The 53,697-nt window shown below is 62.3% G+C and carries 38 protein-coding genes; 27 read left to right on the top strand and 11 right to left on the bottom strand.

The window, feature by feature from the left end:
• Positions 1-82 precede the first annotated feature (82 nt).
• Together BLT00_RS03905 and BLT00_RS03910 are read left to right on the top strand one after the other, a co-directional pair.
• Positions 83-1,420, top strand: a complete 1,338-nt coding sequence (locus BLT00_RS03905) for an alginate export family protein (protein WP_092141487.1) — start codon at positions 83-85, stop codon at positions 1,418-1,420.
• A 39-nt stretch (positions 1,421-1,459) separates the two neighbouring features.
• Entirely contained in the window at positions 1,460-2,563 is a 1,104-nt protein-coding gene (locus BLT00_RS03910; RefSeq protein WP_092141484.1) for a polyamine ABC transporter substrate-binding protein, read from the top strand.
• 48 nt (positions 2,564-2,611) lie between these two features.
• On the opposite strand, the gene BLT00_RS03915 is transcribed toward BLT00_RS03910, so the two are convergent.
• Positions 2,612-3,223, bottom strand: coding sequence for a TetR/AcrR family transcriptional regulator (locus tag BLT00_RS03915; RefSeq protein ID WP_092141481.1), 612 nt, complete (start codon positions 3,221-3,223; stop codon positions 2,612-2,614).
• A gap of 518 nt (positions 3,224-3,741) precedes the next feature.
• Here BLT00_RS03915 and gabP point away from each other — a divergent pair.
• The 5 genes from gabP (at position 3,742) to BLT00_RS31770 (ending at position 10,218) form a co-directional block, all read left to right on the top strand.
• Entirely contained in the window at positions 3,742-5,142 is a 1,401-nt protein-coding gene (gene gabP, locus BLT00_RS03920; RefSeq protein ID WP_092141478.1) for a GABA permease, read from the top strand.
• A gap of 309 nt (positions 5,143-5,451) precedes the next feature.
• Entirely contained in the window at positions 5,452-7,173 is a 1,722-nt protein-coding gene (locus BLT00_RS03925; protein ID WP_092141475.1) for a type I secretion system permease/ATPase, read from the top strand.
• Positions 7,166-8,536: an HlyD family type I secretion periplasmic adaptor subunit gene (locus BLT00_RS03930; protein ID WP_092141472.1), complete on the top strand. Its 1,371-nt coding sequence runs from the start codon at positions 7,166-7,168 to the stop codon at positions 8,534-8,536. The genes BLT00_RS03925 and BLT00_RS03930 overlap by 8 nt, the downstream gene beginning before the upstream one ends.
• A gap of 2 nt (positions 8,537-8,538) precedes the next feature.
• Complete coding sequence (locus BLT00_RS03935; protein ID WP_092141469.1) at positions 8,539-9,888, top strand: TolC family outer membrane protein; 1,350 nt, start codon at positions 8,539-8,541, stop codon at positions 9,886-9,888.
• Positions 9,889-10,062: 174 nt separating this feature from the next.
• On the top strand, positions 10,063-10,218 hold the full coding sequence (locus BLT00_RS31770; protein WP_158265792.1) for a hypothetical protein: 156 nt from the start codon (positions 10,063-10,065) through the stop codon (positions 10,216-10,218).
• 298 nt (positions 10,219-10,516) lie between these two features.
• On the opposite strand, the gene BLT00_RS03940 is transcribed toward BLT00_RS31770, so the two are convergent.
• A complete protein-coding gene (locus BLT00_RS03940) occupies positions 10,517-16,129 on the bottom strand; it encodes a putative Ig domain-containing protein (protein ID WP_092141466.1) in 5,613 nt (1,870 codons plus the stop codon).
• A 324-nt stretch (positions 16,130-16,453) separates the two neighbouring features.
• On the opposite strand from BLT00_RS03940, the gene BLT00_RS03945 reads away from it, so the two are divergent.
• The 3 genes from BLT00_RS03945 to hemN all read left to right on the top strand — a co-directional run bounded on the left by BLT00_RS03945 (position 16,454) and on the right by hemN (position 19,751).
• Positions 16,454-16,897, top strand: coding sequence for a CopD family copper resistance protein (locus tag BLT00_RS03945; RefSeq protein WP_092141463.1), 444 nt, complete (start codon positions 16,454-16,456; stop codon positions 16,895-16,897).
• A 95-nt stretch (positions 16,898-16,992) separates the two neighbouring features.
• Positions 16,993-18,366, top strand: a complete 1,374-nt coding sequence (locus BLT00_RS03950) for an oxygen-independent coproporphyrinogen III oxidase (protein WP_092141460.1) — start codon at positions 16,993-16,995, stop codon at positions 18,364-18,366.
• Positions 18,363-19,751, top strand: coding sequence for an oxygen-independent coproporphyrinogen III oxidase (gene hemN / locus BLT00_RS03955; protein ID WP_092141457.1), 1,389 nt, complete (start codon positions 18,363-18,365; stop codon positions 19,749-19,751). The genes BLT00_RS03950 and hemN overlap by 4 nt, the downstream gene beginning before the upstream one ends.
• A gap of 146 nt (positions 19,752-19,897) precedes the next feature.
• On the opposite strand, the gene BLT00_RS03960 is transcribed toward hemN, so the two are convergent.
• Entirely contained in the window at positions 19,898-22,555 is a 2,658-nt protein-coding gene (locus BLT00_RS03960) for an excinuclease ABC subunit UvrA (RefSeq protein WP_092141453.1), read from the bottom strand.
• A gap of 393 nt (positions 22,556-22,948) precedes the next feature.
• Here BLT00_RS03960 and nosR point away from each other — a divergent pair, with 393 nt between their 5' ends.
• From nosR to nahK, 8 genes are all read left to right on the top strand, one after another.
• Positions 22,949-25,117: a transcriptional regulator NosR gene (gene nosR / locus BLT00_RS03965; RefSeq protein ID WP_238992597.1), complete on the top strand. Its 2,169-nt coding sequence runs from the start codon at positions 22,949-22,951 to the stop codon at positions 25,115-25,117.
• Between the two features lie 53 nt (positions 25,118-25,170).
• Positions 25,171-27,090: a TAT-dependent nitrous-oxide reductase gene (nosZ, locus tag BLT00_RS03970; protein ID WP_092141450.1), complete on the top strand. Its 1,920-nt coding sequence runs from the start codon at positions 25,171-25,173 to the stop codon at positions 27,088-27,090.
• A 25-nt stretch (positions 27,091-27,115) separates the two neighbouring features.
• Complete coding sequence (locus BLT00_RS03975) at positions 27,116-28,429, top strand: nitrous oxide reductase family maturation protein NosD (RefSeq protein ID WP_092141447.1); 1,314 nt, start codon at positions 27,116-27,118, stop codon at positions 28,427-28,429.
• Positions 28,426-29,343: an ABC transporter ATP-binding protein gene (locus BLT00_RS03980; RefSeq protein ID WP_063321461.1), complete on the top strand. Its 918-nt coding sequence runs from the start codon at positions 28,426-28,428 to the stop codon at positions 29,341-29,343. The genes BLT00_RS03975 and BLT00_RS03980 overlap by 4 nt, the downstream gene beginning before the upstream one ends.
• A complete protein-coding gene (locus BLT00_RS03985) occupies positions 29,340-30,170 on the top strand; it encodes an ABC transporter permease (RefSeq protein WP_092141444.1) in 831 nt (276 codons plus the stop codon). Before BLT00_RS03980 ends, BLT00_RS03985 begins: the two co-directional genes overlap by 4 nt.
• A 30-nt stretch (positions 30,171-30,200) precedes the next feature.
• Positions 30,201-30,728 (top strand): nitrous oxide reductase accessory protein NosL, encoded by a 528-nt coding sequence (locus tag BLT00_RS03990; protein ID WP_092141441.1) that lies wholly within the window; start codon positions 30,201-30,203, stop codon positions 30,726-30,728.
• 332 nt (positions 30,729-31,060) lie between these two features.
• A complete protein-coding gene (gene nosP / locus BLT00_RS03995) occupies positions 31,061-32,224 on the top strand; it encodes a nitric oxide-sensing protein NosP (RefSeq protein ID WP_063321459.1) in 1,164 nt (387 codons plus the stop codon).
• Positions 32,154-34,793, top strand: coding sequence for a hybrid sensor histidine kinase/response regulator NahK/ErcS' (gene nahK / locus BLT00_RS04000; RefSeq protein ID WP_092141438.1), 2,640 nt, complete (start codon positions 32,154-32,156; stop codon positions 34,791-34,793). Before nosP ends, nahK begins: the two co-directional genes overlap by 71 nt.
• A gap of 159 nt (positions 34,794-34,952) precedes the next feature.
• Here nahK and BLT00_RS04005 read toward each other — a convergent pair whose 3' ends face one another.
• The 6 genes from BLT00_RS04005 to BLT00_RS04030 all read right to left on the bottom strand — a co-directional run bounded on the left by BLT00_RS04005 (position 34,953) and on the right by BLT00_RS04030 (position 40,058).
• Positions 34,953-35,618 (bottom strand): response regulator transcription factor, encoded by a 666-nt coding sequence (locus tag BLT00_RS04005; protein ID WP_053122521.1) that lies wholly within the window; start codon positions 35,616-35,618, stop codon positions 34,953-34,955.
• A 59-nt stretch (positions 35,619-35,677) separates the two neighbouring features.
• Positions 35,678-36,211, bottom strand: coding sequence for a PQQ-dependent catabolism-associated CXXCW motif protein (locus tag BLT00_RS04010; RefSeq protein ID WP_092141435.1), 534 nt, complete (start codon positions 36,209-36,211; stop codon positions 35,678-35,680).
• A gap of 147 nt (positions 36,212-36,358) precedes the next feature.
• Complete coding sequence (locus BLT00_RS04015) at positions 36,359-37,150, bottom strand: ABC transporter permease (protein ID WP_063321456.1); 792 nt, start codon at positions 37,148-37,150, stop codon at positions 36,359-36,361.
• Complete coding sequence (locus BLT00_RS04020; RefSeq protein ID WP_092141432.1) at positions 37,147-37,878, bottom strand: ABC transporter ATP-binding protein; 732 nt, start codon at positions 37,876-37,878, stop codon at positions 37,147-37,149. Before BLT00_RS04020 ends, BLT00_RS04015 begins: the two co-directional genes overlap by 4 nt.
• Positions 37,875-38,864: a YVTN family beta-propeller repeat protein gene (locus BLT00_RS04025; RefSeq protein WP_092141429.1), complete on the bottom strand. Its 990-nt coding sequence runs from the start codon at positions 38,862-38,864 to the stop codon at positions 37,875-37,877. The genes BLT00_RS04020 and BLT00_RS04025 overlap by 4 nt, the downstream gene beginning before the upstream one ends.
• 27 nt (positions 38,865-38,891) lie before the next feature.
• Complete coding sequence (locus tag BLT00_RS04030; protein WP_092141426.1) at positions 38,892-40,058, bottom strand: ABC transporter substrate-binding protein; 1,167 nt, start codon at positions 40,056-40,058, stop codon at positions 38,892-38,894.
• Positions 40,059-40,344: 286 nt separating this feature from the next.
• Between BLT00_RS04030 and BLT00_RS04035 the strand changes: the two genes are divergently transcribed.
• Positions 40,345-41,598, top strand: a complete 1,254-nt coding sequence (locus BLT00_RS04035; RefSeq protein ID WP_092141424.1) for a HAMP domain-containing sensor histidine kinase — start codon at positions 40,345-40,347, stop codon at positions 41,596-41,598.
• The gene (locus tag BLT00_RS04040) at positions 41,598-42,236 is read left to right on the top strand and encodes a response regulator (RefSeq protein WP_092141421.1); all 639 of its coding nucleotides are present in this window, start codon (positions 41,598-41,600) and stop codon (positions 42,234-42,236) included. Before BLT00_RS04035 ends, BLT00_RS04040 begins: the two co-directional genes overlap by 1 nt.
• A 165-nt stretch (positions 42,237-42,401) precedes the next feature.
• On the opposite strand, the gene BLT00_RS04045 is transcribed toward BLT00_RS04040, so the two are convergent.
• On the bottom strand, positions 42,402-43,046 hold the full coding sequence (locus BLT00_RS04045) for a pentapeptide repeat-containing protein (protein WP_092141418.1): 645 nt from the start codon (positions 43,044-43,046) through the stop codon (positions 42,402-42,404).
• A 143-nt stretch (positions 43,047-43,189) separates the two neighbouring features.
• Positions 43,190-45,046, bottom strand: coding sequence for a quinoprotein ethanol dehydrogenase (gene exaA, locus BLT00_RS04050; RefSeq protein WP_092141415.1), 1,857 nt, complete (start codon positions 45,044-45,046; stop codon positions 43,190-43,192).
• A gap of 254 nt (positions 45,047-45,300) precedes the next feature.
• Here exaA and pedF point away from each other — a divergent pair, with 254 nt between their 5' ends.
• From pedF to BLT00_RS04085, 7 genes are all read left to right on the top strand, one after another.
• Positions 45,301-45,762: a cytochrome c-550 PedF gene (gene pedF, locus BLT00_RS04055; RefSeq protein ID WP_063321449.1), complete on the top strand. Its 462-nt coding sequence runs from the start codon at positions 45,301-45,303 to the stop codon at positions 45,760-45,762.
• 5 nt (positions 45,763-45,767) lie between these two features.
• Positions 45,768-46,643: a substrate-binding periplasmic protein gene (locus tag BLT00_RS04060; protein ID WP_092141412.1), complete on the top strand. Its 876-nt coding sequence runs from the start codon at positions 45,768-45,770 to the stop codon at positions 46,641-46,643.
• 10 nt (positions 46,644-46,653) lie between these two features.
• Positions 46,654-47,412, top strand: coding sequence for a quinoprotein dehydrogenase-associated SoxYZ-like carrier (locus tag BLT00_RS04065; RefSeq protein WP_092141409.1), 759 nt, complete (start codon positions 46,654-46,656; stop codon positions 47,410-47,412).
• Positions 47,413-47,428: 16 nt separating this feature from the next.
• A complete protein-coding gene (locus BLT00_RS04070) occupies positions 47,429-48,358 on the top strand; it encodes a quinoprotein relay system zinc metallohydrolase 1 (protein WP_092141406.1) in 930 nt (309 codons plus the stop codon).
• Between the two features lie 384 nt (positions 48,359-48,742).
• Complete coding sequence (locus BLT00_RS04075; protein WP_092141403.1) at positions 48,743-49,846, top strand: RHS repeat-associated core domain-containing protein; 1,104 nt, start codon at positions 48,743-48,745, stop codon at positions 49,844-49,846.
• 408 nt (positions 49,847-50,254) lie between these two features.
• Complete coding sequence (locus BLT00_RS04080; RefSeq protein ID WP_092141400.1) at positions 50,255-52,030, top strand: PQQ-dependent methanol/ethanol family dehydrogenase; 1,776 nt, start codon at positions 50,255-50,257, stop codon at positions 52,028-52,030.
• A gap of 304 nt (positions 52,031-52,334) precedes the next feature.
• On the top strand, positions 52,335-53,697 hold a 1,363-nt coding region (locus BLT00_RS04085), incomplete at its 3' end, for an aldehyde dehydrogenase family protein (protein WP_092152510.1).

Below are 53,697 nucleotides of genomic sequence, written 5' to 3' on the forward strand. Positions count from 1 at the left end.
TCACCTGGCCCACCAGGTGTTGGCGCGGGTTTGCGCCGCCATTCACTGCCCTGTAACAACAATAATCACACAGGAGCTCCATATGGTTTCCATGATGCGTTTGTCCCGAACGTTCCTCGTGCTCGGGTTACCCTTGACCGCCCAGGTTGCCTGGGCGGGCTACACCTTCGAGGAGGGCAACCTCAAGGGCGAGGTCAACTTCAGTGCCGGTGGCGCAGTCCTTTCTACCCGCAACGTCAACTTTGGCGGCGGCGTGGTGGACATGCGCAGCGGCAAGAATCGCGGCACGAAAATCGACTGGCAGGAGTTCTACGTCAAGCCGGGCATCAAGTTGGAATATGCCGTGCAGCCGGATTTCGCCCTGTTGGCTGGCGGCTCCCTGGTGGGGGCGACCACCTTCGGTGATGGCGATGCCGGTGGTTTTACCCGCAGTTCCGACGGCAAGGTGTCGACCGAAGAGTTCTACGGTGGTTTCCGCGCCGGGGAGTGGACGGTCACGGGCGGTCGCCAGAACTACATGATCGGCAACGGTTTCATCGTGATGGATGGCAACCTCGACCAGTTGAACGACGGCGCCTACTGGCTCGCCCCACGCACCGCCTTCAAGGATTCGGCGGTGGTTGCCTGGGACCACGGCGCGTTGAAGGTCCAGGGCTTCAGCCTGGGAACCGACAGCGACCTGGGTGATTTCCGCATGAGTGGTGTGAACCTGGACTACAACCTCGACGACCAGGTGACGCTGGGTGTCACCGCGTTGAAGGTCAAGGCCATGGGGCCCAAGGGCAGCACGTTGCCGCGCCGTCGCGATGGCATGCTGGTGTATAACGTCAGGGCCTTGAACGCCCGGCTCCCGGCTATCCCGGACCTGACCCTCAATGCCGAATATGCCCTGGAACGAGGCAGCGGCGAAGGCGTGGATTACGATGCCAAGGCCTGGTACGGCAAGGCGGATTACACCTTCAGCACGCTGCCGTTGACTCCGGTGATCGGCTACCGCTACGCGAGCTTTTCCGGCGACGACAACCTCACGGACAACCGACAGAAAGCCTGGGACCCGTTGAGCAAGGGCTTCGTCGACTGGAGCACCTGGCTGATCGGTGATGTCGTCGGCAACTACCTGCTGTTCAACAGCAACGAAAACGTCCAGCAGTTCTCACTCAAGACCCACCTCAACGAAACCCTTACGCTCGGTGCGATCCACTACCAGTTCTGGCTGGACGAAAAAAACTACATGGGCACCGCCGTCAGCGACAAACGGTTTGCCGACGAAAGTGTAGTCTTCCTGGATTGGGCGCCTTCGAAGTCGTTGTCTACCTCGCTGTCCTATAACTGGGTCAAGCCCATGGCAGCGGCCAGGCAAGTCTTCGGCGACGACCGGAAATTCAGCGCGCTGGAACTCTACTTCACCTATCGCTATTAAGTGCCGCGAGCCTTCGCGGCCGCGCTGGAGTGTTTGATCATGAGCCTGTTTTTGCGCAACACCTTGCTGGGCGCTGTCGTTTCGATGTTGGTCAGTGGCGCAAGCCTGGCCGAAGAGCGGACGGTGCGAATCTATAACTGGATCGAGTACCTGCCGCCTGAAATCCTCAAGAGTTTCGAGGAGGAAACCGGCATCCGTCCCATCTACGACGTTTTCGACAGCGTCGAGACCTTGGAGTCCAAACTCCTGACCGGCAACTCCGGGTATGACGTGGTCTACCCGAGCAGTTCCAACGTCAGCCACCTGATTGCCGCCGGTGCCGTCCAACCCCTGGACCACAGCCAATTGCCCAACTGGCAGCATCTGGACCCCGAGTTCATGAAAACCCTGGAAGCCATCGGTGACGAAGGCAACCGTTACGCGGCGCCGTATCTCTGGGGCACGACCCTGATCGGCTATAACGTCGACAAGGTCCGGCAGGTGCTCGGGGCTGACGTGCAGATGAATACCTGGGACATCATCTTCAAGGAAGAGAATATGGCCAAGTTGGCCAGTTGCGGTGTCGGCTTCCTTGATGCGGCGAACGAGATCGTACCCATCGCCTTGCATTACAAAGGCCTGGATCCCAACAGCCAGAAGCGCGAAGACTACCCGCAGGCCCAGGCGGCGATGCACACGGTTCGCCCGTACATCACCTATTTCAACTCGTCACGCTATGGCATGGACCTGGCCAACGGTGAGATCTGCGTCGGGGTGGGCTGGTCTGGCGGCGTGGCCCTGGCCACGCGACTGGCCGATGCCGCCGGCAAGGGTGTCAAGGTGGCGATGGCCTTACCCAAGGAAGGTGCGCCGATGTGGGCGGACGTAATGATGGTGCCCACCAACGCCCCTCATACCGCAGAGGCCTACGCCTTCATCAACTACATCCTGCGCCCGGATGTGATTGCCCGGATCAGCAACAAGATTGGTTACCCCAACCCGAACAAGGACGCCACGGCTTTGGTGGACGCCGAGATCCGTAGCAACCCGGCCATGTATATACCGGATGAAGCTCGCAAGACCCTGTTCATGCTAGAGCCCGTGCCGGCTGCCGTGGAGCGGATCCGCACGCGCACCTGGACCGCCATCAAGACCAATCGCTGATCAGGCTGGCCCGGCGTCGCGACGCCGGGCGCTTATCGGTGGATGTGCTCAGGCGCGCATGCCCTGGAACAGCAGCTCAGTGATACGCCGGACCTGCGTGGAATGGGCTTCGATATCCGGTTGTTCCTGGTTGACCAGCCTGTACAGCTGCAAGTGCGAATAGTCGTTCAACAGGAACGCGGCGAGGTCCACGTCCAGGTCGGCGCGTAATTTGCCGGCCTGTTGCAATTCCCTGATCAGCCCACTGATTTCGGCCCTGAGCGCATCGTTCATGGCGCGATAACCCTCGGGCAGCCCGTTGTCGCCGCCAAACAGAATCAGCGGCAGCAATTCACGCCACAAGCTCGGGTGCATGACTTCCAGCGCATAACCGGTCAACAGTCGCTCCAGATAACACAACGCTTCGACCGGGTCTTCGATGTCAGGCATTTGGCTACGGGTGTCGCTGAGCGCGCGCTGGTCGGCGTCGTGCAGGATCTCCAGGATGATTTCCTGCTTGTTGCCGAAGTACTTGAACACGGTGGGCGCCGATACGCCGGCCTGGCTGGCGATCTGTTCGATGGTGGTGTTCTGGAAACCCTGGCGCTCGAACAGTTCGACCGCTGCCTTGCTGATGGCTTGGCGGCGTTCGGCTTTTTGACGTTCACGCAGTCCGCTCACGGGAGGTCCTTGTTGGAGAGAAGAGAATAGAAGGCCGGTGCTTCCACAGGGGCTTGTGACTGACTTGCCTTCCGAACTCATGCAAAAATACTTAACTGAATAAAATGTTTAAAGCATTTATTTCAGCGTTTTCGGTGGAGTGCTGATCGGGAGTTTTTGTGGCGAGGGGATTTAATCCCAGCTGGGCTGCGCAGCAGCCCTAAAAACGTTCGGCTCGGTGTCAAGTCAACGGCATTTTCGGGGGCTGCTACGCAGCCTAACGGGGATAAATCCCCTCGCCACAATGGGCAAAACGCCATGTCCCACTTGGCGAAATCAGGCACAGAGATGGCGCGTTCAGGTAACTAACTCGGGAGGGAAGGCAGGTAACGTGGCGCGACTTTTCACCGCAAGTGCGCACGTTCGCCCAGGGTGGATCAACACAACCAAACGCTGCCGCTTCCAGGAGGGGCGGGAAACCAGCAACACCGACTGTCCCTGCGCGCGTCTCAATGTTCGATCACAAGAGAATAAAAAGAATGACCAGCCCCAGCTTCAAGGACTCGAACGGCCATCTGGCACAGGGCTTCAAGCCTCGTCACGTCACCATGCTGTCCATTGCCGGAATCATCGGCGCGGGTCTGTTCGTGGGATCGGGGCATGCCATTGCCGCCGCTGGCCCGGCCGTCATGCTGGCCTATCTGTTCTCCGGGCTGTTGGTGGTCCTGGTCATGCGCATGCTGGGCGAGATGGCCGTCGCCAATCCGGACACCGGCTCCTTCTCCACCTATGCCGACCAGGCCATCGGACGCTGGGCAGGCTTTACCATCGGTTGGCTCTACTGGTGGTTCTGGGTGCTGGTGATTCCCATCGAAGCGTTGGCCGCCGGTCATGTGCTGAACCAGTGGTTTCCCGCCATCGACGCGTGGTTGTTTGCCTCGGTCTCCATCGTTCTGCTGGCCGTGACGAATCTGTTCAGCGTGTCCAAATACGGCGAGTTCGAGTTCTGGTTCGCCATGGCCAAGGTCGTGGCGATCATCGGCTTCATCTCCCTGGGTTTCGCGGTGCTGATGGGGTGGATTCCCGAGCGTGAAGCCAGCGGCCTGAGTCGGTTGATGGAGGAACATGGCGGGTTCGCCCCCAACGGCCTGTCGGCGGTGGTGGGCGCGTTCATTACCATCATGTTCAGCTTCATCGGTACGGAGGCGGTGACCATCGCCGCTGCCGAATCCGATAACCCTGCGCAGAATATTGCCAAGGCCACCCGTTCGGTGATCTGGCGCATCGGTGTGTTCTACCTGCTGTCGATCTTCGTGGTCATTTCCGTGGTCCCCTGGAACGATCCGCTCCTGGCTTCAGTGGGTTCCTACCAGCGGGCCCTGGAACTGATGAACATTCCCCACGCCAAATTCCTGGTGGATGTGGTGGTGCTGATCGCCGTGGCCAGTTGCATGAACTCCTCGATCTACATCGCCTCGCGGATGTTGTACTCCCTGGGGCGTCGCGGCGATGCGCCAAAGGCCTTGAAGGTGACGTCTTCGGCTGGTGTGCCACGGTCCGCGGTGATTGCCAGTACCGTACTGGGTGCGGGCGTCACCTTGTTCAGTTACTTCATGCCCGCCGGCCTGTTCCAGTTCCTGCTCGCCAGCTCCGGCGCCATCGCCTTGCTGGTGTATCTGGTGATCGCCATCTCGCAACTGCGCATGCGCCGGATGTTGCAACGGCAGAATATCGAGCTGCCTTTTCGCATGTGGCTGTTCCCCTGGCTGACATGGTTGGTCATCGTGTTCATCTCGGCGGCGCTGGCGGTCATGATGGTCACGCCCGAGCATCGCAGCGAGGTCAGTACCACCTTGGGCCTGGCATTGGTCATTTCCTTTATCGGGTTGGTGACGTCGCGGCATTCGCCCCAGCCTGAACGGGTCGTTTCCCTCGGCTAGCCAAGCTGTTTTTACCCGGTTGACGCCACGTTACTGGCGTCAACAAAACCTCATTTCGGGCCCATTCGGGAGGCAATAAGCTCCGCCTTGAAACGCGGCCCGTCCGCTTGTCACCCACTTGCAAGCACACCCCTGCAAACCGGCACTAACCCACGGCTGCGTTGTCAGTAATTGGCGCCTGTAGGGATGAGGATCGCCCCTGATAACAGCACGCCAGCTGGATTAGTTTTTTCTCGATCACGCTCGGGAAAAAAGGCCTTGCGATGGATTGCGTCCTGGACCGACCATTTCTCTTGCAGGCGATTTCCCATGGGGTTTCTACTCGATCCGCGTCATGACATTGATGCTGCCTTATTGAGCTACCGCCGGGTGTTCTGGGCGCTGGCATTGTTCAGTGGCGTGATCAATCTGCTGGTGCTGGTGCCGTCGCTCTACATGATGCAGGTCTACGACCGGGTCCTGACCAGCCGCAACGAAACCACCTTGTTCATGCTGACCTTGATGGCCCTGGGACTGTTCATGTTCAGCGCCCTCATCGAGTGGGTCCGTGGCGAGGTGATGATTCGCATGAGCGCGGGGCTGGATGAAGCCTTGGGCGAGCGGATTTTCGACGCCGCCTTCGCTCGCAGCCTGCGCGAGCACAACGCCAACCCGGCGCAGGTGCTCACCGACCTGGCAACGCTGCGCCAGTTGATTACCGGGCAGGGCCTGATCGCCTTGCTCGATGCACCCTGGCTGCCGATCTTCTTGCTGGTGGCGTTCATCTTTCACCCCTGGTTCGGTGTGCTGACATTGGTGTTGGCCTTGGTGCTGATCGGCTTGGCGCTGTGGGGAGAACTTGCGACGCGAACACGCCTGGGGGAGGCCAATCGACTGGGGGTGCAGTCGTCGATCTATGTGAACAGCACGCTGCACAATGCCGAAGTTATCCAGGCCCTGGGCATGCTCGGGCCGCTGCGTCAGCGCTGGAGCCTGTTGCAGCAACGGATCATTGCCGCCCAGGCCCATGCCAGCGACCGCAGTGCACGTATTACCTCGACGACTCGTTTCGTGCGGATCTCCGGGCAGTCCCTGGCGTTGGGGTTGGGCGCTTTGCTGGTGCTTGAAGGCCAACTGTCGGCGGGCATGATGATTGCGATGTCGCTGTTGCTGGGACGGGCCTTGGCACCCGTGGAAATCGCCATTGGCTCGTGGAAGCAATTCAATTCCGGACGCCAGAGCTACCAGCGCCTGAGCCAATTGCTGGCCCAGCACCCTCGCGAGCGCCTGCGCATGCCGTTGCCACCGCCCAGCGGCGCGGTGCGCCTGGAACAGTTGTATGTCGGTCCGCCAGGTGCTTCGCAGCCGATCCTGCGCGGGATCAATTTCAGCCTCGCCAAAGGCGATGTGCTGGCGGTGGTCGGGCCCAGCGCCAGTGGTAAATCGACACTGGCGCGCGCCTTGGTCGGGGTCTGGCCGGCCATGGGCGGGTCGGTGCGCCTGGACGATGCCGAGATCAGCCAGTGGTCCCACGATGCCTTGGGCCCGTACCTTGGATACCTGCCACAGGACATCGAGCTGTTCGATGGCACGGTCGCCGACAACATTGCCCGCTTCGGTGAGCAGGACGCCGACAAGATCATCGCCGCCGGGCGTCATGCCGGCATCCACGAAATGATCCTAAGGTTCCCCAAGGGCTACGACACGCCGTTGGGCCCGGGTGGGCTTGGCTTGTCCGGTGGGCAAAAGCAACGCCTGGGCCTGGCTCGCGCGCTCTATGGGCGGCCGTCGCTGATCGTGCTCGATGAGCCCAACTCCAACCTCGATGAAGCCGGAGAATTGGCGCTGGTGCAGGCCATCAGTGCGCTCAAGGCAGCCGGCAGCACCGTGGTGTTGATTACCCACCGTCCCAATGTACTGGCGGTGGTCGATCACATCCTGGTGCTCAAGGACGGTACTCAACAAGCGTTCGGCCCTCGGGACCGGGTGCTCAAGGCATTGATGCCGGGGCCGAGACCGGCCGCGGTCAGGGAGGCGGGCGGCGATGCGTGATCTGACTCCAGGGGCACAAGCGTACAGCGAGCAGGGGCTGAGTGTGCGCAGCACCACGACGCTGCCTAGTGCCAGCACCGACGCCGGGAGCGCGGCGCGTTATGGCGTGGGATTCCTGGTCCTGACGCTGGGTGGTTTCCTGCTCTGGGCCTGCCTGGCGCCGCTCGACCAAGGGGTGGTAGGCAGTGGCACCGTGGTGGTGGCGGGGGAGCGCAAGGCCGTGCAGTCGCTGGTCGGCGGAGTCGTGGAAAAACTGCTGGTCAGCGACGGCGACCGCGTCACCCAGGGGCAATTGCTCGTGCAACTCAACACGGTGCAAGCGCAGTCGCAATTGGACGTAACCCTGGGCAAGCTGCTCAATGATCGCAGCATCGAGGCGCGCTTGATTGCCGAGCGCCTGGGCAGCGCCGAGATCCAATGGCCCGCGGAACTGCTGGCCCACGCCGACGAACCGCGAGTCAAGGCGGCCATGGCCTTGCAGAGCCAGTTGTTCATCACCCGCCGTGCGGAGCTGGGCAGCCGCTTGCAGATCATCGAGCACGAAGCCGCGGCCTTGCAGCAGCAATTGCTTGGCTACGAAGGCGTCAAGCGCAACTACGACGCGCAGATGCGTTTCCAGCAGCAGGAGCTTGAAGGCCTGCGCGATTTGGCCCGCGAAGGCTACGTTCCGCGCAACAAACTCTTCGAGGCCGAGCGCAACGCGGCCCAGTTGGCGGGACAGATCGCCTCCGGTGTGGGTGATGTCGGCAGGACCCGGCAGGCGATCAATGAAAGCCGACTCAAGGCCCTGCAGGCGCAGCAGGAGTTTCGCCGTGATGCCGAAACCCAGCTCAGCGAAGTCTCGGCCGAGGCCGCTGGTTATGCCGATCAGATTCGTGCCTTGCAGTTTGAAGTCGACAACGGTGCAATCCGTGCGCCGGTGGCCGGGCAAGTCATGGATGTGAGCATTCATACCGTCGGCGGCGTTGCGCAGGCCGGCCAGACGCTGATGCAGGTGGTGCCGCTGGATGCACCGATGGCGATCACCGCGCGTTTCGAGCCGCTGATGGCCAACAAACTGCGCCCGGGCCTGCCGGTGCATGTGCATTTCACCGCGCTGCAACGGGTGGATACGCCGACGGTCACCGGCACGGTGACGACGGTGTCGGCGGACCAGTTGATCGATGAGCAGACACACCAACCGTACTTTTCCGCCAAGGTCGAGATTCCCGCCGACACCGTGGTTGAGTTGCAGCGCGCCGGTCTGCTGGTGCGCCCGGGCATGCTCGCCGACGTCACGGTGGTGACGGGCGAGCGCACCTTGATGAATTACCTGATGAAGCCTTTGCGTGAACGCTTGCTTGCAGCCTTCAAGGAGGAATGAGCATGGTCGACCGTCGCCGCTACCGTTGCCGTGTGTTGCTGGGCCTGTATACCGGTTGGGCGTTGATCGATCCGCTGTGGGCTGCCGAGGGAGGCCTGAGCCTCACCGCCGCCTACGATGCCTCGCGCCTCAATGATCCGACCGTGCAATCGGCGGCTCACGCTTTTGAAGCTTCGCGGCATGAAGAGGACATCGGGCGTGGCGGCCTTTACCCGCAAGTGTCGCTGACCTCGCGCTACGGCTACGGCGGGCGGACCGACGGCGGTGACGACAGCACTTACGTCAACAGCAACGATTACCAGGCCAACAACGTCACGCTGGCGGCGCAACAGCCGCTCTACGACAAGGCCCGCTGGGCTGCGTACCAGGAAGGCAAGGCGCGGGGGCAACTGGGTATTCAGGTGTTCGACGTGGCCGATCAGACCTTGTATGACCGGGTGGCAAAGGGGTATTTCGACGTTGCCCGGGCCGAGAACGAGATCAAGCTGATCCAGCAGCAAAAGGCGGCCATCCAAGGCTTGGTCATCCAGAGCAAAAAACTGTACGAGGGCGGCCAAGGCGCGATCACCGATATCGACGAAGCCCAGGCGCGGCTCGACCTGGTGCATGCCCAGGAGGCTGAAGCCCAGGCGCGTCGCGTGGCGGCGTTGCGGGCCTTGTCCGGGCGTGCCAGCGTGCCCATCGATGACATCCTGCCGATGCGCGAAGAACTGGCCGCCGGCAGTCCGATCCCGCCTGAGCAGGACTTACCGTACTGGACGGCGATTGCCCGTGAAGCCAGCCCCGAACTGGCCGCTCGGCTGGCCGCGGTGAAAGTGGCCGAGGCCCAGGCCGACAGCCAGCGTGCCGGGCATTATCCAACCTTGTCGCTGACCACTCAGTTGACCCGGCGGGAAACCCGTCAATACCAGGAACTCGACCCGCGCCAGGACACCTACTACGTGGGGGTGCAGTTGGATATTCCGTTGTATCGCGGCGGGGCGGTACGGGCGTCGGTGGCCAAGGCCGAAGCGCAACTGGCCGGCGCCCAGTCCGACTACGACGTGCAACGCCAACAACTGGCCGAGGATATCGAGGCCGATTACCTGGGCGTCGTAGCCGGGTTTGCCAAGAGTAAGGCGATGCAACGGGCGGTGGAGTCCAATCAGCGAGCACTGACCTCGACGGAAAAAGGCTTCCAGGGCGGCGTGCGCTCCACGGTGGATATTCTTGACGCGCAGCAGCGGCTGTTCCAGGCCCGTCGAGACCTGCTCAATACCAAGCTCGACATGCTGCAAAGCTATGTGAGCCTGCACACCCACACCGGCCAGATGAACCACGCGGTACTGGAGCAGGTGCAAAGCTTGTTCTAGACAATCCAGGGTTCAAGTTCGCAACTTATCCCTGTGGCGAGGGAGCTTGCTCCCGCTGGGCTGCGAAGCGGCCCCAAACCCAGACAATGCGTGGTATCAGGCAGACCGAGTCCACCGGTTCACGACTGCTGCGCAGCCGAGCGGGAGCAAGCTCCCTCGCCACAAAAGCCGCCCATGACCTTCAACTTTTCTGGCACAACACGCCGTCCCCAGGCCCGTCGAGACCTGCTCAATACCAAGCTCGACATGCTGCAAAGCTATGTGAGCCTGCACACCCACACCGGCCAGATGAACCGCGCGGTGCTGGAGCAGGTGCAAAGCTTGTTCTAGACAAGCCAGGGTTCAAGTTCGCAACTTATCCCTGTGGCGAGGGAGCTTGCTCCCGCTGGGCTGCGAAGCGGCCCCAAACCCAGACAATGCGTGGTATCAGGCAGACCGAGTCCACCGGTTCACGACTGCTGCGCAGCCGAGCGGGAGCAAGCTCCCTCGCCACAAAAGCCGCCCATGACCTTCAGCTTTTCTGGCACAGCACGCCGTCCTGTGGGGAGCTCTCTCGCGATAGCGGTGGTCAGTCAGCATCCATGCTGAATGTGCCGCAGCTATTGCGGGTAAGCCTGCTCAGGGGCAATCAGGCGGTGAAGTCGCTGGCGTGCAGCTCCTTGACGCCCACCAGTTCGAATTCGAACTCGGGGGTGGCGTCGGCGTTGGTGCTGCCGGAGAGGATGCCATCGACGAAGCGCAGCTGGCCGGTGGCGTTGGTGGCGTCGAAGGCGTTGCTGCCGATGAACGTGAAGGCATCGACCGTGGCGGTCAGCGGGTTGGCGTCCAGGCCGGTGAGGTCCAACTTGTCGAACTCCGTACTCTTGAAACCGCTGATCACATCGCGCAAGGCCCCGACGCCCATGTCTGACAGCGCACCAAATGCGTAGGTGTCCGCACCAGTGCCACCGGTGAGGTTGTCGGTGCCTGCGCCGCCAATCAACCGGTCATCGCCCGAACCACCCACCAGCGTATCGTTGCCGGCCCCTCCATCGAGGACGTTTGCCGCGCTGTTCCCCGACAGTGTGTCGGCGTAGGCGCTTCCTTTCAGGTTCTCGATGAACTTCAAGGTGTCGAGCCCGGACCCCACGGTGTTCTGTTGCGCCGACGTCGAGAGGTTGACGGTCACGCCAGACAGGGCGCGCTCGAAGCTGGCCGTGTCAATGCCATCGCGTCCATCCAGCACATTGTTGCCGGCGCCGGCGAACAGCGTATTGTCCAGCGCATTGCCGGTGCCATTGGCGGCGCCGGTGCTATCGACATACAGGTTCTCGACGTTGTTGCCCAAGGTATAGGTCGCGAGGCTGCTGTGCACGCTGTCGATCCCGCCAGTCACGGTATTGCTGTTGGTCTCGATCACGCTGTCGTCGGCATTGTCGACAAAGTAACTGTCGTTGCCGTCACCACCGCTCATGCTGTCGTTCCCTGCGGCGCCGTCGAGCACGTTGTTGGCGGCATTGCCGGTGATGAAGTTGCGCCGTTCATTGCCGGTGCCGTCGATGTCTGATACACCGGTGAGCACCAGATTCTCGAGATTGGCCCCCAGCGTCCAACTGACCGAGGCCTGCACCGTATCGATCTGCGCCGTCGATGTGTTGGTTTCCACCACACTGTCTAACGCGTTGTCGACCACGTAGATGTCGTTGCCATCGCCGCCGGCCATGGTGTCGGCGCCCAGGTCGCCATCGATCGTATCGTTGCCCGAACTGCCCACCAGGGTGTCGTCCTGGTCGGTGCCGGAGATCATCCCGCCCTGGTTCTGGGCGTTGTCGAAAATGTCCTGCACGCTGTTGTTGTCGTTGGGGTTGCCCTGGAAGCCCAGGTCATCGGCAATGTAGTCCGCCAGGCGTTGACCGACGATTTCCGCTGACTCCTCGTGCAGGTGCCAGACGTCATCGGGATACACCAGCGGGTCGACTTCGTAGCGCAAGGGCAGGTCGGTGTAGTCCACCGCCAGCTTGACGTCGGCGCGCTCGGCGGCCATGGCCTCCTGGGCGGCGCGGACATAACCGACGCCCTCGACGATGGACGCGATTTTTTCTTCCGAATAACCCCGGGCCCGGGCCGCATCCTCTTCGTAGTGACCGGTTTCCATCAGATAGACGCTGAAGTTGCCAAATTGGGCATGCAAATAGTCGAACACCTTCAGGGTCGCGGCCTTATAGGCCGCTGCTGCCGCGGCCTTGTCCGTGGCGCGGGCGATTTCCTGGGCGGCTTCCTCGCCCTGGCCCCAGATGATGCCCATGGTGACGTTGTCGATCGACTGCAGTTCGGTGCGCTGGTCGCGCAGCAACGTCACCGCCCGCAACAGTGCCGGCCCGGGTTGGTTGGTGTCTGTCAGCCACCAGCACAGTTGGAGTTCCTCGGGGCTGAGAGTGGACAGGCCGTTGACCGTGCTGCCGCCGACCGCGATGTCGATACCGTTGCCATCGGCATCGGTGAACTGGCTGCGCACGTCGTAGGTGGTGTAGCGGTTCAAGTCATTGACCAGCATCGAGGTGCCGGATTGGTCATCGTCCTCGGTCATGCGCAGCAGGCGCGCATTGGATTGGCCGAGGGTGGGCAGGTAGAGAATGTCCTGCTGGGCGCGCTCGCCGAAGACGAAGTCGTTGGCGGTGAGGGTGTTGAGGTAGTTGCCGTTGAGGGCGATCTCGAAGCGATTGCCATCGGCGTCGGCGTCGGCGGACTTGATGTAGGTTTTGTCGCCCGCCGTGTTCAGGGTCATGTACAGCGTGCCGTTGCTGCCATCGCCGAGGCCGAGAAAGCCCAGCCCTGAAACGTCGATTTTGTCGACGCCAACGGTAAAGTCATAAATCGTGTCGGTGGCTGTGACACCCCCGGTGTCGTAGTCGCGGTAGCTATCGGACAGGTTGCTGTAGCGGAACGTGTCGGCGCCATCGCCACCGTACAACGAGTCGCGTCCGGCACCGCCGTCGACGATATCCGCGCCGGTGCCGGCCTTGATCGTATCGTTGCCGCCGAGGCCGAGGATCAGGTCCGCACCCGTCGTGCCGTTGAGGGTTTCGGCGTTGTTGGTGCCGGTAATGGTGTTGGCGGGCGCATCGGCCACCACCAGGCTGAAGTTGTCGCTGACCGAGGCGCCCGAGGGGTCGGTGGCCTTGACCAGTATGTCGTAGTTGCCTGCAGCGGTGCTGGTTGGCGTGCCGCTGAAGGTCAGGCTGGTGGCGTTGAAGCTCAGCCAGGTGGGTAGGGCAGTGCCATTGGCGAGGGTCGCGGTATAGGTCAGCACATCCTGGTTGGCGTCGGTGAAGCTGTTGCTCGCCACCGTGTATTTGAAAGGCGTGCTTTCACTGGCGTTCTGGTCCAGGAGTGGGGTGGCCACGACCGGGGCCACGTTGGTGGGGTTGGTCTGGTCGGCGAAGACGAAGTGACTGGCCGTCAGGCTGCTGACGAAGTTGCCCGCCATCGAGATCTCGAACCGGTTGCCGTTGGCGTCGACCGTGAGGTCCTTGAGGTAGGTGCGGTTGGTCGACGAGCTGTAAGTGACCTGCAGGGTGCCGTTGAGCCCGTTGCCCAGGCCGGTATAGCCAAGCGCCGAGACATCGATCTTGTCCGCCGTCAGCTCGAAGTCGAGGATCTGGTCACTGGCGCTGGTGGAACTGGTGCGGTAGCTGTCGAGTTTCGAGGTGTAGCGGAACACATCGGCGCCGGTGCCACCGGTGAGTTTGTCGACCCCGGTGCCGCCGACCAGGATGTCGTTGCCGGCACCGCCATTGAGGGTGTCGTTGCCCGCGCCACCGAACAGTTGTTCATTGGCCGCGGTGCCGGTCAGCGTGTCGTTGTTCGGCGTGCCATTGATCACAATGGTGGTGGGAACGTCCTGCACGGCGAGGGTAAAGCTGTCGCTGACGATGGCGTTGCTGCCGTCGCTTGCTGTGACCTGGATGGCGTAGGTGCCCGACGCGGTGTCGGGCGGCGTGCCACTGAAGGTGCGGGTGGCGGCATCGAAGACCAGCCAGCTGGGCAGGGCGTTGCCATTGGCGAGTTTGGCGGTGTAGCTCAGGCTGTCGTTGTCCGGATCGGTGAAACTGGTGGCCGGCACCACGTAACTGAACGGGGTATTTTCGGTCGCGTTCTGGTCCAACAGCGGCGTCGCCAGTACCGGCGCCTGGTTGGTCGGCGAGGTGGTGGCGAAGACGAAGTTGGCGCTGGTCAAGGTGTTGAGGTAATTGCCATCCAACGCCACTTCGAAGCGGTTGCCATTGGCGTCGGCCTCCAGGGACTTGATGTAGGTCTTGGTGCCGGCACTGTTGAGCACCAGGTACACGGTGTTGTTCTTGCCGTCCCCCAGGCCAGTGAAACCCATGGCCGAGAGGTCGATCTTGTCGGCGCTGACGTTGAAGTCGGTAATCAGGTCGCCGAGGTTGGCGCCACCGGTGTTGTAGTTGCGGTAGCTGTCCAGGCGGTTGGAGAACACGAAGGTGTCCGCCCCGGCGCCACCGGTGAGGGTGTCCATGCCAGCACCGCCGTCGAGCTTGTCGTCGCCCGCACCACCGCTGAGGCTGTCATTGCCTGCCAGGCCGAGCAGGGTATCGGCCGCATCGCTACCCAACAGCGAGTCGCTGCCGCTGGTGCCGGTGATCACCCGGTTGAAGATGAAGTTACTGGCCGTCAGGGTGCTGCTCAGGTTGCCCGAGAGAATCAACTCGAAGCGATTACCGCTGGCATCGGCGTCGTAGTCCTTGATGTAGGTGCGGTCGCTGCTGGCGCTGTAGCTGACCTGCAGGGTGCCGCCACGGCCATTGCCCAGGCCGGTGAAACCGAGGCCGGCAAGGTCGATCTTGTCCTGGGTGACGTCGAAGTCGGTGATGGTGTCATCGAAACTGGAGGTGGCGTTGCGGTAACTGTCCGACTGGGCGACGAACCGGAACGTATCGGCGCCGGTGCCGCCAGTGAGTTTGTCGATGCCGGCGCCACCGACCAGGATGTCGCCACCGGCCGCACCATTGATCGTATCGTTGCCCGCGCCGCCATAGAAAATCTCGCTGGCGGCGCTGCCGAGCAGTGTGTCGTTGCCCGCGGTACCTTGCACGGTGGTCATCGGCACCGTGGCGCTGACGTAGCTGCCGTCGCCATAGACCAGCGTGGCGCCCTTGCTGGTGTGGCTGATGGTGTTGGCGATGATGGCGTTGCGGTCGGTGCCGTCTTCATTGCGCTCTGCAACACCGTAGGTCGACAGGTCGCTGCCGCTGATGATGTTGCCCTGGATGAGGTTGTCACTGCCGTTGAAGTACTTGCCGGACACGCCCAGGGTGTCGTCGTAGGACTGGATGATGATTTCCGGTACGGCGCCGCCCAGGGAATTGTTGTTGAGGGTGTTGTCGATGATTTCGACGTGGTTGCTGCCGTAGATGCGAATCCCGGCGCTGCTGTTATCGTGGATGTCGACGCCGGTGACGGTCACTTCGCTGGAGAGCTTGATCAGCACCCCTTCGGCGCCGTTGCCGTACACCTCGCCGCCGGTGATGGTGATGTTGCTGGGCGAGGGAATGTCCTCGCTGCCGCGCTGGATCACGATGCCATTGCCGCCGTTGTCGTAGGCGACGTTATTGGTCATGGTGAAATCGTGGGTGCTGGTGACGACGTTGAAGCCATGGCGGTCGTTGTCGTAGGCGACGTTGTTTTCGAAGGTGCTGTCGCTGAGGAAGTCGGCGACGAAGCCGTCCAGGCCGTTGCCGTGGGACACGCTGTTCTTGATGACCATGTTGACGGTTTGCTCGTGGGGGTCGAAACCGTACCCGGAGCAATCCTTGATCTCGACGCTGTCGAGGGTGACGTTGGAATCGTAGCCTTCTTCGCCTGGAATGTAGCCGTTGAACCAGCCGTCGACCTTGCCGGTGGTGCTGTCGCGGTTGCCGTCGATGGTGAGGTTGCTGACGCCGAAGTCGTGGGTTTCCTCGCCGTAGGCCGAGCGGATGATACCGGTGATCTTGGTGTCGGAGCCGTCGACCAGCTTGACCGTGGTCTCGCCCATGCCGTCGCCGTACAGGTAGACATTGCTCTTGAGCATCAGGCAGCCATCGGAAGGTTCCTCACCCCCCGAAACGATGTAGGTACCGGTCGGCATGTACACCTGCCCACCGCCGGCCGCTGCCGCCGCATCAATCGCACTTTGGATGGCTGCCGTGTCGTCGGTGATGCCATCTCCTTTGGCGCCAAAATTTTGTACGTTGAAAATCATGAGCTTATCTCCGTATCAGGCTTAAACCTAGGTAGACGTCAACATTCCATCGACGACCTTCGTGTTATGACCCAACGGAGCGCAAAAGTTGTGACCGCATATCGGGGAAAGTGTCAAAAAGCCGGACTAACTGATCAGCGGTTGTGTCGGAATGGGCAGGAGTAACGTTTCGTTGACGCTTTCTGAAGCCCGACGCCGCCTACTGTGGGGCCGTTGGTGTGGCGGACATGCGGCTTCCTTGATTGGCATCAAGCTCGTTTCCAGGGCTGCGGGATAACCTCGAATAAACCATCGCCCCGCTGAAGAGGGCGACCGAGGAACCCCATGATTTATCCGCTGTTTCTGACCTTGCACCTGTTTGCCGCGCTGGTTTTCATCGGCACGGTTTTCTTCGAAGTCCTGTTCCTGGAGAGCATCCGCAAACAACTGCCCATCAAGGTCATGGTGCTGCTGGAGCAAGGCATCAGCCAACGCGCCCGGCAGTTGATGCCGTGGGTGCTGCTGGTGCTGTTCGGCGCGGGCATTGGCATGGTCTGGCTGCGCTATTGGCCGGTGCTCTCGTCGCCGTTGCAGTCATCCTTCGGTTTGCTGCTGGGGCTCAAGATCCTGTTGGCGGGCAGTGTGCTGGGCCATTTCCTCTGGGCCATGTGGTTGTTCAGGAGTGGGCGCATGAACGCCCGCTACGTGCACATCATCCATACCAGCGTGTTCCTGCACATGATCGCGATCGTGCTGCTGGCCAAGGCCATGTTCTACGTCACCTGGTAAGCGCTGGCGCGTGGTTCCAAGGCGCTTGATACAGGTCAAGGTGCCCCGGCGGGTTACCCCGCAAACTGCTCCCGCACTGCCACTCGGAGATTGTCATGTTCGACCCGTTCCATACCCTCGGTGAGCGACCTTCGGGCCTCGCGTCTGTGGTGGCTGATTTCGATTGTCCGGTCGGTACACGTAGATTCCACACAGGCATCGGTTCGCTCGACCTGCTTCGAGGGTTGCGCAGCAGCCGTCAGAAACGACGGCCCTTGTCCCTGGCGGTGCACCTGCCTTCGCGCTTGCGGCTGGCGTCGTGTTCGCCCCTGGCCAGTGACTGCCGGTGCGGCGAGATCGAGGGTTATCTGCAACGTCTGACGTATGAGCTGGGGTTGGTCGGTTGCCACTTGGGCGCAGGGCGGCGTGTCGAGCAGTTTTGCCTGACCGGTGGCACACCGGTGATCGCTCATCTGCAGAAGTTGATGAGTGACCTGCGCAAGCGCTTCGACTTCAGTGAATACGACGGTGGCGACCACAGTATCGAGGTGGACCTGCACCACACGGATTGGTCGACCATGGGCCTGATCCGTGACCAGGGTTTCACTCATGTCAGCATCGGCGTCCCCGACATTGGCGTCGACAGCGACCTGTCGGTCGATTGCTACCAGAATCCGGCTCCGATCCATTCGTTGATCGATGCGGCGCGCACGTTTGGTTTTCGCTCCATCAACATTGACCTGGGCTACGGTCACGCTTGGCAGACGCCCAGCAGTTTCGCCCTGAAGCTGGCGACGCTGATCGAACTGGAACCGGACCGGTTGCACGTTTTCGACTATGCCCGCGCGCCTTATCGTTACCGCTCGAAGAACGCCGGGGTGGCCGGTGCCTTTTGCAGCCCGACCGACAAGGACGCCATGCGGCGCATCTGCTGCGAGCAACTGATTGGCGCCGGCTATCACTACATCGGCCTGGGCCAGTTCGTCAGGGCCGACGATGACCTGGCGGTGGCCCAGGAGCACGGACGCCTGCATCGCAATTGCCAGGGTTTTACCCGTCACGGTTGCTGTGATCATGTGGGCTTCGGTCTGTCGGCCATTACTCAGATCGAGCACCTGTACGTACAGAACACCGACGACCTGCATCAATATTGCCAACAGCTGGACGCCGGGCAGTTGCCGGTGTGTCGCGGCTGGCGCTGTGAAGCGCAGGATCAGGTCAAGGCGAGCGTGACCGAGCAGCTGTCCTGTGATCTGGAGCTGGATATCCTGGCCATCGAGGCACGCTTCGGCCTGGTGTTTCGCGAGCATTTCGCGTCTGTCTGGCCGTCGCTGGAAGTGTTGCATGACCAGGGATTGATCGAACTGTCGAGCCGGTTTATCGGCATCCTGCCCGCCGGGCGCTTGAACGTCGATGCGATCTGCAATCTGTTCGACCCAGGAATGGATGACGCAGGCCCACACCCTTTTGAAAAGTTGAACCCATCATGAATGCTGTATCCGGTTTCAATCGTGCCCTGGTGGAGAAATACGACCGCCCGGGGCCGCGCTACACCTCTTATCCGACGGCGCCGCAGTTCCACCAGGCCTTTGCCATGGACGAATACCAGCAGGCTGCCCAGCGCAGCAACCAGGCGCCGCAGCCCAAGTCGTTATCGGTGTACATCCATATCCCGTTCTGCCAGAGCCTCTGCTATTACTGCGCGTGCAACAAGATCATCACGCGTAAAAGCCATCGTGCCGTCGAATACCTGACCTACCTCAAGCGCGAAATTGCCCTGCAGGCGGGCTTGTTCGATCGCTCGCGCAAACTGACCCAACTGCATCTGGGCGGGGGCACGCCGACTTACCTGACCCATGAGCAACTGGCCGACCTGATGGACTGCCTGCACCAGTCGTTCGACATGGACGACAGCGACGCCCATGAGTTTTCCATCGAGGTCGATCCGCGGACCATCGATGCGCAACAGATCCAAGGCTTGCGCCAGCTGGGGTTCAACCGCCTGAGCTTTGGCGTCCAGGATTTCGATGCCCAGGTGCAGATCGCCGTCAATCGGGTGCAAAGCGAAGCCCAGGTCGTCGAGCTGGTGGAGGCCGCGCGCCTGGCGCGTTTCAAGTCGGTCAGCGTCGATCTGATCTATGGCCTGCCTTTGCAGACCATCGCCAGTTTCGATGTCACCTTGAGCAAGATCATCGCCCTGCGTCCGGACCGGATCGCGGCCTACAGCTACGCCCACCTGCCGCAACGGGTGCGGGCGCAACGGATGATCCGGCCAGAAGACATGCCGCCGCCAGAGCGCAAGCTGGAGTTGCTCGAGCTGACCATCAATCGCCTGACTGAAGCCGGCTACGTCTATATCGGCATGGACCACTTTGCCTTGCCGGATGACGAACTGGTACGCGCCCGCGCCCAGGGCAGCCTGCAGCGCAATTTCCAGGGTTACTCCACCCACGCCGACTGCGACCTGATTGGCCTGGGGGTGTCCTCGATCGGCAAGGTGGGCGACAGCTACAACCAGAACGTCAAGGAGCTTTCCCAGTATTACGCCCGGTTGGATCAAGGCTTGTTGGCGGTGCAGCGTGGTTATCGGCTGAGCGACGACGATCGCCTGCGGCGCGAGGTCATCAGCGAACTGATGTGTCACGCACGCATCGATTTCGGCCAGATCGAGCGCGCCCACGGCATTCGATTTACCGAGTACTTCGCCGATGCCCTGGACCGACTCCAGGAGCTGGTGCGCGACGGACTGCTGGACCTTCGCGACGACAAGCTGGTGTTGTTGCCCCAGGGGCAATTGATGATGCGCAACGTGGCCATGGCTTTCGACGCGTACCTGGGGGCGGACCAGACGGTTCAGTATTCGCGTACGGTCTGAAAACCGCTCTTGTGGCGAGGGAGCTTGCTCCCGCTGGGCTGCGAAGCAGCCCCAAGGCCAGTCACTGAGGTGTATCAGGTTGATGTAGTCAGCTTCATTGGGGGTGCTTCGCACCCCAGCGGGAGCAAGCTCCCTCGCCACGGGAGTTATCTTCCGGGCTGCAAAGCCCTTTTCAGAAACGCCGCCGTCCGGCTTTCCCGGCAGGCCGCGACTTCCTCCGGAGCCCCGCAGGCCACGACGTTCCCACCTTGGGAACCTGCGCCCGGGCCGATGTCGATGACCCAGTCACTCTGTGCCACGACGCGCATGTCATGTTCCACCACAACCACCGTGTGACCGTCCTCCACCAGGCGATTCAACTGTACCAGCAAGCGGTCGACGTCTTGGGGGTGCAGCCCGTTGGTGGGCTCATCCAACACATACAACGTCGCCCCCCGGGCCTTGCGCTGCAGTTCTGTCGCCAGCTTGATCCGCTGGGCTTCGCCGCCGGACAGTTCCGTGGCCGGTTGGCCCAGGCGCAGGTAGCCCAACCCGATATCTTGCAGCACCTGCAATGAGCGCCTGGCCGCCGCTTGCTCGGCAAACACCTCGAGTGCTTGGTTCACGGTCAGTTGCAGCACTTGGGAAATGTTCAAGCCCTGCCAGTTCACTTCCAGGGTCTGCGGGTTGTAGCGCGCACCATGGCAGGTGGGGCAGGGCGCGTACACGCTGGGCATGAACAGCAATTCCACACTGACGAAACCCTCGCGCTCACAGGTCTCGCAACGGCCCTTGGCGACGTTGAAGGAAAACCGTCCGGCATCGAATCCCAGTGCTTGCGCCTGCGCTGTCGCGGCAAACAGTTTGCGCACGTGATCGAACAGCCCGGTGTAGGTGGCGAGGTTGGAGCGCGGGGTGCGGCCGATGGGTTTCTGGTCCACCTGCACCAGCCGCCTGACCGCTTCAAGCCCAGCGCTAACGCGTCCGCCGCTGGTTTGCACGGGTTCGTCTTCCAGGCTTTGTTCATCGGGTTCGGCGTTGGGGCTGGCCTGGCCCAGGTGGGCGCCGACCAGATCCAACAGGGCCTGGCTGACGAGGCTGGATTTGCCTGAGCCGGAGATGCCGGTCACGGCGGTGAAGCAACCCAAGGGAAAGGCCGCGCTCAAGTTGTCGAGGTTGTTGCGGGTGATGCCTTCCAGGCGCAGCCAATCCCTGGGTGTCCGAGGGCTGCGTGCCATAACGTGTTCCTCGCCAAAGAGGTAGGCGCGGGTGCGTGATTCCGGCACTTGGCCGAGGCCTGACGGCGGACCGCTGTAGAGGACTTTCCCGCCTTGTTCGCCGGCGTCCGGGCCGACGTCGATGAGCCAGTCGGCCCGGCGCATGGTATCGAGGTCATGTTCGACCACAAACACCGAGTTGCCCGCTGCCTTGAGGCGTTGCAGGGCGCCAAACAGCGCCTCGCTGTCGGCCGGATGCAGGCCGGCGGAGGGTTCGTCCAGCACGTAGATCACCCCGAACAACTGGGAATTGAGCTGGGTCGCCAGGCGCAGGCGTTGCAGTTCGCCGGACGAAAGCGTCGGCGTGCTGCGTTCCAGGGCGAGGTAGCCCAGGCCCAGGTCGATCAGGGTGACGATCCGTTCCAGCAGCTCGGCGGCGATGCGTTGGGCGGCCAGGCGTTTCTCCAGGGAGAGATTGGGTGTGTGGCGCGCGTCGGGCCCACCCGCGTGCGGGTTGTCGCCCCTGGCGGCGCGTTGCTCGCGGGCTTTTCGGGTTTGCTGGTGGCTGAGGACGTCGCCCGTTTCTTCGGCCTGTTCCAGGTAGTCGGGTGCCAGGACGCGCTTGAGCACTTCGGCCAACTCAAGCAGCGGCAGGTGCGACAGCTCGGCGATGTCCAGGCCGGCAAAGGTCACCGTCAACGCCTGGCGTTTGAGCCGCTTGCCTTCGCACACGGGGCAGGGGCTGGCGCGCATGTATTGCGCCACGCGTTTGCGCATCTGCGCGCTTTGGGAGTGCATGAAGGTGTGCAGCAAGTAGCGTCGGGCGCCACTGAACGTGCCCTGGTAGCTCGGTTCGAGCTTGCGTTTGAGAGCAGCGCGGGTCTGGGCCGGGGTGAGCCCGGCGTATACGGGAACGGTAGGGGTTTGTTCGGTGAAGAGAATCCAGTCCCGCTGCTGCTTCGGCAGGTCGCGCCAGGGGATGTCGACGTCATAGCCCAGGGTCACCAGGATGTCCCGCAGGTTCTGCCCCTGCCAAGCCATGGGCCAGGCGGCCACGGCGCGCTCGCGGATGGTCAGCGACGGGTCCGGCACCATGGAGGCTTCGGTCACCTCATAGACCCGGCCCAGGCCATGGCATTCCTGGCAGGCACCTTGTGGCGTGTTGGGCGAGAAGTCTTCGGCATAGAGCATCGGTTGGTCGGCCGGGTAGCTGCCGGCGCGGGAGTAAAGCATGCGAATCAGACTCGACAGAGTGGTGACGCTGCCCACCGATGAGCGTGCGCTGGGGGTGCCGCGCTGTTGCTGCAAGGCGACTGCCGGCGGCAGGCCCTCGATGCTGTCCACGTCCGGCACGCCGACCTGGTCGATCAGGCGCCGTGCGTAGGGGGCGACGGACTCGAAATAACGACGCTGTGCTTCGGCGTAGAGCGTGGAGAAGGCCAGCGATGACTTGCCGGACCCCGACACACCGGTGAACACCACCAGGGCATCGCGGGGGATATCCACGTCGACGTTCTTGAGGTTGTGTTCGCGGGCGCCACGCACCCGGACGAAACCGGTGCCTTGCGGCAAGTCAGCGGTTGAAGCGGGGGCGTGGCGTGGGGGCATCGGGCATTCCTTGTGGACGTTGGTGCAACGTTTCAGGGCGCTATGGCGCTGCATTATGGCGATGGCAGAGTGGACTGGACCAGGATACCAACGGTGAACATGGCACAAAAGTGGGCACGGTCCTGTGGCGAGGGAGCTTGCTCCCGCTGGGGTGCGAAGCGCCCCTAATGAAGTTGATGACTCACAGCAATGACAGGCTTTAGGGCTGCTGCGCAGCCCAGCGGGAGCAAGCTCCCTCGCCACAAAGCGGTATGGCCCACATCCACGACCTTGTAATGGAAGACCTTTGTGGCGAGGCTCAAGTTTTTTCCCAAGTTGATTTCAATCAAGGGCCGAAGATGGGGCCGGCCCCTACCATGATCGCCAAGATCCTGTCTTTAAGCCCTGGCGTCCATGACCCCTCCCTTTGTGATGCTGCACCTATCCCGCCTCTGGCTCCGTGGACTGTTCGTTTTCCTGCTGTTGTTCACGGGCCTGGCCCAGGCCAAGGACTACGGCGACACCCCGCAACAGCGCATCCACCATGTCCTGGGCCAGACCGACGCGATCTCCGAGCCCGAAGGGCGGTTCAAGGTGCGCACGCTGTCCGCTGCCGGCAAGGTCCTGGGCTATGTGTTCCAGAGCCTGGACGTGGTGGACATTCCCGCCTATTCCGGCAAGCCGATCAACGTCCAGGTCATTCTCGATCCTGCAGGGGTGATCCTCGATGCCTATGTGCTCGAACACCATGAGCCGATTCTGCTGATCGGCATCGCCGAAGAAAAACTCCACGCGTTCAGCGCGCGCTACAGCGGCATCAAGGTCAACCAGCGGGTGGTGGTGGGGCATTCCAGCGACCCGAATGCCGTGACCGTGGATGCCATCGCCGGGGCTACCGTGACGGCGATGGTGGTCAACGAAGTCATCATGCGTGCCGCCCACGATGTCGCGGTGTCCCTGGGCCTGGTCAAGGGCGATGCGGGGTTGGCCGTGGCGCCGGCTCGTGTGCGCGAGGACATCTACGAGCCCGCCGACTGGAAGACCCTGACCGGCAACGGCGCTGTACGGCGCCTGCACCTGACTCGCGGTCAAGTAGACGCCACCTTCAAAGGCACCGACGCCGAACAGGTCGAAGTTGCCAGCGCCGCCCAGGCCGACGACACGTTCATCGACCTGTACGTCACCCACCTCAACCCGCCCACCATTGGCCGCAATCTGTTGGGCGATGGGCAATATCGCACGCTGATGAGCGAGCTCAAACCCGGCGAACAAGCCATTGCCGTGATGGGCAGCGGGCGCTATTCCTTCAAGGGCTCGGGTTATGTGCGCGGCGGCATTTTCGACCGGGTGCTGGTGCGTCAGTTCGGCGACGTCATCAGTTTCCGTGACATGGACTTCCAGCGCCTGGATGACGTGGCCGCCGAGGACATGCCTGAGTTCGACGAAATGGCGGTGTTCATCGTTCGCGCGTCCCACCGTTTCGACCCCGGTTCGCCTTGGAGCCTGGAGCTGCTGATCCGCCGCCAGACCGGGCCGGTCAGCGGTATTTTCAGCAGCTTCGAGCTGGCCTATCAGTTGCCGGAGCCTTACCTGGAGCGGCCATTGCCGACCGCCGAGCAACTGGCGGCCGCCGAAGAAGCGAGCCGGCCGATGTGGCTGACGCTCTGGTATCAGAAAAGTGTCGAAATCACCGTGCTTGGCGTAGCCCTGCTGGTGCTGACGGCGATCCTGTTTTTCCAGGATTCACTGGCCCGGCGGCCGACGCTGTTGCACTGGCTGCGCCGCGGCTACCTGGTCTTCACCGTGGTGTTTCTGGGCGGCTACGCCTTGGCGCAGTTGTCGGTGGTCAACGTGCTGACCTTCGTCCACGCCTTGTTCGAAGGCTTTCGCTGGGAACTGTTTCTCACCGATCCGCTGATCTTCATTCTCTGGGTGTTCACCGCCGGCAGCATTCTGCTGTGGGGGCGTGGGGTGTTCTGCGGCTGGTTGTGTCCGTTCGGCGCGTTACAGGAGTTGATCAACGAACTGGCGCGCAAGCTCAAGGTGCCCCAATACGAGTTGCCGTTTGCCGTGCATGAGCGGCTCTGGGCGATCAAGTACATCATTTTGCTGGTGCTGTTCGGCGTTTCGCTGGAGTCGATGGCCACCGCCGAGCGGCTGGCCGAAGTGGAGCCCTTCAAGACCGCCATCACCCTCAGGTTCGACCGCCAGTGGTGGTTCGTGGCGTACGCCGTGGGCCTGCTGGTGATCAACCTGTTTACCCGCAAGGTCTATTGCCGCTACGTCTGCCCGCTGGGCGCGGCCCTGGCAATGCCGACCCGGCTGCGGCTGTTCGACTGGCTCAAGCGCCGCAAGGAATGTGGCAACCCCTGTCAGCTGTGCGCCAAGGAATGCGAGATCCAGGCGATTCATCCCGATGGCCGGATCAATGCCAACGAATGCCATTACTGCCTCGACTGCCAGATGACCTGGCACAACGAAAACAAATGTCCGCCGCTGATCAACAAGCGCAAGAAGCGCGGCAAGGCGGCCGTGAGCGATCCGCAACTGATTCCCGTGGTGCAGGTGAACCCGGCGCCTTGAGGCACCCCAATGGCCTGTCCCTTGACCGTTTCATTCTTCATGGAGCACACAGCATGAGCGATAAAAAAAACCAAACCCCGGGCGTGGTGGAAGAACCCAGGGGTGTTAGCCGGCGCAGTTTTCTCGGCACTGGCGCGGTAACCGGTGCCGTACTGGCCGGCGCGACGGCGCTGGGGGCCGGGACGTTCACCCGTGAGTCCTGGGCTGCGGCGGCCAAGGAGGCCAAGTCCAAGATTCACGTCGGGCCTGGGGAGCTGGACGAATACTATGGTTTCTGGAGCGGCGGCCACCAGGGCGAGGTGCGGGTGCTAGGTGTGCCATCGATGCGTGAGCTGATGCGTATCCCGGTGTTCAACGTCGACTCGGCCACCGGTTGGGGCCTGACCAACGAAAGCAAGCGCATCCTGGGCGACAGCGCCAAGTACCAGAACGGCGATTGCCACCACCCGCACATCTCCATGACCGACGGCAAGTACGACGGCAAATACCTGTTCATCAACGACAAGGCCAACTCGCGGGTCGCGCGTATTCGCCTGGACATCATGAAGTGCGACAAGATCCTCACCGTGCCCAACGTGCAAGCCATCCACGGCCTGCGCCTGCAAAAGGTGCCGTACACCAAGTACGTGTTCGCCAACGCTGAGTTCGTGATCCCGCACCCCAACGACGGCCATACCTTCGACCTGCAGGACAAAAACAGCTTCACGATGTTCAACGCCATCGATGCCGAGAAAATGGAAATGGCGTTCCAGGTGATCGTCGACGGCAACCTGGACAACTCCGATGCTGACTACACCGGCAAATACGCCGCCAGCACCTGCTACAACTCCGAGAAGGCCTACGACCTGGGCGGCATGATGCGCAACGAGCGCGACTGGGTGGTGGTCTTCAACATCCCGCGCATCGAGGCGGCGATCAAGGCCGGCAAGTTCATCAACCTGGACGGTTCCAAGGTGCCGGTGGTCGATGGCCGCAAGATCGATGGCAAGGACTCCGAATTCACCCGCTACATTCCCGTGCCGAAGAACCCCCACGGGCTCAATACCTCGTCGGACGGTAAATACTTCATCGCCAACGGCAAGCTGTCGCCTACGGTCTCGATGATCGCCATCGATCGCCTGGACGATTTGTTCGCCGACCGCTTCAAGGACCCACGCGAAGTGATCGTCGCCGAGCCGGAACTGGGGCTCGGGCCATTGCACACCACGTTCGACGGGCGCGGCAATGCCTACACCACCTTGTTCATCGACAGCCAGGTGGTGAAGTGGAACATGGACGCGGCCATCCGCGCCTACAAGGGCGAAAAGATCAATTACATCAAGCAGAAACTCGACGTCCAATACCAGCCTGGCCATAACCATGCGTCTCTCACCGAAACCAGCGAGGCGGACGGCAAGTGGTTGGTGGTGTTGTGCAAATTCTCCAAGGACCGCTTCCTGCCCACCGGCCCGCTGCACCCGGAGAACGATCAACTGATCGACATTTCCGGTGAAGAAATGAAGCTGGTGCACGACGGCCCGGCGTTCGCCGAACCGCATGACTGCATTCTCGCGCGGCGCGATCAGATCAAGACCCAGAAGATCTGGAACCGCAACGATCCGTTTTTCGCCGACACCGTGGCCCGGGCGAAGAAGGACGGCATCAACCTGGAAACCGACAACAAGGTCATCCGCGACGGCAACAAGGTTCGGGTGTACATGACGTCGATGGCGCCGGCCTATGGCCTGACGGAGTTCACCGTCAAACAAGGCAATGAGGTGACGGTGACCATCACCAACATCGACCAGATCGAGGACGTGTCCCACGGCTTTGTCATGACCAACCATGGCGTCAGCATGGAGATCAGTCCGCAACAGACCTCATCCATCACCTTCACCGCCGACAAGGCCGGCTTGCACTGGTACTACTGCAGCTGGTTCTGCCACGCGCTGCACATGGAGATGGTCGGGCGCATGCTGGTTGAAAAGGCCTGAGTCATTCACTAGGGAGACAGGCGCAATGACCGGGAATATGCAGCATCCAAACGTTCGTCGACTGGTCATTGCCCTGGTGTTCAGCCTGCTGTCGGGCGGCGTGCTCGGCGCGCCGCAGCCGATCACCGATTTGCCTTTGCAGGCCGAGGGCGACCAGCAATGGCGCCTGCCTGCAGGCCAGTACCGTGGCTCGTTCAGCATCGACCAGCCCATGACCCTCACGTGTGCGCCGGATGCGGTATTCCAGGGCCTGGGCGAGGGCAATGGCGTGATCATTCGCGCCCCGAACGTGCGGGTCCAGGGATGTACGTTCCTGGACTGGGGCCACGACCTGACGGCCATGAACGCGGCCGTGTTCATCCAACCGGTTGCCCAAGGCGCGGTGGTGCGTGGCAACCGGATGCAGGGCCAGGGCTTCGGTATCTGGGTCGATGGCACGCGGGACGTCAGCCTGATCGACAACCGCATCCAGGGCGACCCCAGCCTGCGCTCCCAGGACCGTGGCAATGGCATCCATTTGTATGCCGTACACGGCGCCCGGGTCATCGGTAACCAGGTGCGCGAAACCCGCGATGGCATCTACATCGATACCTCCAGCGGCAACCTGCTCCAGGGCAATGTCCTGGAGGACCTGCGCTACGGCGTGCATTACATGTTCGCCAACGATAACCGCCTGCTGGATAACGTCACCCGGCGTACTCGCACCGGTTATGCCTTGATGCAAAGCCGCCAGTTGACGGTCATCGGCAATCGCTCCGAACAGGATCAGAACTACGGGATCCTGATGAACTACATCACCTATTCGACCCTGCGCGACAACTTCGTCACCGACGTGCGCGACGGGTCCACCGGCGACACCATGATCACTGGCGCCGAGGGCAAGGCCCTGTTCATCTACAACTCACTGTTCAACCGCATCGAAGGTAACCATTTCGAGCGCAGCGCCGTGGGTATCCACCTGACGGCGGGCTCGGAGGATAACCGCATCGCCGGCAATGCCTTCGTTCACAACCAGCGCCAGGTCAAATACGTGGCCACGCGGTTGCAGGAATGGTCGGTGGATGGCCGCGGCAATTACTGGAGCGACTACCTGGGTTGGGATCGCAATGGCGATGGCTTGGGCGATGTCGCCTATGAACCCAACGACAACGTCGATCGCCTGCTGTGGCTGTATCCCCAGGTGCGCTTGTTGATGAACAGCCCGGGGATCGAACTGCTGCGTTGGGTGCAGCGAGCCTTCCCGGTGATGAAATCCCCCGGGGTGATGGACAGCCATCCGCTGATGGAAACGCCTGTCCAGCCCCCGCCACGCAACAGTGCCCAGGAGGACGCGTCTTGAACGTCGTCGAGATCGAAGGCGTCAGCCAGTACTATGGCGATGTCGCCGTGCTGCGCGGGCTGGACTTGAACCTGGCCCAGGGCGAAGTGCTCGGCCTGTTCGGGCATAACGGTGCGGGCAAGACCACCACGATGAAGCTGATCCTCGGTTTGCTGCGGGCCAGCGAGGGGCAGGTGCGTGTCTTCGGCCGCGCGCCCAGTGACCCGAGCGTGCGGCAGATGCTCGGTTATCTGCCCGAGAACGTGATGTTCTATCCGCAATTGAGCGGGCTGGAAACCTTGCGCCATTTTGCCCGGCTCAAAGGCGCTGCACCGGAGCAGGTGCAGCGTTTGCTGGAAGAGGTCGGGCTGGCGGGTGCCGCGACACGACGCGTGAAGACGTATTCCAAGGGCATGCGCCAGCGTCTCGGCCTGGCCCAGGCGCTGCTCGGCCAACCGCGCCTGTTATTGCTGGATGAACCGACCGTGGGCCTGGACCCCATCGCCACCCAGGACCTCTATCAGTTGCTCGACCGCCTGCGTTGGCAGGGCACCAGCATCATTCTCTGTTCTCATGTCCTGCCTGGCGTGGAAGCTCACATCAACCGCGCCGCGATTCTCACCCGGGGTCGCCTGTTGGCCCTGGGCAGCCTGGCCCGCCTGAGGGAGGACGCCGGGTTGCCGACGCTGATCCGCGCCTCGGGCCTGTCGCGGGCCGATTGGCTTCGCCAGCATTGGCGCAGTGAAGGGCACGCCACCCAAGGCTGGGGCGCCGAGGGGGTACAGGTGTCCGCGCCGGATGGCAGCAAGCTTAAATTGCTGCGCCAGTTACTGGCCCAGGATGACCCGTCGGATGTCGAGATCAAGCCGCCGTCGCTGGAGGATTTGTACCGTCATTACATGGTCCGTGCCGCGGCCGAGGAGACCCGCCTATGAATCCGGTCTGGAACATGGCTCGCAAGGAATTCAGCGATGGCCTGCGCAATCGCTGGTTGTTGGCGATCAGTCTGTTGTTCGCGGTGCTGGCGATCGGCATCGCCTGGCTCGGCGCGGCGGCGTCCGGTCAACTGGGGTTCACCTCGGTGCCGGCCACGGTGGCGAGCCTGTCCAGCCTGGCGACCTTCCTGATGCCGCTGATTGCCTTGCTGTTGGCCTATGACGCGATTGTCGGCGAGGACGAGAGCGGCACCTTGCTGCTGTTGCTGACCTACCCGTTGGGCCGCGGACAATTGCTGCTGGGCAAGTTCGTGGGGCACGGCTTGATCCTGGCCCTGGCCACCTTCATCGGTTTTGGCTGCGCGATGCTGGCTATCGCCCTGTTGGTGGACGATGTCCAGTTGAGCCTGCTGCTCTGGGCCTTCGGTCGCTTCATGGTGTCCAGCACGCTGCTGGGCTGGGTGTTCCTCGGGTTGGCCTATGTGCTGAGCAGCTTGTCGGCAGAGAAATCCACCGCGGCCGGATTGGCGCTGGGGGTGTGGTTTTTCTTCGTGCTGGTGTTCGACCTGGCGTTGCTGGCATTGCTGGTGCTGAGCGAAGGGCGCTTCAGCCCGGAACTGTTGCCATGGCTGCTGCTGTTCAACCCTACCGACGTGTATCGGCTGATCAACCTGTCCGGGTTCGATGCGGCGTCCAGCGGCGCCGCGGTGCTGACCTTGGGCAGCGACCTGCCGGTGTCGGCGCCTTTGCTCTGGCTGTGCCTGGGCCTGTGGATGGCGGCGCCGTTGTGGCTGGCCTATCGGTTGTTCAATCGCCGGTGCCCGTGAATTTCAATCTTGATAAGGGAGCATGCAACGATGAACAGGGTGTATTTCAAGGCGGGTCGCCTTTGGGTCGGGGTATTGATGTGCCTGGCACTGGCGGCTTGCGGCAAGGCCGAGCCACCCGCGGCCAGCGAGGCGGCGCTGGCGTTCCATCCCGGTGACGAGTGCCATGTGTGCGGCATGGTCATCACTGACTTTCCCGGGCCCAAGGGCGCGGCGGTCGGGGCAGGGGGCGTAAAGAAATTCTGCTCGCCGGCGGAGATGCTGGGCTGGTGGTTGCAGCCGGAAAACCATCGGGCCGACGTCAAGCTGTATGTCCACGACATGGGCCGCAGCCATTGGGACACACCGGATGACGCCCACCTGATCGACGCCCGGACCGCCTACTTCGTCATCGGCAGCGGGCTCAAGGGCGCCATGGGCGTTGTCCTGGCTTCGTTCTCCGACCCCCAGGCGGCACAAAAACTCGCCAGCGATACCGGTGGTCGGGTGCTGCGCCTGGAAGACATCGACCAGAAACTGCTGGGGCAGGCGACCGCCATGTCGCCGATGAGTCACTGATATTGCCTGCACACCGAACCGCCTTTGTGGTGAGGGGATTTAGCGAAACGTCGCACCGCCCCGCTGGGCTGCGAAGCAGCCCTGAGACTTGACAGCGCGCTGTGTCAGGTTGACTGCATTCAATTTGCTTGGGGCTGCTTCGCAACCCAGCGGGAGCAAGCTCCCTCGCCACAAAGGTATTCCATATCAGGGGTGTAGATGTTGGCGGCGGCGTCGTGTGCGCCGATCTTCTCATCCCATGGAAGCGTCCACCCGCTACCCAAGTAGCATACGTCGACTCGACGCGGCTTCGTACACTCAGGGCTCCTATCACGCACCCGTCGGAGGCGAAGATGCAGCAGGCCCAGAGCGAAGGTGTGGTGAGCGCCATGTCCCAGGCCACGGACGTCCAGCAGGTGGCCCAGGAGTTGGCGCGGCAGTTGTTGCACCCGCACCTGGGCTTCGTGCTGTTTTTCTGTTCCGCCGAATATGACCTGCCGGCCTTGGGCCAGGCGCTGTCCCAGAGTTTCGGTGGGATTCGCCTGGTGGGCTGTACCAGCGCCGGTGAAATCACCGCGCAAGGTTATGGTCGCAACTGCGTGACGGCGGTGGGTTTCGATCACCGGCACTTTTCCATCGCCGCCGAACTGATCGGCGAGATGGAGCACTTCAGCCTGATCGACGCCCAGCAAATGGTCGAGCGTCTGGCGAGTGGCTGTCGCAGCAACGCCCTGGCCCCGATCAAGGGCCACAGCTTCGCCTTGACCCTGCTCGATGGCCTGTCCAGCCGCGAGGAAATGGTGCTGGCAGCCTTGAGCGCCGCGCTGGGAGACATCCCGCATTTCGGCGGGTCGGCCGGCGATGACAACTACCTGACTCACACCCACGTGTACTTCGAAGGCCAGTTCCACAGTGGCGCGGCCGTGGTGGTGCTGATCAACACCTGGCTGGAATTCGAAGTCTTCACCACCCATCACATCCTGCCCCGGGAGGAGAAATTGGTGGTGACCGGCGCCGACAGCGCCTCGCGACGGGTCTACGAGCTCAACGCCGAACCCGCCGCCGAAGAATACGCCCGGCACATCGGCGTGCCGGTGAGCGCCCTCGACTACCGGGTCTTCGCCGCCCATCCACTGGCGGTGCGCATCAACGACCAGTACTACGTGCGCGCCATCCAGCAGGTGCATCCGGACTTGAGCCTGAGTTTCTACTGTGCGGTGGAGAACGGCATTGTCCTCACCGCGATGACGCCCGGTCCTTTGCTGCACAACCTGCAAACGCTGTTCGACGGTTTGCAGGCACGCCTCGGCGACTTGCTGCTGACCATCGGCTGCGATTGCTTTCTCCGGCGCCTGGAGCTGGAAGATCGCGGCGGCCTGGAGCAGATCGGCCAGTTCCTGCGCGAACAACGGGTGATGGGGTTCAACACCTATGGAGAACAGTTCAATGGCATGCACATCAACCAGACGTTCACCGGAGTTGCCATTGCCCGACATCGCGTCCCCGGCCATCGCTGAGCTGCAGGCCCAGCTCGCTGCCCAGCAGCATGAAAACCGCAAGTTGCGGCGCATCAATGAGGCGCTGATCGAACGGGTGGAGTCCGGCGTAACTCGGGGCAACGACCCGTATGCGGCGTTCCAGCACTCGGTGGTGCTGGCTGAGCAGGTGCGTGAGCGCACCGATGCCCTGAACCAGGCCATGGCCGAACTCAAGGCCGGCAATCACTTGCTGGGCGAGGCGCGGCTGCGGGCGGAAACCGCCCATCGGCACCTGATCGATGCCATCGAAAGCATCTCCGATGCGTTTGTGCTGTTCGACGAGCAGCAACGCATTGTCCTGTTCAACAGCCGCTTCAAGGCCTTCTGGGCCAACAGCCGGGTGCGCATCATCGCCGGCATGCGCCTTTCCGAGGTCAAGCGCTTGATGACCGCCAACGGGCTGTTCAGCGAAGAGCCCCGGGGCCAGGCCGACGAGCATGTGCTGTATCGCTTGCAGAACGGACGTTGGTTGCAAGTCAGCGAGCGGCCGACCCAGGAGGGCGGGCGGGTGATCCTGTTTACCGACATCACTGACGTCAAGCTCAGCGAAACCGTGCGTCGCGAGCAGGCCATCGCGCAGAAATCCCACCTGTTGCAGCGGGCGGTGGACAACCTGTCCCAGGGCGTGGCGATGGTCAATGCCCAAGGCGTGCTGGAGCTTTGGAACCGGCGCTTCCTGGAACTCAGCGGCTTGGCTCCGGTAGCGGCCCACCGGCCGTTCAACGAAGTGATTGCCGACAGTGAGTTGCAACTGCTGACCCCGGCCAGTCGCGACAGCAACGGCCGGCTGATCCACGAATCCGAGCAGCGCCTGTCCGATGGCCGGGTCCTGGAGATCCGAACGCATCCCTTGCCCACTGGCGGCTACGTCAACACCTTCACCGACATCACCGAACGCTACCAGCACGCCGAAGCCCTGAGCGAAAGCGAGCGCTGGATCCGCCTGATCACCGACCATGTGCCGGCGCTGATCGCCTACCTCAACGCCGACCTGGTCTACGAGTTCACCAACAAGGTCTACGAGCAATGGTATTGCTGGCCCCGTGGCGTGATGCTCGGCCAGAGCCTGCGCGAGGCCCACAGCGAGCAGCATTACCAGCGCCTGGAAGCCTACGTGGCCCGGGCGTTGGCGGGGGAGAGCGTGACGTTTGAGTTCGCCGAGACCAACATCAACAACCAGGAGCGCTACATGCTGCGCTCCTATGTACCCAACCGCCTGGCCAACGGTGAAGTGGTGGGGATTTTCGTGCTGATCCGCGACATCACCGAACGCCGGCGCACCGCCGAAGCGCTGCACCAGGCCTACCAGAACCTGGAACAGCGGGTCCAGGAACGGACCGCCGAACTGACTACGCTCAATGACCAGTTGCTGCGCGAGATCGACGAGCGCAGCCGGGTGGAATTGCGCCTGCGGGAGGCCAAGCGCGAGGCCGAGCAGGCCAACCTGTCGAAGACCAAGTTTCTCGCAGCGGTCAGCCATGACCTGCTGCAACCGCTCAACGCTGCCCGGTTGTTCACCAGTGCCTTGCTTGAGCGCCGCGAGCCGGTCGCCAACGCGCAACTGGTGCGTAACGTCAGCAATTCGCTACAGGACGTGGAGAACCTGCTGGGCACCCTGGTGGACATCTCCAAGCTGGACGCCGGGGTGATCAAGGCCGACGTCGCGCCGTTCGGCCTCAGTGAGTTGCTCGACAACCTGGCCGCCGAATACGCCCAGATCGCCCGCAGCGAAGGGCTGGAGCTGCACTTTGTCGGTTGTTCGGTGCTGGTGCGCAGCGACATGCAATTGCTCGCGCGGATCTTGCGCAACCTGCTGAGCAACGCCATTCGTTACACTCCCAGCGGGCGGGTGGTGCTGGGTTGCCGGCGACACCGCCAACGCGTGTCGATCCAGGTCTGGGACAGCGGCATCGGTATTGCCGAGAACCGCCTCGAGGAAATATTCCAGGAGTTCAAGCGTGGCGACGTGCAACGCCCGAACCAGGACCGTGGGTTGGGCCTGGGCCTGGCGATTGTCGAAAAAATCGCCGGGATCCTCGGGCACCGGATCCAGGTGCGCTCTTGGCCGGGCAAGGGCTCGATGTTCTCCATCGACGTGCCGCTGAGCGCCACCGCGCCCAAGCCGCTGCCGTGCCTGGACATGAGCGAGCCGATGCTCGAACGCCTGCGCGGGGCACGGGTCTGGGTGCTGGATAACGATGCAGCGATCTGCGCCGGCATGCGTACGTTGCTGGAGGGCTGGGGTTGCCAGGTAGTGACCGCGTTGTCGGAACAGGACCTGGCCCGCCAAGTGGACAACTACCATGCCGAGGCCGACTTGTTGATCGCCGATTATCATCTGGACAACGATCAGAATGGCGTCGATGCGGTGGCCAGGATCAACGCCCGCCGGGCCTCACCGATCCCGGCCATGATGATCACCGCCAACTACAGCAACGAACTCAAGCAGCAGATCCGCGAACGCGGGCACACCCTGATGCACAAGCCGGTGCGGCCGATGAAGCTCAAGATTGCGATGAGTCATCTGTTGGATCCCTCCCGATCTTGAGCCGAACACTGTTGTGGCGAGGGAGCTTGCTCCCGCTGGGCTGCGAAGCAGCCCCCTTCGCGCGCCACCCTGATTATCGGTGTTGTTGCAGACTTTTCAGGGCCGCTGCGCGCCCCAGCGGGAGCAAGCTCCCTCGCCACAGGGATTCATGGCGCCTGTTCAGCGCCGCAAATAAGCCCCGAAATCAATATCCCCGGCACTGAGGATCGCCTGCACCCGGTTGTGCACGTTGAGTTTGCGCAGGATCGCCGAGACGTGGGCCTTGACCGTGGTTTCAGCGATGTCCAGGGTGTAGGCGATCTGTTTGTTCGACTCGCCCTTGGTCATGCGTTCGAGCACCAGCAGTTGCTTGCGGGTCAAGGCCTGGAGCAGTTCCGGCGGGAATGCCGGGGTTTCGTTCAGGCGGCGGCCCATCGGGCTTTTTTGCGTGCGAATGATGTCGGGCGGCAGGTACACGTTGCCGTTGAGGATCTGCTCGATGGCGTCGGTCATCTGCGAGCGTGGCGAGGATTTGGTGATGAAGCCCACCGCACCATAGGTGATGGCCTGCAGCACCACCTGTTTGTCCTGCTCGGCGGAGACAATCACCACGGGAATGGTCGGTGCCTCGTTGCGCAGGTTGATCAGGCCATTGAGCCCGTGCATGCCGGGCATGTTCAGGTCCAGCAGGATCAGGTCCAGGTCGTCGTGCTCGGCAGTCAAGGCCAAGGCGCTGTCCAGGTCGGCGGTCTCCATGACCTCGCTGCCAGGAAAACCGTCGCTGATGACGTTGTGGATGGCTTCGCGAAACAGTGGGTGATCGTCGGCTATCAGGATTTTATACATGGCCATTCACCTCGTTATTGTCGTGTGGGGCAGGGCAGTTGCACGCACTTCTTGCAAGATCAGGGAAAAGGTTCGGGCCGGGCCGCTTGCAGGGGCAGGTTGGCCGCCTCCCAGGCATCGAGGCCATCGCGATACCAGTACACATGGTTATAGCCCATGGCAGTGGCGCGTTTTACCGCGTTCCAGCTCAGCCAGCAATCGGCGCGGCAATAAAAGACCAACGGTGAATCCAACCGCCCGCCGGTGGCCGTGCGCAGGTGATGGCTGAAGTAGTCCTGCCAGGTCGGGTCGAGGTCGCCGTCACCGGTATTGGCCAGCCACAGGCTGCCCGGGAGGTTGGCGTGGGGTTCGTTGTCGATGAAACGCCCTTGGACCCACGGCCGGCGATAAACGTCGATCAGCACCGGGGGCGAGGCTTGCTCAAGCAGCTGTTGCAGGGCCTGGGTATCGAGGGTCTGGGCGCCGTCGACAGTGGCGGGCGTCGGGCTGCGGTATTGGGCGATGCGATAACCCTGCGCCGAAAACAGCGCGGTATCGGCCTGCGCGACATTCAGCGCCAGGCCCAGCAGGAGGATCGCCAGCAAACGGGGCATAGGATTTATCCTTTTTGTTATGCGCCCATTACATGCCAGGGTCGAGGTCTTGTGAATGCGACCATAGACAGGAAAACCAGTACTAAAGTAGTAATTTTGGCCATGAGCCCTGCACAGAACCCCCGTGGGATATGGGTATGGGGCAATTCAATTGGCCTTGCGCAACGCCGCATGCTGCGGATTGAACGTCCACACCGCCAACAGCGCGAACACCAGGGTCAACCCCACGCACACCGCCATCGCCAGCAGGTTGAACTGCTCGTACAGCGCAAAACGCACCAACTCCACGCCGTGGGTGAACGGGCTGACCGAGCAAAGCCAGTACAGCCAAGGGCTGGCTTCCTGCATTTTCCACAGCGGGTACAGCGCCGAAGACAGGAAGAACATCGGGAAGATCACGAAATTCATCACCCCGGCGAAGTTTTCCAGTTGCCGGATGGCATTGGACAGCAACAAGCCCAGGGCGCTGAGCATCAGGGCCACCAGCAACAGGGCCGGCAGGGCCAGCAGCAGGCCCATGGTCGGTGGCTGGATGCCGTACAGCCAGGCGATAGCGAGAAAGGCATAGACCTGCAACAGTGAGATCAGCGAGGTCGCCAACAACTTGCTCGCCAGCAGGAAAGCCCGGGGCAAGGGGCTGGTGAGCAACACGCGCATGCTGCCCATCTCCCGGTCGTAGACCATCGACAGCGAGCCCTGCATGCCGTTGAACAACAGGATCATGCAGGCCAGCCCGGGCACGATATACACCTCGTAGGGGATGTAGGTGTCGTAGGGCGCGATGATGGCGATGCCCAGTGCCGCGCGAAAACCGGCGGCGAACACCAGCAGCCACAGCAGGGGCCGTACCAGGGCACTGAGCAGCCGTGTGCGTTGCAGCACGAAGCGCAGCCATTCGCGCGTCACGATGCCGCTGAAACATTGCCAGTACGCATTCATGGCCCGACTCCCGTGGTGGTCAAGCGGGTGAAGGCCGAACCGAGGGTGCCCCCATGTTCCAGGCTCACCGCGTCGGCCTGTCCGCTGGCGACCAGACGGCCCTGGTGCACGATCAACAGGTCGTCGCTGGGCTGCACTTCGTCGAGCAAGTGAGTGGTCCAGAGCACGCTGATGCCTTGCTCGCTGCACAGTTGCCGGATGTGCAGAGCCAGGGCGAGGCGGCTGGCCGGATCGAGGCCGACGCTGGGTTCGTCGAGCAGCAGCAGGTGCGGTTCGTGGAGCAGGGCGCGGGCGATCTCAACCCGGCGTCGATGGCCACCGTTGAGGTCGCGTACCCGCTCGTGGCGGCGCTCCGTCAGGTGCTGGCGGGTCAGTTCGGCGTCGATGCGGGCGCTGCCCTGGCGCCGCGAAAAACCGTGCAGCGCCAGGTGATAGCGCAGATTCTGTTCAATGCTCAGGTCCAGGTCCAGCGTGCTCTGTTGGAACACCACACCCAACTGGCGCAGGGCCGGTCTTGGTGATTTCTGCAGGGAATGACCGCCGATGTGGATCTCGCCACGTTGCAGGTCGTACAGGCGTGTGAGCAGGGCGATCAGCGTCGACTTGCCGGCACCGTTGGGACCCAGCAGCGCGGCGAAACGGCCTGCGGGCAGGCTGAAGTTCATCTGCTTGAGAGCTTCGCGCGCGCCATAGGCAAAGCTCAGGTCGCTGACCTCCAGGGCGTTCATGGCGTGACCACCACGCCCCAAGGGTAGCGCCCGACTTTCACCGACTTCAGGACCTTGCGGCTTTCTACATCGATCACCGAGACATCGCCGCTGACGCCGTTGGTCGCCAGCAGCTGCTTCTGGTCCGGGGTGAACGCCAGTTGCCAGACCCGTCGGCCCACCAGCAGGTAATCCAGCACTTCGAAGGTCTTGGCGTCGATCACCGCCACATGGTTGGCCGGGCCCAGGGCGACGAACGCCAGCTTGCCGTCGGCGCTGAGCTTGATGCCCACTGGTTGGACCTTGTCCGGGTGCACGCCCTTGATTTGGAACGTCAGGGTCTTGAGCACCTGGCGCGTGGCGACGTCGAGTACGGTCAACGTGCCGCCGATCTCCGCCGAGGCCCAGAGCTGCGTACCGTCGCGATTGAACTCGACGAAACGTGGCCGCTGGTCCACCAGGGTGTTGTCAGCCAGGGTCTGGGTGCTGGTGTCGATCCAGTGCAGCATGTTCGTGGTTTCACTGGTGTTGACCGCCCACTTGCCGTCAGGGCTGACGGCCATGCCCTCGGGTTCGACACCCACGCCGATCTGGCCCAGCACTTCGGAAGTCTGGGTGTCGATCACCGTGACTAGGGCATCGTCTTCGTTGGAGACATACAGCCAGCGGTCGTTGGGGTGCAGGGCGAACTGCTCCGGGTCCTTGCCGGAAGGCAGTTCCTTGATGATCTTGCGGGTGGCGACGTCCATCACCTGGACCCGGTCCGAGTCGCTGGCGCAGATGTACAGCAGGCGATTGTCGTGGGACAGCAGCAGGCCCCGGGGGCGCTGGCCAACCGGCAGGGTCTCGATGACTTCCAGGCTCTGCATGTCGATCAGGCTCAGGCTGTTGTCCTTCTCGTTGGAGACCCAGGCGATGCTGGCGGCGGCGGGGCCGGCAGCCAGCAGAACAGCGCCCAGGGCAAGGACTTGGCAGAGCAGGGCCGGTTTGAACAGCGGGCGGCACATGGCGGTTTTCCTTATTGTTGTTTTCGGTCAGGGGTAACGGCAGCTCACTTCGGGCCGGTCATAACCCAGGCTGTCCATTTCATTGGAAGGGTGGAGAAAACCGTCCTGGGGCGAGGTGCTGACCAGTGCCCGGGGCTGGACCAGGGGAATCGGTTGGCGCAACTGGCCGTTCCAGGGCCGGTAGCTGAGCTTGCGACCCTTGAAGCCGTCCAGGGGCAACTGGTCGCTGAGGGCCAGTTGGCGAATGGCGAGCGGGTCGTCCTGACGCAACTTGCTCACGGCGCTGGCGATGCTGCGCACGGCGATCCAGGCAGCAAAGTCGCGGTCGTTCATCCAGCGTCCGGCCAGGGCTTCAAAGCGTTTTTGCAGTTGCGCCGCGCCGTAGGTTTCCACGGTCTTGTGCCAACCGGTGGGCGTCAGCCCTTGGGTGCCGGCCACCGGGCGTGGGTACCAGGTCTGGTAGGGCAGGTATTCACCGAAGTCGCCGCGCTCATCGGCCACCAGCACCACGTCGTACTCGGCGGTCTGGGTGAACAGCGGCATGTCGGCCTGGGCGCTGCGGCGCTGGTCGTTGTCGAACTGCCAGGCCTTCTCGGCGACGATCTTCATGCCGAAGCGTTTCATGGCCCGGCGCAATGCGGCGGCATAGGCCTGGTCCTCGGGCGTCTGGCCGACGATCAGCAAGGCCCGCTGCCATTTACGCACGACGCTGAACTGCACCAGGGCATCGGCGAGCATGGCGCGGTCGGGCAGGCTGTGCAGCACGTTGCCCAGGCAGTCGGTGGTGCGCAGGCTGTCGTCGGGGCTACCGGCGTTGAACAGCAGGCTGTCGGGCAGGGCGGCGCTGAGTTGGCGCAGGCTGGCGGCCGGTGCGTTGACCACGAACAGCCGCAGGCCCTGGTCATGTTGGGTCCGGGCGGCCTGGAGCAGCGCTTCGGGAGTGTCGACGCTGGTGCTTTCCAGGCGGTAGTCGTGCTTGAGAAAACGCCCGGTGCTGCTGCTGTCGACGATCGCCAATTCAGCGCCGCGCAACCCGGCATCGGCCGGTTCGGCAATGACGTTGGATAGCAACGGGCCCGGATCGGGACGGTAACCCAGGTAGCCGATGCGCACTTGCAGCGGCGTGGCATCGCCCGCGTGAGCAGTTGCCGCTGCCAGCAGAGAAACCAGGGCGTAACTGACGAGCCGGCGCATGACATCCTCCATTGCAGGTAGCGCCAGCATAGAAAGCCCAGGGGCATGGGGAAATATGCAGAAAGTACCGCCGGTGCAGTACCAAGGTAGTAACTCACCTTGGAGGTCGGGGTTTTAGCATGCAGGCATCGTCATTGACCAGGAGGGGGCAGACCATGCGGATTCTCAAAGCGCTGCTGTTGCCGTTTCTGCTGATCCTGAGTTTGATCGGGGTTGACCGTCCCAAAACCGGGAAACCCCCGCTCCCACAGGGTGTAGGTGTCAATTCAGGGCTGGAGCGCTAGCCATGTCAGCCCTCTGGCGCATCAACCTCTGGGTCTCCGCCTTTTTCGCCCTGGTCACCCTGGCCTGTGCAGTCCTGCTGCTGCACCAGGCCATGGCCGATGTGAAACGAGAGCTGCAATCGGCCGAATCGGTGGTGCATTACCTGCGCGAAACCGCCGAGCGCGATCCGGCCAGTCTCCAGCCGCGGTTGACCGGCAGCCTGCGGCATGTGCGGGTCCGTTGGCTGGCCCCTGGGGAGTTGTTCCCGGCGAATGAATCCGGAATGAAGGCCTGGCTCGGCCGCCGGTTACTGGATGACGGACCCGCGGCTCAGGTGGTGGATTTGCCGGACGGTCGGCGGGCCTGGATTGCCGTCGACCCTCGCGATGAAATCGACGAGATTCTCGATTCCTTGGTGCAACTGTTGTACGTCTGTGCCCTGGCGCTGTCGCTCAGCCTGTTGGTGATTCGTTGGGGGGTACGCCGGGGCATGCGCTTGCTCGATGAGCTGCTGCATGCGTTGCGTCAGGTCTCAGCCGGGAACCTGCAGGTGCGCCTGGGCACTGAGGGTGTCCCGGAGGCGCAGCATCTGGCGGGGCATTTCAATCGCATGACCGCTGCGCTGGCCGAGGCCCAGGCCGATAACGCCCGGCTTACCCAGGCCTTGCTGGCCGTGCAGGAACAGGAGCGTACCCAGCTGGCCCAGACCCTGCACGACGACTTGGGCCAATACGTGGCCGGCATTCGTGCTCGCGCCTGCCTGCTGCGGCTGTTGATGGATCAGCCGCTGGCGCTGGAGCAGACCGTCAGCCAGCTCGAAGAGCATTGCGAGCATTTGCAATCGGGTTTCCGGGCACTGGTGCATGACTTGTACCCAGTGGTGTTGCAGTACCTGCCATTGTGCGAGGCCATCAGGCTATTGGCCGGGCAATGGCAGGCCAGCCAGGGCATCACCTGTCAGGTGTGGATCGACAAAACACTGCCGTCCTTGTCCGGTCCGGACAAGACCCACTTGTATCGTTTGTTGCAGGAAGCGTTGACCAACGTTGCCCGGCATGCCGGCGCCACGCAGGTGCGGATACGCCTGCAACACCGCGCCGGGCGCCTGCGGTTGCTGGTGCGCGACAACGGTTGTGGAGCGACGCAACCATCGCGCGCCGGTGTCGGCTTGCACTCGATGTCCGAGCGGGCGCGCAGCCTGGGCGGTGAGCTGCGCATCCTCAGCCAGGCTGGCGCCGGTTGGGCGCTGGCCTTGAATATCCCCCTGGAGGCGTGATGAACATTCTGTTGGTGGACGACCATGCGGTGGTTCGGCAGGGCTATGCCAGCCTTTTGCGGGTGTTGATGCCGGACCTGCAGGTCCGCGAAGCGGCGACCGGTGAGGAGGCGTTGAGCCAGGTGCAGGAGCAGGTGCCGCATCTGGTGATCATGGACTTCGGCCTGCCCGGTATCAGTGGCTTGGAAACCACCCGCCGGCTACGCCATCGCCTGCCGCAACTGCGGGTGCTGTTTTTCAGCATGCACGATGAATTGCCCTTGGTGCGCCAGGCATTGGACGCTGGCGTCGCGGGCTACCTGACCAAGAATTCGGCACCCCAGGTGCTGGTCGACGCGGTGCGGCGAGTGCTGGCCGGGCATGTCTACATCGAGCAATCCCTGGCCACGCAACTGGCCTGCACCCGTTCGCGCCAGGATGTCGACCCGCGGCTGCAATGCATGACTCAACGGGAGTTGGAGATCTTTGTCATGCTCGCCAAGGGCACCCCCGCCCGCACCATTGCCGAACAGCTGTGCATCAGCGCCAAGACCGTGTCCAACCATTTGACGCTGCTCAAGAGCAAGTTGCAGGTCAGCTCCCATGCCGAGCTGGTGCACTTGGGGATCGATATGGGGGTGGTGCGGGTGGCGGGGTGAATCCCAGGTTCATTGTGGCGAGGGAGCTTGCTCCCGCTGGGGCGCGAAGCGGCCCTGAAACCAGGCACCTCGGTAGGACGGATTGACTGAGTTGGCCGGCGGAGGGGGGCTGCTGCGCAGCCCAGCGGGAGCAAGCTCCCTCGCCACAGGGGGTTGTGGCAATCCTTACTGATCCCAGGAAGTCGGGCAACCGGTACAGCCCTCCATATTCGCATCCTGGAAATTCCCGTAGTGCTGGCGAGAACCGCTCAGGTTGGCCTGTTCCAGGTTGCTTTCGCCGAGCTTGGCTTCCTGCAGGTTGGCGTCGCGCAGGTCGGCGCCCTTGAGGTCGGCCTTGCTCAGCCAGGCCATTTCCAGGTCAGCGGCCTGCAGGTTGGCACCCTGCAGGTGCGCGCCGGACAAGCGGGCGAACTGAAGGTAGGCGGCGGTCAGGTCGGCGCGTTGGAACTGCGTGCCTTGGGCGAACAGACCCCAACCCTGGATCGCCTTGAGCGTGGCGCCGCTGAAGTCCGCCAGGCGCAGGTTGCTTTGTTGCAGGCTGGCACGGGTCAGGTTGGCGCCCTGCAGTTGGGCTTTCTCGAGGTTGGCCAGGTCCAGCCGTGCGTGCCGCAGGTCGGCGTCGCGCAGGTCGGCACCGCTGAGGTTCATTTTGCGCAGGTCCTGGTTCGCCAGTTTTGCACCGCGCAGGTTGGCGCCGGGGCATTGGCTGGATTCGGCGATGAGGCAGCCGTTGAGGGTGAGCGGGGTGTCGGTCTCGTCGGCGTTGGCAAAGGCGCCAACGAACAAAAGCAGCAATGACAAGCATCTCATGGCATGAGCTCGGGCAATTGTGGGAGCTTGCTCGCGATAGCGCCATGTCAGTCAACATGAATGCCAGCTGAACCACCGCTATCGCGAGCAGGCTCGCTCCCACAGGGGATTGTTGTATCGATTAGGATTCAGGTGGGATTGGGCTATTTCTGCGCCGTCGCCTTATCCCAGCTCGGAATCTTGAACACCCAGAACGACCCACCCTGGGCCACCGGCTTGGTCAGTTCGGCCATGTCGCCGCCCCACAACGGTACGGCACCACCGTAGCCGACGGTCACGCCGATGAATTGCTCGCCGTCCTGCTCCCACGTGATGGGTGGGGAAACGATGCCGCTGCCGGTCTGGAACTTCCAAAGCTCCTTGCCGGTTTTCGCATCAAAGGCCTTGAAGAATCCGTCGCCGGTGCCGGTGAACACCAGGTTGCCCTTGGTCGCCAGTACTCCGGCCCACAGTGGCAGCGGTTCCTTGTGCTCCCAGACTACCTTGCCGGTGGTGGGGTTCATCGCCCGCAGGCTGCCAACGTGATCGTCGTACATGCGCTTGATGCGAAAACCCATGCCGAGGTAGGCCGAGCCCTTCTTGTAGTTCACTTCCTCGGTCCAGTATTCCTCTTTCCACTGGTTGCCGGGGACGTAGAACAAGCCGGTGTCCTGGCTGTAGGCCATGGGATTCCAGTTCTTGCCGCCGAGGAAGGGCGGCGAGACTTCCACCGGCTTGCCCTTGGTTTCACCCGGCAATGGCTTGGCCGGACGCTGGCCGGGGTTTTCCACCGGGCGGCCGGTCTTGAGGTCGATGTGGCTGGCCCAAGTGATGTTGTCGACGAACGGGAAGGCGTTCTGCAGCTTGCCGTTGTTGCGGTCCACCACGTAGAAGAAACCGTTGCGGTCGGCGTGGGCGGTGGCTTTGACCACCTTGCCGTCCTTGTCCTTGTAGTCGAACAGCACCAGCTCGTTGTTGCCGGAGAAGTCCCAGGCGTCGTTGGGCGTGTGTTGGTAGAACCACTTCACTTCGCCAGTGCTTGGGTCGACACCCACCTGGCCGGAGGTGTAGAGGCTGTCGTAATCGTGAGGGTTGCCATCCTTGGCCGTGCGCGCCCAGGTGTTCCACGGGCCAGGGTTGCCCGCGCCGACGATGATGGTGTTGGTCTCGGCGTCGAAACTGGCGCTCTGCCAAGGTGCGCCGCCGCCGTGGCTCCAGGCTTCGACCTTGCCGGTTTCAGTGGTCTTGTCGTCGGGCCAGGAGGGCGCCTTGACATCGCCCGTCGGGGTGCTGTCCTTGCCGTTGAGGCGGCCCATGTGGCCTTCGACGAACGGGCGCATCCAGACTTCTTCGCCGGTATCGGGGTCGCGAGCGAACAACTGGCCGACCACGCCGAACTCATCGCCGGAACTGCCATGGATCAGCAGGACCTTGCCACTGGTCTTGTCCTTGATCAGCACCGGCGCCCCGGTCATGGTGTAGCCGCCGGCGTGGTCGCCGAACTTCTTGTTCCACACCACTTTGCCGGTGTTCTTATCCAGGGCGACGACTCGCGCGTCCAAGGTGCCGAAGTAGATCTTGTCGCCGTAGATGGCCGCGCCACGGTTGACCACGTCGCAGCACGGGCGAATGTTGTCCGGCAGCCGGTGGTTGTAGGTCCACAGGCGCTTGCCGGTCTTGGCGTCGAGGGCGAATACCCGCGAGTACGAGCCGGTGACGTACACCACGCCGTCGCTGACGATGGCCTGTGATTCCTGGCCGCGCTGCTTCTCGTCGCCGAATGAGTAGGACCAGGCCGGGGTCAGCTTGAACACGTTCTTGTCGTTGACCTGGGCCAACGGGCTCCAGCGCTGGGCGTTGGTGCCCATGCCGTATTGCAGCACGTCCTGGGTGGTCAGGTGGTCGTTGGCGATGTCTTCCCAGGTGACGGCAGCGCTCGCCAACGGACTCGTTGACAGACTGCCAGCCAGCAGCAAGGCGACCGTCAGGGAGGAGAGGGCGGGTAGCGTTTTTATTCTCATGGTGGCAGTTCCCAGTGAAAGGTTTTGGCCTGACTAGGGTGAGTGGTGCCACGACCCGGCCGATACGGAAAAAGTCCCGCCCTTGCCGGGAAGACTTCCCAAACCGCCTGTCTTTACGACCTGCGTCGGATGGCCTGCTACCAAGGAACTAGATCCCGGCCACCAAAGCAGCATTCGGCTGGGGCAGGGCGGTTCCTAAGATGACGGCACGGCTTCTTCACAGAGGTCTTGCGTGCAATCCAGAGGGCATAACAATGACAACAAAACGCAACGCCATCATCGCTACCGCACTGCTGATGGGGCTGACCGGCGCAGGCTCCGCATGGGCCCATGGCAACGTAGTGCCCCAGGCAGTGGAAACCAAGGGATTGACCCCGATCAAGGACACCAACCTGCCGCTGGACGGTGATGGTTGGGCCGCCCAGAACCCCTATCGCAGTTCCCCCGAGCGTGACAAAGCCATAGAAATCGGCGCTTCGGCCTACAACCAGAACTGCGCCGCGTGCCATGGCCTGGAGGCCAAGTCGGGCGGCATCGCCCCGGACCTGCGGATGCTGGACGCCGCCGAAGCCGGGGATGAATGGTTCGTCGAGCGCGTACGTCACGGCGCGGTGCGCGACGGCCGAGTCTACATGCCGAAAATGGCCGACTACCTGAGCCAGGAAGCCTTGTGGGCGGTGCGCACCTATCTCGACAGCGTACACGTCGAGGAGTGATCGCCATGCGCCTGTTCGCGTGGGTGATGTGCAGCCTGCTGCTGTGTGGCCAGGCGGCGCAGGCGCAGGTGCGCAGCTATGATCAGATAATCGCCGCCGGAGAGTTGAAAGTGGCGGTCTACAAGGATTTCGCCCCTTACAGTTTCGAAGACCAAGGCCAGCCCCGGGGCGTCGACGTGGAGCTAGCGCAGGCATTGGCCAAGGCCATGGGCGTGCGTCTGACATTGATGTGGGCGCCTCCCGGCGAGAAGCTTGATGACGATTTGCGCGATTACATCTGGCGCAGCAGCCCGCTGCACGACCGACAACTGGCCGACCTGATGATGCGTGTGCCGTACGACCACGACTACGTGCAGAAGCGCAACGACATCGGTGAGCTGGAAAATGCCCAAGTGGTGATGTTCGGACCTTATCAGCAGGAATGTTGGCAGGTGGCATATGACCGCCGCCGACTGGATTCGGTGGGCAGTGTCGCAGTGTTCCAGCAACACCCCATCGGGGTGGAAGTCGACAGTGTGCCGTCGTTCTACCTGACCTCGGTGTTCAACGGCATGCTCAGTGCCAAGACCCGCCATTACCCCAGCGTCGCCAAAGCTTTCGGGGCCATGCAGGCCGGGGAGGTGGACGCCGTCATGGCCATGCGCGGTGAGGTCGATTGGCAAGTGCACGAGGCGGCTGATCCGCAACTGGCGCTGGCGGAAAACGCCTACCCGAACATGGGCAAGCAACGTTGGGAAATCGGCATGGCGGTGCATGAAAGCAACCGTCAGTTGGCCTATGCGGTGGAAGAGGCGCTGGAAGGCTTGATCCGCGACGGCAGCGTCAAGACTCTTTATGCCCATTACGGCCTGCGTTACGAAGTGCCGGAGATGTATCAATAGGAGCGCAGGGATGAAATGGGCCATGTGGTGCCTGCTGTGGTGCGGCCTGCCGACGATTGCGCTGGCGGCGGTCGAACCGGGGAAGGACCCGGTGCCGTCGGTGATGTGGGCCTTCTATCACAAGCAACTGCTGGGCGATGCGCCGTTCGTGTTCGATGAACGGGTGCGCCTGCTGGCGCCACCCTTTGCCGAAGACGCACGCCAGGTGCCACTGGAAATCGATGCCCGGGCCTTCACTGGCGACGTCGTACGGGTGCTGGCCTGGGCCGAACTGAACCCGTTGCCGAAAATCGTCGACTTCCAACCAGGGGCGCGTGTGCTGCCCTGGTTGTCGATCCGTATTCGTATCGAACAAGCCACGCCGCTGCGTGCTGCCGTGCAGACCCGCGATGGCCTGTGGCACGTCGGCTCGACCCTGATCGACGCGGCCGGTGGCGGCTGCACCGCGCCCAGCGTGGTGCGCACCCAGCCAGGTTGGGAGGAACACTTGGGCGAGGTGCTAGGCGCCCGCTATCCCCGGGGCGATTCGAGCCGCCTGCGCTTGCAGGTCGCTCATCCGATGGATAACGGCCTGGTGAGCGGCATCCCGGAGTTTTTCCTCAACCAGGCGCAACTGCTGGACGCCGACGGCCAGGTGCTGGCGCGCCTGGAGCTGTTCCCGGCGGTCAGTGAAAACCCCAACCTGGGCTTCGACATCCGAGGCCCGGGCCAGACCCGCCTGCTGCTGCGCGACAACAGCGGCAATACGTTCGAGGCGGCGATCCCCTGACCACAAGGAGCGCGCCATGCGCTGGTTGTTGCTGATGTTCCTGAGCCTGTGCTGGCCGACGTGGGCCGGGACGGACTACGCGCTCAAGCCCCGGCAGATCGCCGAAGGCACCTGGCTGCTGGAAGGCAGCACCGAGAATTTTGCCAAGGCCAACGGCGGCAACATCGTCAACACCGCGTTCATCGTCACCGATGCCGGCGTGGTGGTGATCGACACCGGGCCGTCGAAGCGCTACGGCGAAGCCCTGCGCCAGGTCATTGCGGCAACGACGGATAAGCCGGTGATCCAGGTCCTGCTGACCCATCATCATCCCGATCACGTACTGGGCAACCAGGCCTTCAGCGACGTCCCCATCGGCGCCTTGGCCGGGACCACGGACCTGCTGCGCCAGCAGGGCGACGCCATGGCGGAGAACATGTACCGGCTGGTGGGCGACTGGATGCGCGGCACCGAGGTGGTGCTGCCCACCCAAGCGTTGACGCCCGGTGTGCTCAAGGTGGGCAATCACGCGTTGCGGCTGCTGCAACTGGCCGGACACACCGGGGCCGACCTGGCGATCCTCGACGAAACCACGGGCGTGCTGTTCGCCGGCGACCTGGTGTTCTACGAACGCGCCCTGACCACCCCCAACAGCCCGGGGCTGGAGGTCTGGCTCCAGGACCTCGACACCTTGCAGGCCTTGCCCTGGAAACAGATCGTGCCCGGCCACGGCCCAGTGGCGACCGGCGCCCAACCCTTTGCGCAGATGCGCGATTACCTGGGCTGGCTCGACCAACTGATGCGCGACGGCGCGGCGCGGGGCGATGACATGGCCGAGATGATCCGCAGCCCCATTCCCGAGCGCTTTGCCGGGATCAGCCTGAGTCGTTATGAGCTGATTCGCAGTGTCAGCCATCTCTATCCGCGCTATGAGCGGGCGGGGATGAAGCGGGTGGACGCCCAATGACCGTTGGCTGAGCAAATCCTCTGTGGCGAGGGGATTTATCCCCGCTGGGGCGCGAAGCGGCCCTCTATCTTCTGCCGACTATCGGGGTGACTGGACGGGCTCATGGGGCTGCTGCGCAGCCAGCGGGGATAAATCCCCTCGCCACAAAGGGAGGTGCTCGCCTAACTGAGGCCACATTGCCGAACTGTGTTTAGCAGAGTTTTTTAAAAATCAGCAGGTTGTGATTTTTTTCATGAAGGCTTGCTCCCGCAGGGCTGCGCAGCTGCCTGAAGCATCCAAAAGCGCGGTGTTCCAATTCGCTAACCTAACAGTTCTGTTAGTAGTCGCCTGATGCAGTACCCACTACCCTTCAGTTGCACGTCAAAACTTACTAGGTGTCATCCTATGCCTACCCAACACGAATCGTTGCTCTGTCGATACCATTACGACCCGCTCGACCGTTTGATCGGCTGTACGTTGCTGAACGGGCCTGAATCACAGCGTTTCTACTGCAGAAAGCGCCTGGTCACAGAGATTCGAGGCACGATAAAAAATTCAATATTCCAATACAACGACCAGCTACTCGCGCAACAGTGTCATGGCGTTAAGTTTGACACTGCGCTGCTGATAACCGATTGCCAGCGGTCGGTGTTGCACACGCTCAGTGAAAACAGCCAGCGACAACCTATCGCCTATTCACCTTACGGCCATCGCCCCATTGAACGCGGTATAGCCAGTTTGCTGGGGTTCAACGGCGAACGAGCGGATCCGGTGACCGGGCATTATTTATTGGGTAATGGGCGTCGGGCGTTCAGCCCGGTGTTGATGCGATTTAACAGTCCAGACAGTTTTAGTCCGTTTGGGGAAGGTGGACTAAATGGATATGCATACTGCTTGGGCGACCCGATTAATAGATGCGATCCTACAGGGAACAACCCACTGGAATGGTTAGGCCTGAAAACAACGCACGTGGGTGAAGGTCTTTGGACAAAGAAAGGGGTCACCAGCTTTAAAGGAAAACGTGCGTTAAAAAGAATTAACGCTTTAGATGAAGAGATTGAGGAGATTAAACGTGATGCTCAGAGGCAGCTCTTCCAAGCAGATAACAAGGTATTGAACCCGGGGGGCGGCCCCCAAAAAAACACCACGCCACAAACCGGAATCCGACTTGATAACCTTGCTTATAAGGCGGCGCGCCCTGAAAACCATCCGTTTTCTTCACTGGCAGGCAAAATCCTAGAACCTCATTTAGAGCCGATGCAGCGCCAAGCGGCCATCGAACAAACTAAGCATCGTGGTATCTTCGAACATTTGGAGAAGAAGGTGTTACCGGATAGAAACGAGTATCTTGCAGACGCCCTAGAAGACAACAGTCTAAAGTTCGACGAGGAAATAGTTGATGCATATAAACTTAGGCTGCGATTGTATGCACTGAAAGCGAGGTCTGAGTCTGGTTTGGTTGCAGAGCAAAACCGAATTCGCGATAAATACTTGACTTATTTTCCTTGAGGGCATCGCCCCGGAAATAGTTGAATCCGTATCGCGCTAGACTGCAATCAGCCACATTTCAAGAGGTTGCTACATTGGTGAAGGAACGTAACCGAGCTCACGCATAAAGTACTTGCGCGTGGATAGAAAGACCTTAAGCAGACTGCATTGGACAGATGCCCAAGAAGTTGTGGTTTTTTACCGACGAGACCGCCGCACAAACGTCAGGGTGCTCAAATAAGAGGGAGCAGTTGCTCATTCCCTCTCCACGGGGGCGTTGCGTTGGCCGACCAAGCCGCCTTTGACATGTACCAAGGAACTAGAAAACTCAACACTGCGGGCAATTGTTGCCAGCGGCCCTGGGGCCAAGAATCTGCGACAGACCGGGAAAATTTCCCGGGTATAACAATAACCGCAGAGGTAGCCGTCATGAGTCAACCCGCACGTCGCCAACCGTTCGCCGTGAGCCTGCTGCTCAGTGCCATGCTGCTGTCCGGTTCGGTCCTTGCAGCCGTGACCGATCAGGAAATTCTCCAGGACCCGAAGAACCCCGAGCAGATCGTGACCAACGGCCTGGGCGTCCAGGGCCAGCGCTATAGCCCGCTCGACACCCTCAACACCGACAACGTCAAGGACCTGCGGCCGGTCTGGGCGTTTTCCTTCGGTGGCGAAAAGCAGCGCGGCCAGCAAGCCCAGCCGATGATCAAGGACGGGGTGATGTACCTCACCGGTTCTTATTCACGGGTGTTCGCGGTGGATGCGCGCACCGGCAAGAAACTGTGGCAATACGATGCGCGCCTGCCCGATGACATCCGCCCTTGCTGCGACGTGATCAACCGTGGCGTGGCGCTGTATGGCGACCTGGTGTTCTTCGGCACCCTCGACGCCAAGCTGGTGGCCTTGAACAAGGACACCGGCAAAGTGGTGTGGAGCAAGAAGGTTGCCGACCACAAGGAAGGCTACTCCATCAGCGCCGCGCCGTTGATCGTCAATGGCAAGCTGATCACCGGCGTGGCCGGTGGCGAGTTCGGTGTGGTGGGCCAGATCAGTGCCTATGATCCGAAGAACGGTGACCTGTTGTGGACCCGTCCGACCGTGGAAGGCCACATGGGTTACGTCTACAAGGACGGCAAGGCCGTCGAGAATGGCATTTCCGGCGGCGAGGCGGGCAAGACCTGGCCGGGCGATCTCTGGAAAACCGGCGGTGCCGCACCTTGGCTGGGCGGCTACTACGACCCGGAAACCAACCTGCTGCTGTTTGGCACCGGTAACCCGGCGCCGTGGAACTCCCACCTGCGTCCTGGCGACAACCTCTATTCGTCGTCGCGCCTGGCCCTGAATCCGGACGATGGCACCATCAAATGGCACTTCCAGAGCACGCCTCACGACGGCTGGGATTATGACGGCGTCAACGAGCTGATCTCGTTCAACTACAAGGAAGGTGGCAAGGACATCAAGGCGGCAGCGACCGCCGACCGTAACGGCTTCTTCTACGTGCTCGACCGCACCAACGGCAAGTTCATCCGCGGCTTCCCGTTTGTCGACAAGATCACCTGGGCCACTGGCCTGGACAAGGATGGACGGCCGATCTACAACGAGGCCAGCCGTCCGGGTGCGCCGGGCAGCGAAGCCAAGGGCAGTTCGGTGTTCGTCGCACCGGCCTTCCTCGGCGCGAAAAACTGGATGCCGATGGCCTACAACCAGGACACCGGGTTGTTCTACGTGCCGTCCAACGAATGGGGCATGGACATCTGGAACGAAGGCATCGCCTACAAGAAAGGCGCGGCGTTCCTCGGCGCCGGTTTCACCATCAAGCCGCTGAACGAGGATTATATCGGCGTGCTGCGGGCCATCGACCCCAAGACTGGCAAGGAAGTCTGGCGCCACAAGAACTTCGCGCCGCTGTGGGGCGGGGTTTTGACCACCAAGGGCAACCTGGTGTTCACCGGCACGCCTGAAGGGTTCCTGCAGGCGTTCAATGCCAAGACCGGGGAAAAGGTCTGGGAATTCCAGACCGGCTCCGGCGTGCTCGGTTCGCCCATCACCTGGGAAATGGACGGCGAGCAATACGTCTCCGTGGTCTCCGGCTGGGGCGGCGCGGTGCCGCTGTGGGGGGGCGAGGTGGCCAAGCGCGTGAAGGACTTCAACCAGGGCGGGATGCTCTGGACCTTCAAGTTGCCGAAAGCGTTGGTGGCCAAACGCTGATATCCGCACTGAACCGTGGCGAGGGAGCTTGCTCCCGCTCGGCTACGAAGCAGTCGCCAACCCGGCGGGCCAGTTTTTCGGCCATGAACCGAGGTAAGGGGAGCGCTTCGCACTCCAGCGGGAGCAAGCTCCCTCGCCACAAAGGTATCTGCGATGGGTTCACGTTCGCGGATGCCTTGCTCTGAATCTACGACCAAATAACGAGAGTCCCCCTGCCAACGACGCATTCGTCCGCCGCGCGGGGCTCTCTACCATCGGTCTATCGCCTGTCCCGCGACAGGCATCGACCAGGCAGAGGCCCATCATGATCTACGCACAACCCGGAACTCCAGGCGCCGTCGTTTCCTTCAAGCCGCGCTATGGCAACTTCATCGGCGGCGAATTTGTCGCGCCGGTCAACGGCGAATACTTCACGAACACGTCTCCGGTCAATGGCGAAGTCATTGCCGAATTCCCGCGTTCCAGCGCCGCCGACATCGACAAGGCCCTGGATGCCGCCCATGCCGCGGCCGATGCCTGGGGCAAGACCTCGGTGCAGGACCGTTCCCTGGTGCTGTTGAAAATCGCCGATCGTATCGAGCAGAACCTGGAAATCCTCGCTGTCAGCGAGACCTGGGACAACGGCAAGGCCGTACGCGAAACTCTCAATGCCGACGTGCCGCTGGCGGCCGACCATTTCCGTTATTTCGCCGGCTGCATCCGCGCCCAAGAGGGTGGGGCGGCCGAGATCAACGAACTGACCACGGCCTATCATTTCCACGAGCCGCTGGGCGTGGTCGGGCAGATCATCCCGTGGAACTTCCCGCTGCTGATGGCCGCCTGGAAACTCGCCCCGGCCCTGGCTGCCGGTAACTGCATCGTGCTCAAGCCGGCTGAACAGACGCCGCTATCGATCATGGTCTTCATCGAGCTGGTCGCCGACCTGCTGCCGCCCGGCGTGCTGAACATCGTCCATGGTTTCGGTCGCGAGGCCGGCGAAGCCCTGGCCACCAGCAAGCGCATCGCCAAGATCGCCTTCACCGGTTCCACCCCGATCGGCTCGCACATCATGAAATGCGCCGCCGAGAACATCATTCCGTCCACCGTGGAACTGGGCGGCAAATCGCCGAACATCTTCTTCGAAGACATCATGCAGGCCGAGCCGGCCTTCATCGAGAAAGCCGCCGAAGGCCTGGTGCTGGCGTTCTTCAACCAGGGCGAAGTCTGCACCTGCCCATCCCGGGCCCTGGTGCAAGAGTCGATCTACGCGCCGTTCATGGCCGAGGTGATGAAAAAGATCGCCAAGATCAAGCGTGGCAACCCGCTGGACACCGAGACCATGGTTGGCGCCCAGGCGTCCGAGCAGCAATTCGACAAGATCCTGTCGTACCTTGAAATTGCCCAGCAAGAGGGCGCCGAGCTGCTTACTGGCGGTGCTGCCGAGCGACTCGAGGGGGATTTGTCGAGCGGCTATTACATCCAGCCGACCCTGCTCAAGGGCCACAACAAAATGCGTGTGTTCCAGGAAGAGATCTTCGGCCCGGTAGTGGGCGTGACCACCTTCAAGGACGAAGCCGAAGCCCTGGCGATCGCCAACGACACCGAGTTCGGCCTCGGTGCCGGCCTGTGGACCCGCGACATCAACCGCGCCTACCGCATGGGCCGGGCGATCAAGGCCGGTCGCGTGT

It is taken from the genome of Pseudomonas sp. NFACC51 (assembly GCF_900103575.1).
Classification (GTDB): domain Bacteria; phylum Pseudomonadota; class Gammaproteobacteria; order Pseudomonadales; family Pseudomonadaceae; genus Aquipseudomonas; species Aquipseudomonas fluorescens_Q.

Excerpts from the sequence above, each read along its gene's own strand:
- BLT00_RS04040 (WP_092141421.1), top strand. The coding sequence starts at position 41,598 with ATGAACATTCTGTTGGTGGACGACCATGCGGTGGTTCGGCAGGGCTAT.
- BLT00_RS04045 (WP_092141418.1), bottom strand. The coding sequence starts at position 43,046 with ATGAGATGCTTGTCATTGCTGCTTTTGTTCGTTGGCGCCTTTGCCAAC.
- BLT00_RS04005 (WP_053122521.1), bottom strand. The coding sequence starts at position 35,618 with ATGTATAAAATCCTGATAGCCGACGATCACCCACTGTTTCGCGAAGCC.
- hemN (WP_092141457.1), top strand. The coding sequence starts at position 18,363 with ATGAATGCTGTATCCGGTTTCAATCGTGCCCTGGTGGAGAAATACGAC.
- gabP (WP_092141478.1), top strand. The coding sequence starts at position 3,742 with ATGACCAGCCCCAGCTTCAAGGACTCGAACGGCCATCTGGCACAGGGC.
- BLT00_RS03985 (WP_092141444.1), top strand. The coding sequence starts at position 29,340 with ATGAATCCGGTCTGGAACATGGCTCGCAAGGAATTCAGCGATGGCCTG.
- BLT00_RS03960 (WP_092141453.1), bottom strand. The coding sequence starts at position 22,555 with ATGCCCCCACGCCACGCCCCCGCTTCAACCGCTGACTTGCCGCAAGGC.
- nosZ (WP_092141450.1), top strand. The coding sequence starts at position 25,171 with ATGAGCGATAAAAAAAACCAAACCCCGGGCGTGGTGGAAGAACCCAGG.
- BLT00_RS03950 (WP_092141460.1), top strand. The coding sequence starts at position 16,993 with ATGTTCGACCCGTTCCATACCCTCGGTGAGCGACCTTCGGGCCTCGCG.
- BLT00_RS04075 (WP_092141403.1), top strand. The coding sequence starts at position 48,743 with ATGCCTACCCAACACGAATCGTTGCTCTGTCGATACCATTACGACCCG.
- nosR (WP_238992597.1), top strand. The coding sequence starts at position 22,949 with ATGACCCCTCCCTTTGTGATGCTGCACCTATCCCGCCTCTGGCTCCGT.
- BLT00_RS03930 (WP_092141472.1), top strand. The coding sequence starts at position 7,166 with ATGCGTGATCTGACTCCAGGGGCACAAGCGTACAGCGAGCAGGGGCTG.
- BLT00_RS03935 (WP_092141469.1), top strand. The coding sequence starts at position 8,539 with ATGGTCGACCGTCGCCGCTACCGTTGCCGTGTGTTGCTGGGCCTGTAT.
- BLT00_RS31770 (WP_158265792.1), top strand. The coding sequence starts at position 10,063 with ATGACCTTCAACTTTTCTGGCACAACACGCCGTCCCCAGGCCCGTCGA.
- BLT00_RS04015 (WP_063321456.1), bottom strand. The coding sequence starts at position 37,150 with ATGAATGCGTACTGGCAATGTTTCAGCGGCATCGTGACGCGCGAATGG.
- nahK (WP_092141438.1), top strand. The coding sequence starts at position 32,154 with ATGGCATGCACATCAACCAGACGTTCACCGGAGTTGCCATTGCCCGAC.
- exaA (WP_092141415.1), bottom strand. The coding sequence starts at position 45,046 with ATGAGAATAAAAACGCTACCCGCCCTCTCCTCCCTGACGGTCGCCTTG.
- BLT00_RS03940 (WP_092141466.1), bottom strand. The coding sequence starts at position 16,129 with ATGATTTTCAACGTACAAAATTTTGGCGCCAAAGGAGATGGCATCACC.
- BLT00_RS04010 (WP_092141435.1), bottom strand. The coding sequence starts at position 36,211 with ATGCCCCGTTTGCTGGCGATCCTCCTGCTGGGCCTGGCGCTGAATGTC.
- BLT00_RS04030 (WP_092141426.1), bottom strand. The coding sequence starts at position 40,058 with ATGCGCCGGCTCGTCAGTTACGCCCTGGTTTCTCTGCTGGCAGCGGCA.
- BLT00_RS03925 (WP_092141475.1), top strand. The coding sequence starts at position 5,452 with ATGGGGTTTCTACTCGATCCGCGTCATGACATTGATGCTGCCTTATTG.
- BLT00_RS04020 (WP_092141432.1), bottom strand. The coding sequence starts at position 37,878 with ATGAACGCCCTGGAGGTCAGCGACCTGAGCTTTGCCTATGGCGCGCGC.
- pedF (WP_063321449.1), top strand. The coding sequence starts at position 45,301 with ATGACAACAAAACGCAACGCCATCATCGCTACCGCACTGCTGATGGGG.
- BLT00_RS03905 (WP_092141487.1), top strand. The coding sequence starts at position 83 with ATGGTTTCCATGATGCGTTTGTCCCGAACGTTCCTCGTGCTCGGGTTA.
- BLT00_RS04025 (WP_092141429.1), bottom strand. The coding sequence starts at position 38,864 with ATGTGCCGCCCGCTGTTCAAACCGGCCCTGCTCTGCCAAGTCCTTGCC.
- BLT00_RS03945 (WP_092141463.1), top strand. The coding sequence starts at position 16,454 with ATGATTTATCCGCTGTTTCTGACCTTGCACCTGTTTGCCGCGCTGGTT.
- BLT00_RS04070 (WP_092141406.1), top strand. The coding sequence starts at position 47,429 with ATGCGCTGGTTGTTGCTGATGTTCCTGAGCCTGTGCTGGCCGACGTGG.
- BLT00_RS04065 (WP_092141409.1), top strand. The coding sequence starts at position 46,654 with ATGAAATGGGCCATGTGGTGCCTGCTGTGGTGCGGCCTGCCGACGATT.
- BLT00_RS03910 (WP_092141484.1), top strand. The coding sequence starts at position 1,460 with ATGAGCCTGTTTTTGCGCAACACCTTGCTGGGCGCTGTCGTTTCGATG.
- BLT00_RS03990 (WP_092141441.1), top strand. The coding sequence starts at position 30,201 with ATGAACAGGGTGTATTTCAAGGCGGGTCGCCTTTGGGTCGGGGTATTG.
- BLT00_RS04060 (WP_092141412.1), top strand. The coding sequence starts at position 45,768 with ATGCGCCTGTTCGCGTGGGTGATGTGCAGCCTGCTGCTGTGTGGCCAG.
- nosP (WP_063321459.1), top strand. The coding sequence starts at position 31,061 with ATGCAGCAGGCCCAGAGCGAAGGTGTGGTGAGCGCCATGTCCCAGGCC.
- BLT00_RS03975 (WP_092141447.1), top strand. The coding sequence starts at position 27,116 with ATGACCGGGAATATGCAGCATCCAAACGTTCGTCGACTGGTCATTGCC.
- BLT00_RS04035 (WP_092141424.1), top strand. The coding sequence starts at position 40,345 with ATGTCAGCCCTCTGGCGCATCAACCTCTGGGTCTCCGCCTTTTTCGCC.
- BLT00_RS04080 (WP_092141400.1), top strand. The coding sequence starts at position 50,255 with ATGAGTCAACCCGCACGTCGCCAACCGTTCGCCGTGAGCCTGCTGCTC.